The organism is Spirillospora sp. NPDC048911 (genome assembly GCF_043198015.1).
Taxonomy (GTDB): Bacteria; Actinomycetota; Actinomycetes; order Streptosporangiales; family Streptosporangiaceae; genus Spirillospora.
Window position 1 is genome coordinate 228,127 of the sequence record NZ_JBICUD010000013.1, and the last position, 44,584, is coordinate 272,710.

Genomic DNA, 44,584 nt, shown 5'->3' on the forward strand with positions numbered 1-44,584 from the left:
TCCACCCTGGAGGAACTTCTGTTCCGCTATCGGACCTTGACGCGGCACAGCCGAGTTCTGGTCGTCCTGGATGGCGTCCCCGAGGAACTGGATGTATCCCGGTTGCTGCCTGCTGGGTCCAAATGCGGAGCGATCCTTACCGGCAGGCGCCCGGTTGCAGGGGTGGAGTTGCCATCGGAGCAAATGTGTGAACTGAGCCGCCTCGCCCAGGGCGACGCGGTAGACCTGCTCCGACAAGAGACCGGCCGTGATGAGCCGATGCTCTTGGAGCTAGCCGATCGATGTGACGGCCACCCGTTGGCGCTTCGGCTGGCCGGGACCGCGTTGGCCCAGCGGCCACAGTGGGAACCCCATCCCCTCAGCAATGCATTGGAGTCGATCGACCACCCGGACACCCACAGACCTGAGCCGTTTGATGCCTTCTACGCCTTTCTCGCCGATAAAGAGCGGCTGGCGTTCCGGTGCTTGGCGGTCATGCCTGACCATCAATTCGTTCCGTGGATGCTGGCGGCGGCCGCTGATGTCGATGACGACGAGGCCCGGCTGTTGGGGGGCAGACTGGCCCATCTGAGGTTGATCGAGCGTTATAGCCCTGAACTGTTCTCCGAGCCGCGTTACGTGATCGACGAGGCGGTGGGCGAATACGCACGTCGCCGCGCCAACATCGAGGACAGTCCGGTCGACCGAGACAGCAGGCGGCGTCGGCTCCGCAACGCCGCCAACCAGCGACGTTCGCAGCGCGCAGACCATCCGCACGTACGGCGCTTGGTGTTTCCTCGGCTGGCATCGGGCAATCTCGGAGAAGCTTGGATCGGGGCGCGAGCAGCGCTCAGCGCCGCACGAGAGACAGGGGATCTTCACGCCGAAGCCTCTGCGACAGTCGCCATAGCCGAGGTATCAGCCGAGTTCGGCAATCTAGGCGAAGCCGAGCAGCTCCTGCGGCGCAGCATCGAGGCAGCCAGCGCGATACCACCCGCAGGCGCCAGGACGGACGACGCCAGCGCCGGCGCCGCCGCACTTGGGCCAGCATCCGGTGCCGTGATTGACGGCGAGTCCAATGGCAAGGGCCCGGTCACGACCGCCACGCTAGCGCGCGCCCACCGCTGCCTTGGTCAGGTGCTGCGCCGCAACCAGCAATGGGAGTCGGCGGCCCAGTCCCTCGACGCAGCCGTCAAGCTTGCTCGACGCGACGGCGAACCGGGCGAACTGGTCCGGGGGCTGACTGAAAGGGCTGTGCTGGCCAGCCATCGCAGGCAAGGCGGCGCCGCAGTCGCAGATCTGCAAGAGGCCGAAGCGCTCTGCACAGGAGCGGGGAAAGCACAGCTGTCAACGGTATGGTGGGCACGCGGCCTCTGCCTGCTACAGGAAGGCAAGCTCGACCAAGCCGCACAAGCCTTGACGCATGCTAGAACCCATGCAGAGCGGCCAGATCACGCGTTGTCGCTGGCCCAGCTCTTCTACTGGTCAGCTGTGACCGAGTTGGGCCGGGAGAACTTCCAGGACGCTCGGACGCAGGGCACCCAGGGTCTCATCGCCTTCGACGACATGCGCCATCGCTATGGAGCCGGCCGATGCCGTCACATCCTCGGTCTGGCAGCGCTGCACCTGGACGACCCGGACGAGGCGGTCCGCCTGCTGCAGGAGGCGGTAGAAACTCTGCAGACCTGCGGTGACCCGAACTCCTTGCGAGAAGCGCAACTGTCTCTCGACCGTGCCCTCGGCGCGCTGGACTCCAGAGCCCAAAGCGCCTCCAGTGAAGCCAGGGTCCCGCGGGTGGCCCCTCTCACAGGGTGGGGCGAGCGCCTAATGCGGGCGAGGCATTGATCCGGTCTGTCCGACACAGATGCCGCTGAGGGGATGACAAGAGCGAAGAGCGCAGCCGTGCGCACTCGCTATGGGTGGGGATCGGACGCACGCTCCGGACGAGTTAGGCGTGAAGGTGCACAAGACGCTCGTTGCAGCGAGTACGGTGCTTGCCGTCTCGCTCACGCTGTACATTGCGCAGGCCATTGCGTCCGACACGACATCGAGCAACTGGACGCTGCTGGTGTCGCTGGCGGTGTCGTTGGTCGCCCCCGCCCTCCTAGTGTTGGTTGTCCTGCGCATCGTCGTCGTCGTGGTCCGACGTCGAAGCCCGGCGAGCGGCCTGCTGCCGACGCATGAGCAGCCGGTGCCTCGAGCCGCAGCATCAGATCTCACCTTCCGCGGACGCGAACGCGAGTTGCGGCTGCTCCTCGATCGGCACGAGGAGCAGCGGCGGGCACTGGCGCAGCCGGAAGCCGGGGCCCGCCCACGGCGAGTACCTGCCAAGATCCTCATCTACGGGCCACCCGGAGTCGGGAAGAGCGAGCTGGGCAGGGTCCTCGCGCGCCGCTTGGCCCCTCACTACGACACGGTGATCTCGGTGCCCATGGGCGAAGTGGGCCTTCCTGTGGAGCCGGGCAAGCTCCTTGGAACCATGCTGGACAAGCTCGGATATCAAAGCTCGCTGCAGACCGACCCCGGCGAACGTCGAAACATGTTCCGCAGCGTCACCGACGGCAAGAGTGTCCTGTTCGTGTTCGACGGGGCTCGCGATGCCGATCAGATCAGAGCAGTGATGCCATCCGAGCCGAGGTGCGGCGTAATCGTGACCAGCCGCTTCAACCTGGGGTCGGCGCTGGAGGCCAAGCCGCTGTGGCTCGACGTGCCCGACGAGGCCGAGGCAGCGGAGATCATTCGCGCCTATCTGCCCGCTGCGGAGCGCGGCCACTTCGACGAGGTCGCCGAGGTGGCCGCGTTGTGCGAGCGGTTGCCGATGGCCTTGCGATCAGCGGCCGAACTGGCGGCCGAGAAAGAGGGCGGCCTCCGGGAGGTCAAGCGCCATCTGGACAAACCGAGCAAGCGGATTGAACGCCTGGCGCGGCATGGCAACATCGGCGAACGCATCCAGACCGCCTACGACACCTCGCTGACGCCACCCGCACAGCAGGCGCTGCAGATGCTGGCCTTGCTCGAAACACCGACGTTCGTCCCTTGGGCACTGCAATCACTGCTGGACATCACCCCGCAGCAGGCCAACGAGCTGATCATTGAGCTCGCCGACACCAGTCTGGTCGACGCCCTGTCCGCCCGCGAGCCTCTGTCACCTCAGCCGGACCAGTCGGGGTTCCCACGCTTCCGGCTCAGCCCCCTGGTCCGCGTCTTCCTGAGCAGCCATCCCGATTTTCTCGGAGAGGAGGAGCAACGGGCTGCCTTGGGCCGGCTGTACTCGGCGTCAGTGGTGGGGGTGGAACGGGTCCTGCGGGCGCTCGGAGAGATCACCTCCCCACCCGCTGCTTCGACAGTCCAGGAGTACTGGCTGCCCTCACCCACAGGGTGGGAACACAAGGTCGCTGCGAACGCCGAGCACTGGGTTCGGCTGGAGCTGAATCTGCTCGTGGAGGTCGTGCTTACAGCGCACGAGCAAGGACAGGATGAGGTGTGCTGGCGCCTGGCATCCTGGTTCTGTGATCGTGTCACAGCCGAGGTGAACCATAAGCGCATGGCTTTGGCGTTCAGCGCGGCGCTGGTTAGTGCCGAACGCTCTGGCGACACGCTGGCTGTCATCCGAGTGAGGCGCTCCTACGGCGCGTTCCTTCTGGTGGCCGAGCAGTATCTGGCGGCGTTCGACCAGCTGTACACGGCGGCCTCTCTAGCCGAGGCGGCCGCCATGCCGTTGGAGCAGGCCAGGCTCTGCCACGAGGCTGGCCATGCCTGGCAACGACTCGGCTGTCAAGGGAACGCTCGCGACGACGTGCGCTTCGCCGAACTGGCGCTCGCGCGGCAAAACGACGAGCGACTGGCCCATCGCGTCCGGCTTTTGTCCGCCGAGATCCAGGCACGGAGCGAACTGGAGCAGTGGCATGTTACCGGCCCGGGCCCCGGCAACGACCAGCCGAGATTTCAGGAGCTCATCGTCTTGGCCGACGCGTGTGTCCGACGCGGTTCCTGGCCGGAGGCAGATATGTATCTGGCGCAGGCCGAGCAGGAATGCGCTGAGGAGCCAGCGCGATCCGCATACCTGTACAGCCGATACGTGGCGCTGCTGCTGCGCAAGAAAGACGCCGAACCTGGCTCCGGTTCATTGCTCACGCCGGAGGAGCCTGCCCTCGACATCGCCGCCGACGGCGCTGGCCAGATTCCTCACGCAGAGGAAGACGGTACCGCGGGCCAGGATTTGGTGGCCGCCGCAGTCCGCTACGGCGAACGTGCGGTCGCCGCAGCACGCCGGTTCGGGGGGATCGGGGAGATCAGGGCTCGGGTCGTGTTCGCCGAGGCGCTGTTGGCCTCCGGCGACACCGCCACATGCGAGGTCCAACTGAACAAGGCCACGACCGTCGCCGACTGCCAACCTGTCCGGTTCGTTCAAGTGCAGCAGGCGGAACTGAACCGTGTCAGGGGCATGCTCGACTTGCAGTCGGGCCGACCCCAGGTCGCCATCGACCGGCTAGAGCGCGCCCTGCAGGCCTTCATCCAGCAAGGCGATGCCTGGTGCCAGGCCCGGACCCGCCTCTTTCTCGGCGAGGCCTACCTCAGCCAAGCCCAGCGCGACAAGGGGCTGGCCAGACTGTACTGCGCCCTCGAAAGCTTCAATGCCTGCAAGGACGAGCCCAACGCCCGGCGTGCCCGCAAACTGATCGAGGAAAGCTAGCGACGCCAAGACCGAAGGTTATCCCCCAGGAAGACCGGCCGACACGTGAGCCGTCTGCGCGGACGCCGGCTCAGCTGCGTCCATGTGCCTGCACGACCTCAACGAATTCGTTCATCGCTGCCTGGAAATCACGCCGATCCTGACCTTGAAACCTGGAGAAGAACCAATCCGGGACACGCGGCACTCGCTGGCGCGTGAGCAGCAGGACATCCTGAATCTGGCGCGCGAGCGCCTCCAGTTCATGGTCGGGGGCGCTCCGATCAAGACGGCCGCGCAGCATAGTCAGCACACGCTCTCGATCGGCCGCCACAGAACGCTGCCCGCGCGCAGCCTCCAACCCCACCAACAAGACACCCAACGCGGGGATATACCACCGGAGCAACAGCTCACCGAGCGTCATCTGCGTCAGCACGCCGACGGCCACCCCGGCAATCACCCAAAACGCTAGAACAGTGACCAGCACGTTGGCATAACGGCGGCGTACCCGAGCACCCCAACCGAGATTCTGTACCTGGCAGGCGAGCACATCGTAAGGAGGCACCAAAGCGGGAACCTCGTAATAACCCTGCAGCCTCGAGTCCTGCCCTTTGAACCGGCTGCTCAACTGGCTGACTTCTTGAGCGCCAACCTGTTCTCCAGCCAAGGGCCCATTCCATGGAAGCCTAAACAGCCGGACATCAAAGGCCTCCTGCACCACCGCCGCCCGCCGCAGCTCACGATTAGCCCAGCCGGCCAAACCCGCCGTATAGGCCAGTGCCCACAGCACACCGATGACCGTGACGGTGGGGGCAACGGCATCCACGAACGCCGCCACCAGACCACCACCCGCAATGCCCACAGAAACGATCATCCGGAGGCCTTCCAGGCGCTGGACGCGCTGGTGCGAGATCGTCATCGCCCGCAACAAGGTCAACATCGGCTCCGCGTCCTGCCGAGCGATGATCGAGGACTGTGGCTGACTCACGTGCATCTCCATCCACCCGCAGTTCCGCGGCACTCCCGAGGGACGCCCACGCCTGGCCCGGCGCCAAGTAGGACCAATCCTCTCCTCGTAGCATCGATCAGCGCCATAGAGCAAAAGGGTGGATACCTGCTTTTACTACGCGGCGATCATCCGATATGTTCCGTTCGATGCGTCTGATGTCCGCCTGGTAAAGGGTTGCTCGAGCTGCGGCTCGCACGCAACAGCTCCACTTTCGGAGGTCTGGTGAGCGGTCGGCCTGGACCCTCGGGGGAGATCACATGGGATGAGTACCTGGGTGATGCCGCCACGTACCATGCCCTGCTCCTATGGTGCCAGGGGCAAGGCCTCGAGCTGATCATGCCGCCGTTGCCCTGGCAGCGGGACGGCGCCTACACAGGGGCGAAGCTTCGCGAGATAAAGATCCGAAGTGAACTCGGCGAAGGCCGCCGGCTTCTGCTGAAGATCTGTGGCCTTGCCGAAGGGGCGAAGGAGGGCGCGGCCCGCGCCGACCTCGACCGAAACGCGCGACGGGAGGGAAGGGATCGCAAGTTCTACTCCCAATATCTGGTCGCTCATGCCTTCCCTGGTCTGCCCTATGCAAGCAGACCCGGCGGAGACCCTGACCGTTACATCCTCTTCTCGGAGGTGAACCACGCGCTGGCCGAGGTCCGCACTCTCGGAGAGTTGTCTGCACGGGAACGGTTGCAGGGATGCAGCGAACTGGTCCGGATCCTCTTTCGGGAGCTCAACGGCCTAGCCCCCGACAGCCCCTGGGACTTGAGCACCGAAGCGGCGAGCCCCGCGGAGTACGTGCGAGCGGAATTGCGTGAGCATCTGGACCCAGAAGCCGGAAGGAAACACGCCGCCCATATTGGCGCGACTGGCTCGGATGCGCCTGGGTACATGGCGATCGAAGGCGAGGATCGTCCGCTGCCCGACCCGTTCCGGATGGACATCGGGCAGGGCGCTGTATCTTCCGCACAGGTCAATTACCTATTCGGAATGTCTCACGGCGACATGCATCTGGACAACGCTCTAGTGCACTGCCCCTACGGTAAGCCCGATTTCGCAAGCATTCAGCTAATTGATCTCGGCGCGTACATGCGCAGCGCGCCGCTCAGCCGTGACATAGCCGGTTTGCTGCTGTCTGTGGTGGCCAAGGACTTCTGCGAGCGCAACCAGAACGGGTCCTGGCGCGGGCCGGAGGAAACCTCCGCTTTGATCGACTATCTGCTGGCCCCCCGGCAACCCTTGCCCGCCGATCTGCCGCAGGTGTTCACCGCACCCCTTCAAGCCATCCATCAAGTCGCATTGGAGATGCTGGGCGCCCGCGACATGCAGGCATGGCAGGAGCAATACCTATTGTCGCTGCAGGCGCAGGCATTGGTGAATACTACCTATGACGACGTCGGTGATCACGGACATCGCTTCTTTTTGCGCCTCGCCGCTCGAGCTGCAGACACGTTCTTCACCGACCGGTTGGAGCGGCTCCCAGCAAGGACCGCCGCGGCCACCCCTCAGAGCAGGACGCCTACCCAGCCCCCGAAAACTCCCCCCAATATGCTGGCGCCTCATCCACCGAGCCTCAATGTGACGAAAACCTCGCCACCCACGCCATCAGGCCAGACACCGGCGCCACGCATTCCTCAAGAGGAGCTAGGCTCATCATCGACTACGTTGGCCTCCGTGGTGGCCGAGGGCGCCCCGGTAGATGTAGCCGCACAGCCGCAGGTGTCACCGAGCGACATGCAGAAGCTCCTTGGCGCAATGATGGTCAAAGCGTCGCGCTTGCCAGGACGAATCAACGACGTCGAAGCCCAGCCGACACTGAGCCTCGTAGCCGAACAGGCGCAAGAACCTCGAAAGATCGCCGCAGATCTCTACGACTCATTTCTTAAGCTGCCTTCAGTCCGCTGGCCAACGGACAGATCTCCAGATCAGCGGTTGGGGTACGAAGACGGGTACCGGACCGCAAAGCTTGCGCTGCGAAACCTGCTCGATGGGCTGCCTCAGGACAGGCGAAGCGCCCTGCACTTCGATGATCAATCGGCTGCTTTGAGAGAAGCCGCTCGAAGGCTCCGACAGGCGCTCGCCCGGATGAGCGTGCTCTTGCGCTCCTGATCATCGAGGTTCTCAGGTGACCTAGCGACACCGCCGTGGTGTCAGATGTCAACGGCCAGATGACGATTGGCCCGCCGTCGACAATTTCACCGTTCTAGCTCCTCCGCCGTAGTGCCGCTGCCAGGGCGGTGAGGGCGAGTAGCACGAAGCCGGCGGTGATGGCGGCCGAGGTGGCTTGGGAGGCGGCTGTCGTTTTCCGGTTGTCGAGTCGAACGCTAGGGAGCTGAACGTCCGGGAGTAACCGCACGCTCCATCTCACCGACCTGACCACCGAAGCCGAACGCAAGGCTGGCTCAGTAAAAGCAGACAGATTGCGAGTCAGCTTCATTGGTCGCTGCGAGTAACGTTGTACGGCGTGCCTTCGGACTTACCTGGGGTGTCGGCATCAAGCTTCTGAGCCCAGACTGGCTTGGTGGATGGTCCTGCTGTTAGCGCCGGTCACTGCGCTGCTCTTCGGGCTCGGGTTTGACTGGTGGCTTCGTCACCAGATGTGTCGAGCAGCACTTGACGATCAGGAGCGCTGAATAGGTGCTGGTGATAGGCCAGCCGAGCACGAGCCCGGTGGACCATCGAGGTGGCCGGTCCACCGGGCCCGCAGACGGCACGCATGCCGTCAGATGGGCGTGATCTCGACATCGGGATCGGGCTCGTCGGTGCTGTCGGGCCCGAGAGGGGAAGGGGAGGCGGGGGACGAAGGGCCGGACGTACGTGGCGCAAGGCAGGGCGTGCAGCGAGCCAGCGCGCTGGCGATTTCACGGACCAGTTCCACGGCGCCGCCTCGCGCCGCAGCCTCGGCCAGCGGTCGGACACTGGGCTGAGCGGTCGGCGGCGGCCACTCATCGCCGCTGAAGGTCACATCGAGGGTGAGGTTCCGCAGCCGGATGGAGGCCTTGCCCTGGCCGCTGTCGCCGATGACGGAGTAGCCGGAGTAGCCGTCATCGCCTACCTGCAGGAGAGGCTGATACCGGGGACCCCAGGAGGCGCGAGCGTCGGTTTGGTTGGCCTCGAACGCGCGGCGGGTGACGTCGGTCGCCGACTGCGATGTCGCGGTGGCGACCGAGATGTCGATCCGGACGTCGCGGTGCAGGCGCCGACCCTGCTCGTCCTGGCTGCTGCTGAACCGTGAACACGACCACCTGTCCGAGGCCTGCTCGGGTTCGCTGGCCGCTCCCGGTGTCAAGTGTTCCAGGGTCGCTGGAACGGGCAGGGTGCAGGCGTCTCCGATCGAGGTGAAATCCGCTGTCGGTGCCGCAGCAGCGGCGGAGGTCGGGGCCGTGGTCGGCGCGGTGGTGGCCGGCCCGCCGCTGGAGGCAGCGTCTCGGGGCTTGGGCGAGTCCGGGCCCTGGCAGGCGGTGAGCGCACCGGTGGCGGTCGCCGCCGTGGCGGTCAGGACGAGCACCGCCATGAGTCTGGTGCGTCGCGGTTGTGACCGGCCATGCAGGGCGGTTGCGGCGGTCGCGCGCGTCGTCGGTGCCGGGAGGGAGTGCTGTCCTCCCCGCCGGGATCCAGCGGGCAGCGCAAGCAGCCGCTGGCCCAGCGTCCGTCGCCGCGGTGTCCGCAGCACCGCCGCGTACATGACTGCGACACCGAGCAGCAGACCCGCCACTCCCCCGAGAGTGACTGCGGGACTGCGGTCGACTACCGCAGGCCGGACGACGGCGATCACCACGGCCAGGATGACGGCCAGCGCGGCGGGCACCGCGGCAACCAGGGCCAGGTCGACGAGCCGCGCTGCGAGCCAGCGCGGCGGCGTGGTCACCGGCAGCCGGCCGAACGATGGTGGTGGCGGCAACGGCACGTCGGGGCCTGGCCAGGCCCGTCCGGACAACGGTGGTGGCGTGGCCCGCACGAGCGACCGCAGTGGTCGATGCGGTGGCCGGACCGCCCACAACGGCGGAGCGGCCGACGGATCGTTGGCCGAACGCAGTCGCGCCGTCGGTACCGGCGCGGACACTGCCCGTCGTCTGCTGGTCATGGAGCTTCCTTTCAAGGAAGTGGGTGGTCACTCACGGGGCTGGGCCGTCGGCGGCTGGGACGTGTGGCGGCCGGGTCAGCGTGGAGGCGTGGCCGGAAGGGCGCAGGCTGCAAGGTCAACGGTGGCGCCTGCGATAGATCGGGCGGCCACCGATCGGAGGAGTTCAGGGATCACTGCGTCTGGTGTCAGTGTCGAGATGGGTCTCACTCAACGAGTGATCGTTGTAGGAACGGTCGACGGTGGACCGGAAGGATTGGCGTCGCACTGAGGCCTGCTCAGTTCCGCACGCTTCCTGCCCGGATCGCGACCGGCGCCTTTTCCTGGTGACCGCGGCGGCCTGAGGCCGATCGAGTGGCCGGGTCGCAAAGCCGCCAGATCGTTGCGGCAGGAATCCGGGTCTCAATTCGAGGCTGCGGGCGCAATGACAGACCGGGCTAGCGGCGTGGGTCGCGTCCTGGGCGTGGGTCGACGTCGGGGTATCGGTCTGCTTGGCGGGGGCGGGTGCGCCATCCGTACCAGGCGCGAGGGGCGAAGAGCGCGAGGACGATCACGAGCCCGGATGCAGCGAGCCATACGCCGCCGCGCACGTCGTCGGCGGGTTCCAGGCGGGTGATGAGCTGGACTTCCAGTACGGCGGCGATCGCCGCGGACAGCGTCGCGAGTGCGGCGGTGAGAACGGATGGTCGCGAGGCGGCGAGCGCGGACAGCGCGGCGGTGGCGACCAGTGCCTGCGGTAGCGGGCTGTCGAGGGGATAGGGCGAGAGATCCAAGGCCCACACCGAGAGCTTCTCGGTGTAGGTGAAGCGGCTTTCAGACAGCCAGGTCACCGTCATGGAGACCGCCAGCAGCATCGCGGCGAACGATCCCCAGACCGCTGTGAAGATCCGGACATTGAGGTTGCACAGATCGTCCACCGATGCGGCCTCCACCTCGGTGAGTCCGACACGCGCGTTCCTCTTGAGGACAGTCATGGTCTCGAATCCCTCGCATTCGACAGATGATCTTCCCGGTTCTCCGCCACCGCCGGGTCCGTCCACGATCGGCGGAATGCTCCGACGCTCGGCGAGCTTCCTTAGGCGCCTGCCTGGAGAAGGGTGATCGAGTCGTTCACTGGCTGAGCCGTGAACAGTTGGGTGCGGTGCGTCGGGCGGTGGGACGGTTGCGGGTGGCGGTTGGGCCCGTACAGCCAGGGGCCGCGCAGGAGAGCGATCAACTCGAGGCCGGCCCAGTACTCGATCGTCTGATGGACCACGTCCGCGTCATTCCCCGGCGTGGCGAACCACACGATCGTTGGGCCGCCCTGGCCCGAGCGAATGTCATCGGCCCTGGTTTCGAGATGCTCGATCGCGTCCTCCAGAGCTTCGAACACGTGAAGGCGTTCGCCGAAATGGTTGAGGAGAACACGACCGAACTGGCCGCAGAACATCATGTCTAGATCATGGTGCGTGGTGACGATGTCGGGCAGGCGCTCGTCGCTGAGGAGCGCCTCGACGAAGGCGGCTCGAAGCCACTCGTTGGCGTACGCCCCCACGATCCCGCTATGCACCGGGCGCGCGATGTCGTAGAGGAGCCGTGCCCCGGTTGGCATCACGCGGACGGTGTGGTCGCGTTCGGCGGACATTTCTGAGACCTCGGAGCCGCGGCGGCCGTGGGTACTCGGCGCCAGCACGGAGAGCTGTGGGCTGGTGGCGGTAAGTCCTTGGGAGGGGCTGGTCACTGTGGCTCCTGGGTGTCGGCTCGTTCGCTGGTCCAATGGAACCTGAACGGCCAGGTCAGCGCACTGCTCAAACTGACCAAGACAAGAAGTGACCCTGACCATCAGGTCGCGAGCGCCGGGCCGTGCAGAGAGTTGCCTGGTAAGGGGCTCCTTGAAGGGCCCTCGGCCAGCGCAGGTTGAGGATGACGACTTCTTTTCACTGGCGATGAGTCACCACCACGCCGGTAAGGCCATTACAGCTCCCAGCGCCTCAATGCTTGCTGTCAGGAGTGCATGTGGCGAACCCGAAGACACGCTCTCGACCAGCGGGGGTCGGTCCCATCGTTCCGACGCCGCCGGCGCCATGCTGGCGTTCGGCACCGAAATGGGTCATCAGTCAGATATCTCTGCTCGGGCCAGCAAGACTTCACTGACGACACTCGTATGACTACGGTCGCAGTGTGACGGACGTGCGCTACTTCTGGCATCAGGCATCGGTTCCGGCTGACTTGGAAGTCACGCAGGTGTACGGGTATCTGATCTGCCCGGACACCGCCCGGGTCCTAGTGCAGGACGACGCCGGGACGTTCAATCTGCCGGGTGGGTCTCCGGAGCCTTTCGACGACGGCATCGAGGCGACGTTGGTCCGGGAAGCGTTCGAGGAGAATCAGGTGCGGGTCACCGCGTCTGCCTACCTGGGTTATCAGGAGGTCCACCGGTCTGGGTTGACGCCGTACGCGCAAGTGCGCATGGTCGGTTTGATCGGCTCGTTCGCGGAGCGGCAGCCCGACCCTGACGGGGGGCGGGTGTATCGCCGGCTGATGACCTCACTGGCGGAAGCGCCGCAGGTGCTGGGTTGGGGCGAGCCTGCGGTGGCCCAGGCAAAGGCGGCGGCTCAGGTGGCCGAAGAGTTGTGGGGCGTGGCTGTCGGGACGCCGGCCCCGACCGGATATGTCGATTGACCCGGCTGTTCTATGACCTTGGGGCCAGGGTCCACTTCATCGTGATGACGGTGCGGGCATCGCCGTACGGTCGGTGCCGGCGGTCGGCTCTGGGATGGTCCATGGCGCTATATCGGTCAAGAATTTGTGGACTGTCTTGGCGTAGTTGTAGCGCGAAGCGGCCAGGCTGCGGCCCGCAGCACGCAGCCTGACTCGGTCGGCAGGCGTGCTTCGCAGCGCGTCGCGCAACGCGGTGGCGAGCGATTCAGGGTTGCAGGGCTCCGCGATGTAGCCGGTGTCGGTGGTGACGAGTTCGGCGAGCCCTCCGGCAGACGCGGCGACCACAGGGGTGGCTCCAGCGACGAACGCTTCCAGCGGGATACGTCCGAATGGTTCGACGCGCGATGGCACAACCACGGCAGCGAGGGTTGGATGAGTAAGGAGACTTCGCAGCCCGGGTTCGAACCGGGGCAGCAATGTGGCGTTGAGCCCCTCAGTAGCGATCCGGTCCGCCAGATGCCGCTGGTAGGGGCTCAGCCGCGTCGCATCGGTGACAGCCGCCAGCAAGGTGTGGGGCACGGGGACTCGCCGGTCCTTCAGGAGGACGAGAGCATCCAGGAGATCATCAAAGCCCTTGTATTCGACTGCACGGCCCATCGCCAAGAGGAACCCCGACTGAGCTTGCGGCGGGAGAAGCCGCATATCGGGTGGGGCGATGTGACGCCAGTCTTGGCTGGTGAGGCCGTTGGGAAGTTTCAGTAGACGAGTGTGCGGGAGCTGGTAGGCCTCAGTGAGGTGGTCGCGCATGTGCGCGGAGATCGCCGCCACTCGCCCGCCTGCGGTGACGGCCTGTTGCAGGCCGCTTCGTTCCCATTCCATGCGGGCGGTGTCGCCGGGTGCGTGGAGGACGGCGGTCGAGCGTGCCACGATGACGAGCTCGACATACGTACTCGATGGAATGTGCGGTGCGAGCTGGGCCGCCAAGCCGTAGAACGGGCAGTCGAACGCGGTGACCAACAATGGTTTCGAGGTGGGAAGTAGCTCCTCGCGGATGATTTTGGCTGCGGAGGAACACGCGTGCTGGAACGCGGCCAGGTCGCCGAAGCGCACCTGTCCGGCGGTTCCGTTGTCGATCGGAAAGACATGGCCACCGGCCTGGTGAACGAGGTGTTGCATCTCCTTGTGCCATGTGGCGTTGTATTCGCCGCTGGTAGAGCTGAGGTGGATGGGAAGCGCGGCAAGACGCACCGGCTGCGCCTTCAGCTCCGTCAAGACTTGAAGGAAGGCGCGGTTGGAGCGTCCGGCGCCGGTTCCGCAGGAGTAGAAGCCGTCGTGCATCAGCACCGCCACCGTGGGCGTGGTGGCTGCGGAAGGGGAGGGAAAGGCCCACACCGTGCTCACGGATCCCTCCGACCATCTGTGGTCTGCGCCAGTGCGTGGACAAGGGTGAGTGCGTGGTTGAGGCTGGTGGTGCCGCGCAGGAAGGACCAGCGAGTTTGGCCTAGTTGCACGGCCAGTTCCGGGCTCAGACGCTGAAGGATCGTGATGGGCCTTCGGTAGAAGCTCCGCAGGCGGTAGAGGACGCGTGGACGGCTCCAGGGATGTTCGGGCCGGAGCGTTGCGGCTCGACGGCTCAAGCTGAGCGAGACGTCCAGGTCGAAGACCATGTATCCGTCGGCGACCAGGAGCTTCTGGTCTGCCAGATTCTCCTGTGCCCAGGTGACGCGCTGTCGCAGTAGGCGACCTTGGTCGGTGTCCGCGATGGAATAGGCGTAGGCAAGGGAGCTCAGCCAGTCCCGATCAACGAACACCGGTCCACCGGCGCGGAGCGCCTCTGTGGCCTGCACAGCCTTGCGGATCCAGTTGGCCTGGTGAGCTCGGTCGTCGTCGACCGCCGGATGCTCGTTCCGCCGAAGAGTTCTCGGCAACACTGCCTGGTCAGCACAGCCTGCCGACGTAGGAGCTTGTGCGGTGTACTCGCCAATGACGCGATGGCCCTGGCCGGTAAGCATGCTGCTGAGAGTCGTCTTCCCCGCTCCAGGCATGCCCTCCAATGTGAGCAGCCGGGCTCGAGGCGCTGACTGGGAGGAGGGCGGGTGCTCAAAAAAGGGATTTCTGATCGCCGCGGTCATCTCTCGGCATCCTTCTCGAGGTGGAGTACAGGGCACTCGGATGAAGCAGGCCTGACGGTCGGCCGGCGATGAACTTGACGGGCACCAGGGTGAACTGCCATCCCGCGATGCGTCGCATATCGACCAGCAAGGGCCCGGCGGGGCCCTCCAGCAGCAGAAGGCGTCCGATGATCGCCTTGATCTCGCCAGCCAAGATCGCTCCGTCCCGGACGGCGGCGGCCTCGGCGTAGGTTCTGGGCGGCGGCTCGGTGAGACCGAAGTCGATGGCCTGGTCGACGACCTTCAGGCTGGCGAGAGACAGACCGGGCGGCCAAAGGCCAGGACCGTGGTCGGCTCCCCGGCCCGCATGAAGCGCGGCTACAGCGTCGTGGATGGCGGTGTACGCGGCCTCCACCAGCTGCGCACGTTCGTTCTCTGGCGGGAGGATCCACCATGCGTCCGCCTTCTCGCGCGCTCCGATTCGCTCAGCGGCGAGTCCCGTCCCGGTGACGAGCCGTTCAGCACGACGTATGGCGCCATGTGAGCCGGTGGCCAGGAGGGTGAAGGCGATCGCGCCCTGTTCGAGAAGCCGGTCGCGGTCACGTTCCGCCGCGGTGATACCGACCTTGATCAGGTCAGGACCGAACCACGCCAGGTACAGCGCGAACGTTCGATGATCGGTGGCCCTATCGCTGGCCAGGGCACGACCGTGGTCTGCAGCGGCGCAGGCCCGACACTGGGATTGCACGCCGACAGAAGCAACGACCTCCGCAGTAGGGCAGTCGGTCCGGCTGGCTCCGTTCCAGAGGCCGGTGCAGCGCCGTGGTCCCCGCAGCCGCCAACAAATCTGCTGGCCAGGCGCTATCGGGCGGCGTCGTTCTTCAGCGATGGGCCGCTGCTCAGTACGGCCAAGCGGGATGGCGGTCAGCAGCGGGACTGCCGATTCCCAGTGCAGTCCGGTAGAACGCCAGACGGTGGGGAACTCGGTCACATTCGTACCTCTCGTACAGCTCGGGCAGCAGCTCATCACCGGCCAGATGGGCGATGTCGGCCAGCGCCTCGCCAGGGTTGTCGGGCATGTGCAGGTGGTTACGCAGCAGGCTGCCGCCCAGTTCGGCGCGGATCCGTTCCTTGATCCGCGCTGTCGACAGATCAGCCCTACTCCCAGGCGACGGGAGGTCGTGACGGGCCAGCAGTACGAGGGCCACCACAGACGTCTTGGTCAGATAGGCGTCGCGGGCGGCCACGTACTCGGCGCCGTACGCTTCGGGATAGAGGCGCCTGGTGTCGTCGATGGTGAGTGTGGTGTGGATGCTACGTATCACCTGGTGAGTGCGCTCCAGCTCGGCCCGGATCTGGTTGCGAGGGGCGCCGGGCTTCAGCAGCGCGAGCGTGAGCGACAGCGATGGCCATGTCACTGCCTGCCCGGGAGCCCGCATCCGTACAGCCCATTCCAGGAGGCACCCGCAAAGGCGTGCACCATCAAGGTCAGGATGTCCGGGCGGACTGGCGGATGCCAACGTCATCGCGTCCGTGGCGCAGGTGGGGCAGGCCTTCTCGGGCAGGCGAATCCGGATGCCCAGCTGATCGAGTGGAGTTCCGAAGCGGTAGCAGACCCACCACACGTCCCAGGGGCTTGCGACAAGCACCTCCTCGGCGGCGCTGCTGGCGGAGAGCAGCGTCTCCATCGTGTAGCCGAGCAGCGCCCTAGGCAGATACTTCGCCGGGAGTCGGCCAGGTGCCCTCATGTCCGTCACAGCACCGCCTCCACTTGGGGAGGAAGGCAGAGGGATGCGATATCCGCAGCGACACGGGCGCCGGTGTCGGGGGCTTCGGCCAGGAAGAGTTCGAGGCCGGTCAGTCCTGGTTCGTCACGCAGGTAGGGCACCAGCTGATCAAGTACGTGCGTGGCGATGGCCTCGGTGGTGGTGTTGGCGAGTGGCAGGAGGGCGACGTCCTCCGCGGGCAGGCTGTACCGCTTGGTGCCGCACTCGATGAACATCTGTCCGTCTTCGATCAGACATGTGACTCCCGGTGCGTTGCCGGGCATCAACGTGCGTCGTCGCAGTGGCGCAAGTACCTCGGTGAGGGCCCTCTTCACGAGGTGGAAGTCAGTGAGCATCCCGGTCTCGTCGAGCTCACCGGTAAGCCGCAGCGTGGTCGAGAAGGTGTGGCCATGCAGCGGCTCGAACTGACCATTGTGCAGCCCAGCGTGGGCAGCCGAGAAGACGAAGGGACCGCCGCCGATCTCGATTGTTGTCACCATGTCCGGATCCTTTGCTTGTGAGGGGCGCGCCGTCAGTGGTGGATGCCGGCGAGGGTGAAGAACTCCTCGCGGGCGCGGGCGTCGTTCAACAGCAGTCCGTGCAGGGCGGACGTGACGGTGGTGGAGCCGGTCGCGCGTGCGCCGCGCAACGTCATGCAGAGGTGTTCGGCTACCAGGACGACACCGACGCCCTTGGGCTGGAGGTGTTCGTTCAGCCAGTTGGCGACCTGCTGAGTCAGCCGTTCTTGAACCTGCGGGCGGTGCGCGAACAACTCCAGGACCCGCGCAAGTTTGGACAGCCCGAGAATCCGTTCGCCGGGCAGGTAGCAGACGTAGGCGGCTCCGACGAAGGGCAGGAAGTGATGCTCGCAAAGCGATCGGAACGGGATCTCCCGCTCGATGACGAGCTGTTCGTAGCCCTCGTCGTTCGGGAAGGTCCGTAAGTCGAAGTCGCGAGGAGTCAGCAGCTCGTCGTACGCGCGGACCATCCGTGCGGGGGTCTCGGCCATGCTTTCACCACTCAGGTCGACGCCGAGGGCGACGAGCAGGTCGGCCGCCGCTTGCTGGGCGGCTGCCAGTTCGACGGAACGGGCTTGAGTCCGAACGGGAAGCGAAGTCACCTGGCCGTCGGGCTCGAGGGGCTGCACCGGCACGGCAAGTGAGCTCATGAAAGGTCTCCTCCGTTGAGGGGGCCAGAGAAGTCGGCTGTCGTGCGTTCGATCACCGCTCCGACGGCATCGGCGAACCGCAACGCACCCGGTTTGTGGAGTCGGACGCGCACGTAGGGAGCGCGGTGGTCGACGACGAGGATGCGGGCGACCTCTGTGGCCAGCGCCTCCACCGTGCGGTACTGCGACCGCTCGACGTGGCTGATGATCGCTTTGACGCCGGTCCGGTAGTTCCACGCATCGGCCAGATCGTCGCTCTGCGCCGCGGGGCGAACGTCAGTGCCGATCTCCAGGTGGATCACCACGTCGCTGCGGTCGCGGCGTTCTTCCTCGTCGCAGCCGATGATGCAGCGCAGACGAAGCGCCTCGATCTCGATGAGGTCCACGTACGTCTTCCCTTCGGGAGAGTCGATCAGAGGAGATGCCTGAGCGTTTCCGTGAGGTCCGTCCGCTGCCGATCTGCATGGAGAAGTCGGCTGAACGAGATGTGGCCTCTCAGAGCCGGCAAGCGGAACTACTGCGCGGACCACCTTTCCGATGCGTCGCGGGTGGTAGCTCAGCTCGGCCAGGCGCGATGCGACGGTCAGGCCGAAGCCACCGGCCTCGCTTCCCTGGCGGCATACCGGCATCGTCGATGCCCCATCTCGCACATCGACTTGCAGGGCGACCTCGGTGACCCGCGTCGGATCCAGCACGAGTGACAGAGCCAGCTCGACCGGTGGCGCCCCGTGACGGAACGCATTGGTCACCAGTTCCGAGACGACCAGCCCGGCATGCTCACCTACTTCGGGGAGCTGCCACCACGTCAAGGTCTGCTCGGTGAGTCGGCGTGCGCGCCGCACCGGCATCGAGCCTTCGCTCAGCCTCCATTCCCGCCGTCTGGAAATGGTCACCAGAACCACCGCCTTGGCCGTACCGGCGGACGGGCGACCACTTGAGCCAGCTCCTCGAAGCCGGGGAGCCGCAAGGCGTTGGCGGAGGTCGGGGGGACCACCCAGCGGACGACGTGTCCGACGTGGGCACTGCCGGGTGGAAGGACGACCAGCTGTCCTTGTCCCGCGTAGGCGTAGCCGGCGCCGCTCACGGCCACCAACTCGGTCCAACGCTCCGTCTGTCCCGAGCGCACCAGCATGCTGATCGTGTCCTCGTCAGACATGACCGGCCCCAGCCAGGAACCGCGTTCCGTGAGAACCTCCAAGGCCGCCTGACCGATCTGCAGCGGCACGGTGACCACCTCGAAGCCGGGACCAACAGGGACGACGATGCCTGCCTCTGGCCACTGGCTCCACCAGTCCCGCACGCGGTCGGGGTCGATGGTCGGCTCCAGAACGCCGCCCACGACCTCGGTGCGGGTGTTCGACGGAGGCAGCGCGCCCACCATGACCGGCCACTGCCACCGGGTCACATAGTCGACGGCCATCCGATGCGCCAGCGTCGGACGTCTGACGAGCAGTCGTTTCGTCCTCGGAGGCCTGGCATCAGAGGACGCAGACGATGAGTTGAGACGAGGGCATTTGGGACGGCCGGCTGACCGGCCGTGAGTGCTTCCCATGGCTCCACATAACCCCGGCGAACCATGGCTGCGGCAGCGCACATCGGCGGTGCATGTGTGCAAACCGGTGTGCATTCAGTGCCGATCTCAAGCTGGGCCTTATCGAGCCGTGAGGACGGGGTTACGCTGCGGAACTATGGAGCGGCAGCCCAACCAGCGACTGGCCGACCTCATTGACGAGGTCGGCATCTCCCACCTCGCGCTGGCCAAGCGGATATGCCGGGTCGCAGAGGAGTGGCGAGAGTCGGTCCGGCCCGCTCACACTCAGGTCGGCCGATGGATCGCCGGTCAGCAGCCGCGCGGCGCCACCCCGGCCCTGATCGCCGAGGCGCTCAGCCGCAAGCTCGGCCGCCGTGTCACACTCGCCGACATCGGTATGGCCGGAACCACCACCTCTCCTGAGGTCGGCCTGAGCTTCTCCCACACCACCGAGGACCTCATCGAGACGGTGATCGAACTCTGGACTGCCGACCTTCAGCGTCGGAAGTTCCTGTTGGGCTCTGTTGACGTCACCGCCCTCACTCATCCGGCGTTCGAATGGCTGTTGGCCAGCGCCGCGAGCCCTCGTGCGCGGGAAGGTCGGCGGCAGGTCGGGATGAGCGACGTAGAGGCCATCCGGTCGACCTCGGCCATGTTCGCCGGATTGGACAATCGGTTCGGCGGCGCACATTCCCGGACGGCGGCCGTCCAGTACCTGTCCGACCAGGTCACTCCGCTGTTGTCCGGCTCTTACAGCAGTTCGATCGCGGCCGCACTGTTCAGTGCCGTGGCCGAGTTCAACCTGTCGGTTGCGTGGATGGCGTACGACAGCGGTTTGCACGGTCTCAGCCGCCGCTACTTTCTGCAGGCCCTCGCCCTGGCCCACCACGCCGGAGACCGGCTGTTCGGCGCCAGCACTCTGTCGGCGATGTCGCACCAGGCCAACTACCTCGGCGAGCACCGCCACGCGCTCAACTTGGCTCGGGCTGCCAGCCACGGAATCCAGCATCACGACGAGCCCTTGCTCGAAGCGCAGTTCGCCGCGATGCAGGCTCGCGCAGCCGCCGCGATGCCCAATGCCGCCGACGAGTGCCTGGATGCGCTCGGAATCGCCGAAGCCGCATGGGAGCGACACCGGGCAGGCGAGGAACCGGAGTGGATCAGCTACTTCGATGAGTCCGAACTCGCCGACGAGTTCGCGCACTGCTTCCGCGATCTCGGCCAGCCCGCGCGGTCACATGAGTACGCGACCCAGTGTCTGGCTGCCGGGGACGAGGAGTATGCCCGCAGCCGCACTTTCTCGCGCATCGTGCTGGCCACCAGCCTGTTGGATCAAGGCGAAGTCGAGGAAGCCTGCACAGTCGCGACGCGGACCCTCCCCCGAGTCCAGGAGACCGCATCGGTGCGCTGCACGACCTACCTGCGCGACTTCCATGTCCGGGCCCGTCCTTATGCAACGCACCCGGCGGTCACCGCGTTCACTGAGCAGGCCCGCCCGTTGCTTGAGGGACACCACCTGCCAGGCCACCGGCCCACCAGCCCCTCCGATCAATAGGGATGCCAGTTTCTGGCGCGTTCGGGGTCGGCAAGGTCACCGATCCTGCGCCGGACCTCCTGCGCGATCTGCTCGTCATCGCCCGCCTTCTGCGACAGCCAGCACGTCATCCGTAGTTCTTTCACTGCCCGCAGCGCTGGATAGCCCGGCCACTCAGCCACGTCGAACCCATAGACCTGGCAGAACGCCGCGTATTCGGCGTCGGTGTGCCAGCCCAGGTCCCTGTATACCGCAGTGATCGACAGGTCCCATTCCGGCGGCCCCCAGCACATCCCGCCGAGATCGAAGAGAACCACCTCACCACCTGGCGTCTTCAGCACGTTACCGATGTTGGCGTCACCGTGGAGCACCGAGCGGTCAAGCGCGTACCGCACGTTCTGCAGCCTCTCCCGCAGGTCGACTGCCATCGACCGAAGGAAATGACGTTCCTCTACGGTGATGGCCGGCGCCGCATCGATGCGCTCATCGACACGCTCGAACGGATCCAGTTGCGGCAACACCAGATCGGCAGGCGGTGTCAGGGAATGGAGCCGCCGCAAGATCGCGGCCAGGTCGACGGGCACCGTCCAGTCACCGTCCACCGCGTGCCACAACGACACGGGCAGGTTCTCCATCACGAGCGGCTGCTCCCCCTCAAGCGGCCGGGTCACCGCAATGCCCTCGGCGTGCAGCCAGCGAGCCACCTGTACTTCCCGGCGCGCCGACTCCAACAGATCCAGGCTCCGGCCCACTCGGGCGATCACCCGGCCACCGTCCAGCCGCAACACCGCCCGGTCCCCCACCCGCACCAATTCGAGGGCTTGGCTCTCGAGACCGGCCCGGCGTGCAGCCGCCCGAGCGGCCTCTACCGCCACCTCGGCGAACGATGCGGCTCTGCCCATCCAGACGGCCCCTCCCTCGATCAAGCCCCGATCGAGCATATGTGTGCAATGACCATCAAGGCTGTGGGCGTCATGTAGCAGGATCCTGCTTCCCGCCTTTCTGCGCGCGGCGCTCGGCGCGGGCGGCGGCCAGGATCATCTCGTCAACGATCAACCTCGCTTGCGGCGACAGATCGACCAATGCACGAAGAACGTCGCCGCGAAGGTCACCGGCACCGATCTCATCCCGCAGAGCCTTGAGCGTGAGCTCCTCGGCGATGGGGTCTGATTCGTCCACGAAGCCGAAGTAGCCGAGCGGCACGCCGAAGAACGAAGCCAAGGCCGTCAGCGTCTTCAGCTGGGGATTGTCCTGGCGGCCGGTGCGCAACTTCCACACCGTGGTTGACGAGATTTCCTCTCCCGTCGCCGCGCTGATCGCCGCTGCCGTCTCCACGTTGTTTCGCGCGGACGGCACGTGTACCGGCCACGCGTTGCGGATCAGCCAGTCGACCTTGTCCCCCAGTGACGCCGACGGCGAGGGACCTTCTTGGCCATCGGGCGGCTCTGCTGCCCCATCGGGATGGTTATCCGCAGGACCTGGTGTGTCCGCACCCACTCGCGCTCCCACCTCTCTAGACAACCAGTAACCAGGCGAGCACTTTCGGTTGACAACACATCCCCGAGCAATGCATCGTCGTACTGAAAACTTTAGTTGATGGACTCTCGCTCCGTCACCTTCTGGGAGGGAACACGATGCCCGAGATCGGCACCAGGCACTCCGCTCCTCAAGCAAGAACCCACCCCAGGCTGCCCGCGAGAAGCGATCTCGACCGGCGGCGCGCGCACCTGCTCCGGCTGCACCACGAGCTCGGCCAGCTCGGCGCGCGGGCGCGCGTCCAGCGGCCACGCAACGGTCGCTGGCGCCTCAAGCTTCGTCAGGCTCGGTGGACCGAGACCGTGCTGTGCGCAGGCGCCGAGGACACCTTCGCCTACGTGACCGGCAACGGCCGCGTGCTCGGCCCGACCCATGACGTCCGCTACGTCGCCCAAGTCCTCGTCTGGATGATCGAAGGGAAGCACCGGTGAACGCCAGCGCCAGCACTGCGAACGAGAAGACCACCACCTCGAAGTCCCACGGAACGAATGGAGGCACTGCGTTCCCGCGGAACGAGACGGTGACCTTACTCGGCCCTGCCGACGGCGCACTCCCGAGGATCAGCGCCGATGGCCAGAAAGATCCTGGGCAGGATCCGTCCGATACGGAACGGCCCCCACGCGCTCTGCGTTCGTGTCCGCGAATCGCCATCGTGTCCGCAATCGCCATCGCCCCGCTCATCCTGGCCCTCGCCGCGCTCGGCGGTATCGGATCGTTCGCCACCGTCCGCCAGGCTGCCGAGCCCTGGTTCGGGGGCCTTGCCTGGATCGTCCCGATCGGCCTCGACGCCGGGATCCTCGCCCTTCTCGCGTGGGACTTGCTGGCCGAATACCTCAGGTTGCCGTGGCCGATGCTCCGCTGGACGGCCTGGGCGTTCATCGGCGGCACAGTCGCCGTCAATGCGGCTGCCGCTCACGGTGACCTCATCGGGATCATCGTGCACCTGGCGATGCCCGTGCTGTTCATCATCACCGTCGAGGGCGTTCGTCATCTGATCCGCCAATGGGCTGGCCTGGCGGCCGGCGTCCGCATCGAATCCGTTCCGAAGGCTCGCTGGCTGCTTGCTCCGATCTCCACTGCCCTGCTGTGGCGTCGCATGGTCCTCTGGCACATCACCGGCTACCGGCACGGCCTCGCTGTGGAGTACCAGCACCTGCTCGCCGTCTCCCATCTCCAACAGAAGCACGGCCGCTGGACCTGGCGCTGGAACGCACCCCTTGCCGACCGCCTTGCACTGCGCCATCTTCCCGCCCAAGCCAGCGGTCGCGCTGCGAGCCTCGTCCCGGCGCTCCCAGCGGAGACCGACTCTGGCCTCCTGGCCCTTCACACGGAGCCAGTCCAGCCGTTCGCACGCAAGCCGACTCCGTTCGCGGCCTCTCCAACCGACGAGGAGCACCACGACGACCACCCCGAACACAGCGACAAAGAGGGCCCCGTCCTACCGGAGTGGATCACCTCCGAACTGCTCACCGACGCAAGGGACATCCTCGAAGCCGCGCACCGCCAAGGCGCACACATCAACAAGGTCGAGTTCGGCCGCCGGTTGCGCAATGCCGGCCACGCCATCGCCAACGATCGTCTCTCAGCTCTGAGGGCCGCCGCCCTCGGTGAAGGCGGAGCCGTATGAGCACCGACTCCGAACAGCGCCGCCTCATCGCCGTGCTGCACGCGATCGCCGAGCGCGAGGTCACCTTGTTGCATGACGGGGCTCAGCCATGGTCACGCTGGTTGAGCATGGCTGCGCACCATGGCCGATTCGGTTTCACCAACACCATGCTCATCGGCGCACAGCGCCCGGACGCCACAGACGTCCGGTCGTACCAGCAATGGCAGGAACGCAGCCATCAGGTTCGCCGTGGCGAGAGCGGCATAAGGATCTTGTCTCGTCGCGGCCTTCCGCGCACCGTCTTCGACATCACGCAGACCGAAGGAGCGCTGCCGCCTCACACTCCGGCGTCCACGTCAGAGGATGTGTGGGAACGGCTGCGCGACCTCGCCGCCTCCCTCGGTTTCCAGATCGACCATGGCGAACGCTGGCCTTACACCGGCCCGCCCGGTCGCCTCCTGCACGTCCCTCCGAGCCTCGTTGGCACGCCTGCTACCCAACACCTGGCCCACCAGCTCGCCCACATTCTTCGTCCAGGTGATCGCGCGCACTCCGAGGAACCACCAGAAGCGTGCTCAGGAACCCGGCACGTCATCGCGGAATCCACCACCTGGCTCGTTCTGGCAGGCCTCGGGCTGGAGCTACCACCGCCAACCTTCCCAGCGGTCGCCAGCTGGTCTGGTAGCGACCCTCGCGCTCAGCCCATCAAGGCGATCACCGCGGTCGGTGAGACCATCCTTCGAGCCTCCTCGCACGCTTACCGACGTCTCGCAGCGTTCCCGTCCGGTACCACCACCCCCGCCTCCCTGAGCTCACCCATCACCGCAGGTACAGCCACCAGAGAACCGTCCTTCCCGGCCACTATGCGGCCACCGGCCACTAACGAAGCAGACGGCGGCTCCCATCCACCGCAGTCGCCTCCGCACTCAGCCGAGTTGCTCAACGTGCTCAGCAGCGCGCACCAAATCTTCCTGAAGGAATCGCGCGAGAGTTGGGTCCCCGGATATCTCGCGCAACGCGGCCTAGGAGGCGCGACCAAGCCTCCGTGGGAAGCCGGGTATGCGTCCTCCGATACCGATCGGCTCATCGGTCAGCTGAGAGCGCTTGGTCACACCGAGCAGTCGATCGTCGATGCGGGTCTCGCTCGCATCGACCGCAGCGGAACCCTACGTGCGTTGTTCCGCGATCGGCTCGTGCTCGCCATCCGAGACCCGGAAGGCGCCATCCGCGGCTTCATCGGCCGTCGCACCGACACAGCCACCGGTCCTAAGTACCTCAACAGCCCCGGCATCGAAATCTTCAACAAAGGCAAACTGCTGTATGGCTTGCGCGAAATCTCCTCCATACTCGCCGCCGGCGCCTGCCTGGTCGTGGCCGAAGGCCCCTTCGACGCGATAGCCATCAACCTGGCCGCTCCGCGCACCCACGCCGCTGTCGCACTCTGCGGAACCGCGATCACCTCGGACCACCTGAACGTGCTCGCCGACCATGCGGACCTGACGACATCGGGGATGCTCCTCGCCCTCGACGGCGATCGCGCAGGACGAGCCGCCGCGCTCCGTGCCTGGCCTCTCCTCTCCGCCATCAATGGGCCCATTACTGCCGTCACCTTCCCCGCAGGGCATGACCCCGCAGACATCCTCAGAGACCAAGGGATCACGGGCATGCGGGCAACGCTCAAGCGGGAGGTGCCACTCGCCACCCTGGCGATAGACGCAACGATCGAAGCCCGACGGCAGTCACTCAGTCACCCCGAAGGCCAGATCGCAGCCGCACGCGCCGCAGCCGAAATAGTGGTCACCGAACGTCCCAACCAGGCAGCTGAACACGCCGCTCACATCTCGGCCCGCCTCAACCTTCCTCCGGGCTTGGTCAACGAAGTCCTGATCGACGCCATCACCAACCGATCCAGTCGCTCCACGGACGCCCGGCAACTCGCTGGCCAGGACTTCCCCTTACGAGGCTGCGAAACGCTCCCCCAAGCTCCCAACACACCCGCCACTCCTTCAGTAAATGCTCATCCGGCCGCCAGGACGACCAGGAGGCGCACGTGACCGAGCAGCACCCCGACCCCATCGCCGAAGGGCTCGCCCAGGGCGGACAACGCATCATCCAGATCCTCGCGCTCGGGATCGCGTCCAAACAGATGTACTCCGGATTCGTTCAGAAGCGAGAGGCCGCCGAAGCCGCACGCGACCGAGCCGCTGCAGCCCAGGCCGACGCCGACCAGCGCGCCGCGTTCGACCAAGCAAGGGCCATATGGGCGCCGGCCCACGACCGGCAATGGCTCCAGAACGCAGACATCCTCAAAGTCGCCCAAGCGTGGGGCGCCGCAGCCCCGTTCGCCGCAGAAGGCCACCCAGGCGCCGCCTCAGCCGTCGACAAATGCGAACAACGACTTCGCGACCTGCACCCCCACGCGATGAGCCACTACGACCGTCTCCGCGCCAGCGGCCAAGACCCGCTCGCCGCTATGCGACAGGCCACCCCCTTCTTCAACCGCGATCCCAATGTCCGCGAGGGACACCCGGTAAGCACGGCAGCCCTGAAGGAGGGAACCGGAGCGCGCTGGGCCGCCAACCCACACGGCCCCAGCCGCCAAGAATGGGAAGCCGCTCGCCAAGAACGTCGCGCTCACCAGATCATCGACGAGTTCCAGGCCAGGATGCGCGACCGAAGCGGCCCGGAGCTCCTGCCTCTACAGATGCGGACACTCCTGGAGACCGTCACCAACCTGCCTGAACCGATCATCGCAAAGGTCGTCCAAACCCGCACGGCACCGGACTCGAACCGATCGGATCAGACCCGCACGCCATCCGAGGTCTCAGCCGACGACTTCCCTCAACTGATCACCGAAGCGATCTATGGGATCCGCTCCACACTGGCCCAAACCGGACGCCCTACGCCTCACCTTCCCGGCGCTCGCCCGGATCACCCCAAGCCCTAGGGACGACCAGCATGGACTCCTACTGGTTCTGGCTCTTCCTGCTCGCCTTCCTGGCGGCACTCTTCACTGGACCAACCGTCATCGCCCTCATTCGCGGCATCGACGGCGTCGGAGTCGTCCTGCTCCTCAACGGGCTCGCCTTCGTCACTTTCGTGGCGCTCCCCTTCGCCTACATCATGGCGATCACCTTGCCCAGACGAATTCACACACTGGACCAGCACTTCCCGCTTCGTCATGTCCAGCACCGCGGTCGGCAGCGGGTTCTTGGGCGCAGCCTAGATTGGTGAGTTGGCGCTGGCTCTCGAGCATGGCCCGGCGCAGGCGGTCACGGTGCAGTGGCGCGTGCTGCTGGAAGATTTGCTCCACGAGGCCGAGACGCTGGAGATCGCCGCCACGGCGCTGACGCTCGACTGGGCGCCCACGCCGAGCCGAAGCTCCGGCTGTCTCTACCCGGTGGATCAGCCACTTTCCCTACATTTTCGACCTGCACTGAACGAAGAACCGCAGATGCTCGCCGGACCGTCGGACTCGGAAGGTGTCATAGGGGGCTTGGACGTCGCGACCCGATTGTGCTGGATGATCACGTGGTACTTGATGACCCAGCGTGCGAGTCCGACAGGGTGAGTCCGGCGAGAACCTTCTTGTGGAGCTGGTTGAAGAAGCCGAGCATCCCGATTCGCAGCGATTCAGCCAATCGACCCTCTCCTTCGACGCTGCCGATGCCGTCACAAAAGGCCAGGAGCCGAAAACCTCTGATGTGGGTTCTGTCGGCCCTGTCAGGTCCCGTTACTGGGCGGCGGGTTCGGATGCGCCGTAGGCGCTTGTCCACACGTGACTTGGCGCGACTGCGCCGAGCAGGGCCAAGAAGACTGCTCGGTGCGGCGCGCCGTGGGACACCGCGCAAGCGGTAGCCACTAGGACGAAGGTGGTAACGCTTTGTTAGAGCTGTCGCGGTTGCCCTCAGCGGGTGATGACGACCTTGAGGGCGCCGGTGTCGGCCGCGCTGGCGAAGACGTCGTATGCCTTGGGGAACTCGTCGAAGTTGAAGTGGTGCGTCACGAACCTGCCCGCCTCGATCTGATGGCCCGCGAGCAGCCGAAGCAGGGTCGGAGTGGAGAAGGTGTCCACCAGGCCGGTGACGATGGTGATGTCGCGGATCCACTGCTCTTCGAGGTGGAGGGTGGCAGGGCGACCGTGGACGCCGATGTTGGCGATCCGGCCGCCGGGCCGTGCCAGCGCGACCGCGAGCTCGAACGTGTCCGGGACTCCGACGGCTTCGATGCTGGTGTCGGCGCCCAGTCCGCCGGTCAGCTCTCGGACCACGGCGAGCGGGTCTTGACGCCCGTTGTTCACGGTCACCGACGCTCCGAACTGCTTGGCCGCCTCCAGCCGGCTATCGGCCAGATCGATCGCGATGATCTGGCTGGGGCTGTAGAGCCGGGCGGCCATGATCGCTGCCAGCCCGATCGGTCCGGCTCCGACGACGGCCACCACATCGCCCGGGCTAACACCGCCGTTCAGCACTCCGACCTCGTAGCTCGTCGGCAGGATGTCGGCCAACATCAGGACGTCCTGTGCGGAGACACCGTCGGGCACGACGTGCACGGAGGTATCGGCGTACGGCACCCGAACGTACTCGGCCTGAGTTCCGTCGATCTTGTGACCCAGGATCCAGCCGCCACCGCCCAGGCACTGGCCGTACCGGCCCTCCCGGCAGAATCGGCAGGTCCCGCAGGAGGTGATGCATGAGACCAGGACCTGGTCTCCCGGCTTGATCGTCTTGACGCCCGGGCCGACCTCTTCGACGGTTCCGACCGCCTCGTGTCCCAGAATCCGCCCATCGGCGACGGCGGGGACATCGCCCTTGAGGATGTGCAGGTCCGTTCCGCAGATGGTCACCGCGTCGACACGCACGACCGCATCACCGGGGTCGATGATCTGCGGCTTGGGCACTTCTTCCCACGCCTTGTGGCCGGGACCGTGATACACCATCGCGCGCATGACTGGCTCCTTAGGATCGGGTGCTTTCATGTTCCGTCGGACGATGCGGGCGACCTCAGGGCCCGAGGTCCCGCGATCGTCGCCGAAGGTCCTGCCGCCAGTCGGCCCCGGGTGCGGCTTCCTACGCACTGGACTGGGGAGTCGTCGGTACGGAGAGCTCGTTCTCTCGGAGTAGCGGCTCTGACTCGGGCTCGGCCGGCCCCATGTCGAGCCGGAACGGCGGGTACCTGTCGGTCATCAGAAGGACGTATGCGGCGACCCGCAGCACCCAGCGGTTCATGCCCATCACGAAGTCGAAGATCCCGCGGACGTACCTGCCGGTGAACATCAGCGCGACCGCCGCGATGAGCACCAAGAGATCGACCAAGCCGGGAGTGTGCCAGCCGAATCCCCCGCCATCGTCCGTGCTCGAGAGCCCTCCTCCTGAGAGGAGAGCCAGCACCAGGAAGTGCGGGATGGCCAGCAGCCACCACTTGACCAGCACCAGTCCGCGCGACAACCGCTCGGGGTAGCGGATCTCCAGCCGCGCCGGGTAATCCGGAACGTCCTTGAGGGTGAAGGGCGGGTACCGGTCCGTGCCCAGGGTGCCATAGCCATAGAACGCCACCCGCCAGAACCAGCGGACCACTCCCACGTTGAAGTCGAAGATCGACCGTGGATAACGACCGCTGAACAAGATCGCAAAGAATGCCACCACCGTGAGCATCCCCGCGGCGATCCCCAGAAAGACCAGCACGATGTAGTGCGGAATCAGCAGCAACCACTTCACCAGCCAGAGCCACCTGGACAGCGGCTCGTCGAGCCGCCCCTCGACCCGAACCGGGAGTGAATCGGCGCTCGCCGCCGGCACAGACCTCGTGGTCATCGTCCACCTCCAGAGCGGTGCCCCGTCCAGAGGGACTTCGATGAGCGGGGCACGCCGCCTAATACCACCGTCGCTCACAAGGATCCAGCGACGTAGAGGCGTTGGCCGCCCGCGGCCGGGACCAACGTCCCGTCCTGGTCGGCGCGGCAGGGATCAGCCATCCAGAAGGAACGATGACGAAGCCGCTGGACAGGTCCATTGGAAGGGACGCTCCGGCACCTCGCGTAGGGGTTGTAGGCGGGGCCGTGGGCCCGCGTAGACGCTAAGCACGTCTGGGCTGGGAACAGCGTGTCGGCGTTGGCGCCTCCCTCATCTGCGGCACCTGACGGTTCAGCCGGGTGGGAGAGGAACGAACACAACCGGAGTGGCGCTGTGGCGGACACAGAACAGGCCGATGCCACCGGGAATCTCCGGTGAACTGATCCCGCTGGTACCCAGCACGAGCAGATGGGCATCGCGAGCGCGTTCAACAAGGCGTCGGCCGGGGGGACCGTGCACGGGCGCCGTGATGACCCGATCCGGTACGTCACGCTGGCGGATCAATGCGTCCAGCGCTCGCTGCAACCGTTCAGCGGCGATCCGAAGCGGGTCATCGCGGAGAGCATCGGCACGCTCGTCGGACAGGTCTTCCCACACCGAGACCACGTCCAAAACCGCCTCGCGGCTCTTGGCCTCGCGCGCGGCCCACAGCAGCGCCTGGATCGAGCCGAACGAGCCGTCCACGCCCACGACGATGCGGCGCCGCCAGCTCTCCTGGTCGCTGCCCTCGACCTGGACCTCTGTGACCTCTGGCAGCAAGCGGCCGCCATCATTGCCGATTGACATGTCCCCATACCTTTCGTTTCCTGCGTGCTCGCGGAACGCCACGAAGGCGTACCCGGATTTCTCGTTTGATCACTACGTCCCCTGCGCGGTGCCGACTGCTCTACCCGCAAGGCTCGTGGACGTCATGGCCTTCTTTTGAACAGGGAAAGAGGTATGGGAAGCCTCTCCGCCGCTTAGTGGGAGTTTCGTCCTGTATCTGCTGGCTCAGGGGTCACGCCAGGTCGGGGTGGATTCGCGGGTGAGGCGGCGGGTCATCAGGTCGATCATTGCGATGTGGATCATGGCTTCGGAGCGGGTGGGCAGGGTTTCGTAGTCGCGGGCCAGGCGGCGGTGCAGCATGAGCCAGCCGAAGGTGCGTTCCACCACCCAACGTCGTGGTAGCGGGACAAACCCCTTGGTGGCGGGGTCGCGGCGGATGGTCTCCAGGTCGATGCCGAGTGTGGCTGCGTGGTCGACGATCTTGGTGCGGTAGGCGGTGTCGCCCCACGCTTTGGTGATGGTCGGGTGCTCGGCGGCCACGTCGGTGAGCAGCTGGCGGCCGGCGGCGCCGTCGGACACGCTGGCCGCGGTCACGCAGACTGCCAGCAGCAGCCCGAGCGAGTCAGTGACGATGTTGCGCTTGCGGCCCACGATCTTCTTGCCGACATCGGTGCCTTGGCTGGTCAGCGGCACATCGACCGAGGTTTTGATGCTTTGGGAGTCGATGATGCAGGCGTTGGGTTGGGGCCGGTGTCCTTCCTGTTCGCGGACCAGGCCGCGCAGTAGTCCGGTGAGCTGGGTGAACACCCCATCGGTCTCCCACTTGGCGAAGTAGGAGTAGACGGTCTGGAAGGGCGGGAAGTCGTGTGGCAGGTAGCGCCACGGGATCCCGGTGCGATCGACATACAAGATCGCGTTCATGATGGTGCGCAGATCGTGTTCGGGTGGGCGGCCGAAGTCCAGCGCGGCGGCGCGGCGTTGCTCGCGCCAGGCGGTCAGGGTCGGCTCGATCAGTTTCCACCGGGCATCGGACAGATCACTGGGATAGCGACGAGGTGCGCTCATGACCAGGATGTACGCCGCGTCGGTTGAGATGCCCAGCCGTATGCCCGAACCGGCAGGACACAGCACGCACCGGTGGGCATCTCGGGATGAGACGGGACCTTTCCAGCCAAGACGGACCCACACCTGCCTCTGCCGCCACCCTCAGCGGCGCGAGACGCACGCGCCTCGCCAGCACTACCGCAGCCACCCACTGGAAACCACCATCAACCACAACCAAACAGGACGGAACTCCCACTTAGGCAGCGTCTCGAGATGCATGGTGCGCGGATGTCCGCTACTCCCTGCCTTTATGGGGCTTCCCTTACCTACTTACATTCCATCTCGTGGGGCACTGTGAATGAAGGGTCTTTGGTCCTTCAAAGAGTCCGCCAGGCCGGTGCAGTCATTCGGCCGGTACGACGGCGACGGGGCAGCGCGAGCGGTGCAGGACGGTATGGGTGACGCGGCCCACAGCCAAGATCGGCGGTCCGTGCCGGCGACGCGCTCCGACGACGACCAAGCCGGCCTTCTCCGACGCAGCGAGGAGGGCCTGGGCGGGCGAGCGAGCGTCGATGGTGGGTATCACGTCGACGTCGGGGTATCTGGTCGTCCAGCCGACCAGTGCCTCAGAGAGCTCGATGTCCTCGACGATCCGCCGGCGTGGGGAACCGAACTCCACGCCGGTGGCGTGCACGGCGACGAGCCGCGCCGCCCGCGCCGACACTTCCTCAAAGGCCCAAGCCAGCAGGCGGTCCTCCGGACCCCGCCCTTCGACGCCCACCACGATCTCTGGTACGGCGTCCGGCGGGTACGGCGCCGCCCGCGGCACCACCAGAACGGGGCAGCGCGAGTGGGCGGCGACGTGCAGGCTGACAGACCCGAGCAACAACTCCTCGATCCGGCCTCCGCCTCGTGCGCCCACGACGACCAGCGCCGCCCGTTCTGCTTCATCGAGCAGAGCCTGACCGGGCTCGCACGTCACCAGAACGGTAGTGACATCCAGATCGGACGACCGCTTCGAGGCATACCACTGCGCCTCCTCCAGGAGATCCCGCCGTTCAGCGACGAGTCGCCTCAGCGTCGCCTCGGGGAGACTCCCGTCGGCAACCAATCCGCGTGAGGCGTGTACGAGGCGAATCAGTCTCCTGTGGAGCCGGGCATGCTCGAGCGCCCAATCGAGCGCCCGCCATGCGTGGGCGGAACCATCTATACCAACGATGACCAGCTCGGACATGAACGTCACTCCCCCAACGTGGGTCGCCGCCGTCAGACCGCGGTCATCCGGCGACCATCTAGATTCGAAGATTCCTTGCCCACACCCGTTTCCCCCAGGGCTGTAAGTCCGTGTTCGCTGGACGAAGGTCCCTGGTGCCTGGTGAGCAAAGCCACCAGGACTGGGACAGGCATGCGACGCGAAGCACCGAGCGGGACGCCGGCATCAGCTCACGGCTGCAGTCGGCGCGAGCGGGCGTGTACGCGGCGCGCGCGCCCGGATTGATAGAGGTGGCCCGGCGCAGGCGTCGGCATCGACGGTGGGCGAGGACATTCCTCAGCCGGTGACCAGCCGCGCATCCGGCTGGAACGCCGCGTCCGTCACCGGGGTTCGTGCGTCGTCTGCACACGAGCGACTCGAACAGGTCGATCGGTTGAGGAACGACCACGCCGGGGCCACCCTGGATCTACTCATTGCCGGAGGGCGAGGTCGATCAAGGGCTGCCCTTGACGGTGCCCTGAACAACCGCTCCCGGCAGTGCGACGGCCGTGTTTCACCAGCCGGCGCAAGAGTCGGATGAGATCGCCCCTGCGGGCGTGAGCGCAGGCGATCCACCTCGTGATCGCCGTCAGCTACCTCCGTCCGGGAGAACGCACCGGACGCGAGGCGCTCCGCAACGCGCCGGGCGCGTGTCTTCCCGGATCAGTTCCCTTCCGCGTCGAGGGGGGCACGCCATTGCAGGAGGGTGCCGCCGCCCTCGCGTGGCCGTGTCTGGAAGGAGCCGCCGAGACTGTCAGCCCGGTCGGCCATGTTGGCCAGGCCGCTGCGGCGACCGACGTCTTCGGGAATGCCGATGCCGTTGTCCTCGACGCGCAGGACGACTTCGGCGTCGCCGACTTCGATCGACATTGCGACGCTGGTGGCGCGGGCGTGGCGGGCGACGTTGGAGAGGGCTTCGGTGACCACGGCCAGCAGGTGCTCACCGAGGGTGTCGCCGACGGAGGTGTCCAGCAGCCCGTCCAGGCGAACAGATGGCGCGAAGCCCAGGCTCTGGGTGGCGGCGTCGATCACGGTGTGCAGGCGATGGCGCAGGCTCTGGTCGTCGGGCATGGCCTGAAGCGCGAAGATGGTGGATCGGATCTGGCGGATGGTGTCGTCCAGGTCGTCGACCGAGCGCTGCAGCCGGACGGCCACGTCGCGCTTCTCCACGAGCTTGATGGCGCTCATCAGGGTCATGGCGGTGGCGAACAGGCGCTGGATCACGGTGTCGTGCAGATCCTTGGCGATCCTGTCGCGGTCCTCCAGCATGGCCAGCCGCTCGGTGTCACGGCGCCGCTCAGCCAGTTCAAGGGCGATCGCGGCCTGGGCCGTATAGGCCTCCAGCAATTGCTGCACCGACGCGCTGAACGGCGACGCCTCCGGTACGTTCCCGACTGCCAGAACCCCGCGGGTGCCTTCGCCAGCGCCCAGCGGCACGAGCAAGGCCGGCCCGAGCGGCACGTGGTCGGGCATGCCGGCCGCCATCGTCGTCTGGCTGGCATCGGGCACCGACAACGCGTTCCCGCTCCGCAGCACCCGTCCGAGCAGGTCATCATCCAGGGGCAAGCGAAGCCCGCGCAGATCGTCAGCAGATTCGCCGTTAGCGGCCGTCAGCTCGAACTCACCTGCCGCGTCGTCGACGAGCGCGACGGTGGCATGCGATGCCCCGCAGATCTCACGGGCGCGCCGGGCCACCAGCTCCAGAACCTGATCTTGGCCGGCGCCCGACAGCAGCGCGGTGGAGATCTCCGCCGAGGCCTCGGTCCACTGCTCGCGGCGGCGTGTCTCTTCGTACAGGCGGGCGTTCTCGATCGCCACACCGGCGGCGGTGGCCAGGGCGGTGACGACGATCTGGTCTTCTTCGTCGAACTCGGCGCCGCCGCGTTTCTCTGTGAGGTAGAGGTTGCCGAAGACCTCGTCGCGGACCCGAATCGGTACACCGAGGAAGCGGTGCATCGGGGGGTGGTTGGCGGGGAAGCCGTACGATTCGGGGTGGGCTGACAGGTCGGGCAACCGCAGTGGCTGGGGTTCCTTGATCAGCAGGCCGAGGATTCCGTGGCCGTGCGGCCAGTGCCCGATCGCCTCGATCTCTTCGGCCGAGACACCGACGGTGATGAACTCCACCAGATGCTCGCCCTCTTCGCTGATCACACCCAGCGCGCCGTACTGGGCGTCCACCAGCGTCGTGGCCGCCTCGATGATCCGCCGCAACACCGTCGCCAGATTCAGCTCACTACCGATCGACACGACCGCTTCCAGCAGCGCATGCACACGATCACGCGTACCGCGCACCGCCTCCAGCCGCGTCTGCAGCTCGGTCAGCAGATCATCCAGCCGCAACTGCGGAAGCAACAACCGTGCGCGGTCCTCACCCGCCCCAAATCCCGATGCCATGGCGCCAGTATCACCTATACATGGCACGGGCCCACAGCAAAGATTCTTGGTCCGCGATCATTGGGGGCATGCCTCTTTCCCGGACCGGGTGAGGTCACCTACGGTCGAATCAACACATCCCATCGGAGGAATCAGCGCCGTGACCAGCCAGAGCCCGCAACAACCGGCCGTGATCCGGGTGTTCCTCGTCGATGATCATGAGGTGGTGCGCCGTGGCGTGGCCGCCCTGCTGTCCGCCGAGGACGACATCGAGATCGCCGGCGAGGCCGGCTCTGCCGACCACGCGCTCGCCCGCATCCCCGCCGCCCGGCCCGACGTCGCCGTCCTGGACGTCCGCCTCCCCGACGGCGACGGCGTCACCGTCTGCCGCGAGATCCGCTCCACCATGCCCGAGGTCGCCTGCCTGATGCTGACCTCCTTCGACGACGAGGACGCCCTCTTCGACGCCGTCATGGCCGGCGCCGCCGGCTACGTCCTCAAGCAGATCCACGGATCCGACCTGGTCGGCGCCGTCCGCACCGTCGCCTCCGGACAATCCCTCCTGGACCCGCGCAGCACCGCCAAGATGCTCCAGCGGCTCCGTGACCGCCAAGAACGCAAGGACCCGCTGGCCGGGCTGTCGGACCAGGAACGCCAGATCCTCGAACTCATCGGCGAGGGCCTGACCAACCGGCAGATCGGCGAACGCATGTTCCTGGCCGAGAAGACCGTCAAGAACTACGTCTCCAGTCTCTTCGCCAAACTCAACATGAGCCGCCGCACCCAGGCGGCCGCCTACGCCGCCCAACTCAAAGCCTCCACGCCCAAGACCAAGGATGATCCTCGCCGGTGAGCCTGCATCCACAACCCGCCGCAGGACAAAGGACTTTCGTCCCTAATGGGACTTCCGGACCTCCAGCATGATGGGGTCATGCCTTTCGACCACAGCGGCCTGGAAATCCTCGGCGACGCCGAGTGCTGGACGCTTCTCACCGCCGCGCCCCTCGGTCGCATCGTCTTCACCGACCGGGCCCTGCCGGCCATCCAGCCGGTCAACTTCGTCGTCTCCGGGGAAGACGTGATCATTCGCACCTCGCCCGGGTCGAAACTGGCCGCCGTCACCCGCGGCACCATCGTCGCCTTCGAGGTCGACGACTTCGACACCACCACCCGCACCGGCTGGTCGGTCGTGGCCGTCGGCCCGGCCCGGACCGTCACCGACCCTCAGGATCTCGCCGCTCTCAAGCGACTCCCGCTGCACTCATGGGTTCCGAACGTGCGCGACAACTTCATCCGGATCCACCCCGAGATCCTCTCTGGCCGTCGTATTCCTGCGAGCACGACCGCTTCGCTCCCAGTCTGACGGCGGGCCTCCAGGTCATGTCCACGGGCGCACAGTTCCACGAGTTCCGGGGACGCGTATCCCGGCCGGCCTTCAGGCAGAGCGACAAGACTGGTCGCGTGACAGCCCGCCGCATGAATCACTGTCGTGCGATTGAGCGGCTGCTTCATGGGCTTAGCCGCACTTCGCCCAACTCCTCGACCAGGTCGACCCCTACGACGACCTCCCCGCTCCCTGATTCGATTCCAGGTATGGCAACGCCTCGTACGCCCACGACGGGCCTGTCCGCGTGGCCACCATGTGGAGCGTCACCGGGTCGACGAGCGAGCTGGCGAAGCCCGCAGCCCACGATGGCCCAGCACGACTCGAACCCCTGTTCGGTCCATTCTGTCGCGCGGCGTCAATGGTGGTAGCGATCGATTCGGTCATTACCTGGAGGCCAGGCCGCCGGTCGCAAGCGTCCGAGGCCACGAACAAAGGGTCGGCTGTAGGACTCCTGTTCGATGCAATGAACGAACAACGGCGGCTCTGGGCGGGAGTCCGAAGCCGCGAGCAGGGCGACGTCCGTACGCCTCGTGCCGGCTCGGTGAGCATGGCCGGCAGCGGTCGCTGGGATGGCAGCGGTCCGCATTCCGCTGGATCTGGTTTCGGAGAACCGACATCGAGCCCGCAACGACCGACTTCCCCGGCGTCGCCGGGGAAGTCGAGGAAGTTCGGACAGCTTCTAGCCGCACAAAACCGAGCCCCTTTATCTAGTAAGGCCAGGTCCAGTTGCGAACCTCCGCAGCGTCTTCGCCGTGCTGGCGGGTGTGGGCGCGCAGACTGAGGCGTGTGTCGGTCATGCGCTGGCGGAGGTGGGCGACGCGTTCTCCCAGGTGCGGCACGCGGTCGATGACGTCGGTGACCAGGTGGTAGCGGTCGAGGTCGTTGAGCATCACCATGTCGAACGGCGTGGTGGTGGTGCCCTCCTCCTTGTAGCCGCGGACGTGCAGGTTGTGGTGGCCGGTGCGGCGGTAGGTGAGGCGGTGGATGAGGTAGGGGTAGCCGTGGAAGGCGAAGATGACCGGCTTGTCGGTGGTGAATAGCGCGTCGAAGGCGGCATCGCTCAGCCCGTTGGGGTGCTCGGTCTCGGGCTGCAGGCGCATCAGGTCGACCACGTTGACGACGCGTACGCGCAGGTCGGGTAGGTGCTGGCGGAGCAGGTCGACGGCGGCGAGGGTTTCCAGGGTGGGGATGTCACCGGCGCAGGCCAGCACGACGTCGGGATCGGCGCCGCCGTCGGTGCTCGCCCATTCCCAGATCCCGATGCCGCGCGTGCAGTGCAGGACGGCGTCGTCCATGGGGAGCCAGTTGAGGGCGGGCTGCTTGCCGGCGACGACGACGTTGATGTGGTCGCGGGAGCGCAGGCAGTGGTCGCCGACCGACAGCAGGGTGTTGGCGTCCGGCGGCAGGTAGACGCGCACGATCTCGGGTTTCTTGTTCATGACGACGTCCAGGAAGCCGGGGTCTTGGTGGGTGAAGCCGTTGTGGTCCTGGCGCCACACGTGTGAGGACAGCAGGTAGTTGAGGGAGGCCAGGGGGCGCCGCCAGGGCAGGTGCCGGGTGATCTTGAGCCATTTGGCGTGCTGGTTGAACATCGAGTCGACGATGTGGATGAACGCCTCGTAGCTGTTGAACAGCCCGTGCCGCCCGGTCAGCAGGTAACCCTCCAGCCAGCCCTGGCACAGGTGCTCGCTGAGCACCTCCATGACCCGGCCGCTGGGTGCCTGGTGCTCGTCGGTGTCATAGCGTTCGCCGGTGAACACGCGGTCGGTGACCTCGAAGACGTCGCCGAGCCGGTTGGAGGCCGTCTCGTCCGGCCCCATGATCCGGAAGTTGTCGGGATTGGCGGTCACGACGTCGCGCAGGAACGCCCCCAGCCGCCTGGTCGGTTCGGTGAAGGTCGTGCCGGGCTTGTCGACCGGCACCGCATAGTCGCGGAAATCAGGCAGGACGAGGGGACGCAGCAGGAGGCCGCCATTGGCGTGCGGGTTGGCGCTCATCCGCCGCTCCCCCACCGGCGCCTGGGCCCGGATCTCAGTGCGCGGGCGGCCCTGGTCATCGAACAGCTTCTCGGGATTGTAGGACCGCAGCCAGCCCTCCAGCTGCGCCAGATGCTCGGGGTTGTCGCGTACCCCGTGCAGGGGCACCTGGTGGGCACGCCAGGTCCCTTCGACCGGCACGCCGTCAACCTCCTTGGGCCCGGTCCAGCCCTTCGGGGTGCGCAAGATGATCATCGGCCAGCGGCGGCGCTCACGGTTCTTGCCGGTGCGGGCGCCCTTCTGGATCGCGGCGATCTCGTCGAACGCGCGGTCCAGTGCGACGGCCATGCCCTGGTGCATCTTCGCCGGGTCGTCGCCGGTCACCAGGTAGGGGTGGTAGCCGTAGCCGTCGAAGAGCTGGACCAGCTCCTCCTCGGGGATCCGCGCCAGCACCGCCGGATTGGCGATCTTGTATCCGTTCAGATGCAGAATCGGCAGCACCGCACCATCGCGCACCGGGTCCAGGAACTTGTTGGAATGCCACGACGCGGCCAGCGGCCCGGTTTCGGCCTCACCGTCCCCGACGATGCACGCCACCGTCAGATCCGGGTTGTCGAACGCCGCGCCGTAGGCGTGCGCCAGCGAATAACCGAGCTCACCGCCCTCGTGGATCGACCCCGGCGTCTCCGGCGCGACATGGCTGGGCACTCCCCCAGGAAAGGAGAACTGCCGGAACAACCGCGCCATTCCGGCCTCGTCCTGCGGCACCTCCGGATAGACCTCGCTGTAGGTGCCCTCCAGCCACGCGTTCGCCACCGCCGCCGGCCCTCCGTGACCGGGCCCCATGACGTAGATCATGTTGAGATCGCGGGCCCGGATGAGCCTGTTGAGATGGGCGTAGCAGAAGTTCAGGCCGGGCGTCGTCCCCCAGTGCCCGAGCAACCGCGGCTTGATGTGCTCAGGCCGCAGAGGCTCCCGCAGCATCGGATTGGCCAGCAGGTAGATCTGTGCCGCCGACAGGTAGTTGGCGGCCTTCCAGTAATCGTCGATCAGCCGGAGCTCAGTGCCGTTCAGAGCGGCTTTGGCCATGACGTCCGTCCTCGAATGATCGGCTTTGGATGTGAGATCACGTGCCCGACGCAGGGCTGAATAATCGTCGAGTGCGGGCTCCCCCGCAGGCCCGCTTATTGCTTGCGTCTTCGCAGCTCCAGGTCTTCAGAGCAGAGCGTAAAGTGCGGCAGACAGCATGCGATGCCACCACGACGCCCTCCCTCATTCGCTCTGGCAGATCAACCCCGGTTGTTCTCCAGCGCCTGGCGGTTCCAGCCCATCATTGGCTGGTCTCATCCGATAGAGCCGAAGGACCCCCGAGCAAGGGAAGATCCATCTGCCCATGGCATCCTCACCGAGGACGTTCGCCTCTACCTGCCACATCCGGCCTGGCTTCACCGAGCAAGCGCTACCCGCCGTCCAGCCGGTCATCTTCGTCCTTGACGGAGATCTCATCGTCATCCGCACCGCGCCCGGCTCCGAACTCGCCGCCGCCACCGCGGCGCCATCGTCGCCTTCCAAGCCGACGATTACGACGCCCCAACCGGCACCGGCTTGTCACCGCCATCGGCCCAGCCCGCACCATCCACGGCCTGTCCTCCGTGTTCCGGCACGACGAGTCGATGCCACGATCTGCCGTACTGAGCACCTGGCATCCAACGGCGCCCGTGCGCTCCTCCAGCCGTCCGCCCGGGTCATCGGCAGAGCGCTGACCGCCGCTGCGAGGTCGGTCGAAAAGGGTGCGCCGCCGTCCTGGACCGAAGCCTCTTTGCCGATGACGACACCCTCAGCGGATTGCTTGATCACTATCGCTCAACACACCGCTGGCGGTGATCTCCCCTGTCCCGGCGCCGACCGCCGGAGAGAGCTTCGGTACCAGCTCCGTATTCCTCACCGTGGTGTGCGCCTTGGCTCGGAAGGCTACTCGGCAACGCCACACGGCATCAGCGGGTGCTTAGGCCGTGGGCACGGAACTGGGTATGCACCCGGGCGAGGAGTTCCGGCGTGGGGGGCTCGACGGTGGCCAGCGGGAAGGGTATTCCGAGGCGCTTGTACTTGGTCGCGCCTAGCCGGTGGAAGGGCAGGACGTCGATGTACTCGATGTTGGGCAGGGCTGCGGTGAAGGAGGCGATGCCTTCGATCTCGTCTTCGGCGTCGGTGAGTCCGGGGACGAGGACGAAGCGCACCCAGACGGGCCTCCCGAGCTCGGCGAGTCGCTCGGCGAAACGGAGGGTGAGAGTGATGTCGCCACCGGTCAGGGTGCGGTAGGTGTGCGGGTTCCACACCTTGATGTCGAGGAGGACCAGGTCGGTGTCGGCCAGCATCGCATCGCTTGCCTGGTTCCCCAGGAATCCGGAGGTGTCCAGGGCGGTGTGCAGGCCGAGCGCGTGGCAGCGGTGCAGCAACTCGCCGGTGAACCGCGGTTGCAGCAGCGGCTCGCCGCCGCTGATCGTGACGCCGCCGCCGGCCACCGAGATGAAGCGGCGGTACCGTTCGATCTCGGTCATGATGTCGTCGGTGGTGGTCTGGGCACTGTCGCGCATCCGCCATGTCTCGGGGTTCTGGCAGTACAGGCACCGCAGCGGGCAGCCGCCGGTGAACACCACGAACCTGGTGCCGGGGCCGTCCACTCCGGTCGACAGGTCCCAGGAGTGGACGGCGCCCGAGATCGCGGCGGGGCCGTTGGGACCGCGGTCCTCGGCGCCGCCAGTGCTGCGCAGCTCGGCGGTGGCCTCGCGTAGGAGTCGTTCCCGGGTGGTCATAGCGTTCCGTGGAAGGTGCGGTTGACGACGTCGCGTTGCTGCTCGGGCGTGAGACGCACGAAGTTGACCGCGTAGCCGGAGACCCGGATGGTCAACTGGGGGTACCGCTCCGGATGCGCCATGGCGTCCAGCAGGGTGGCGCGGTCGAGCACGTTGACGTTCATGTGGAAGCCGCCCGCGTCGGTGAAGCCGTCCAGGATCCCGGCCAGGTTGGCGGTCCGTTCCGCTTCGGTGCGGCCGAGTCCGGCGGGGGTGACGCTCTCGGTCAGCGAGATTCCGTCCTGGGCCTGGTCGTAGGGGATCTTGGCGGCCGAGAGTGCGGCGGCGACCATGCCGTGCCGGTCGCGGCCGTTCATCGGGTTAGCGCCCGGCGCGAACGGTTCGCCGGAGCGGCGGCCGTCGGGGGTGTTGCCGGTGTGGCGGCCGTACACGACGTTGGAGGTGATGGTGAGGACCGACAGGGTGTGCTCGGCGCCGCGGTAGGCGGGATGGCGGCGGATCTTGGCCATGAACGACTCCACGAGGTCCACGGCGATCTGATCGGCCTGGTCGTCGTTGTTGCCGTAGGCGGGGTAGTCGCCCTCGATCTCGTAGTCCACCGCCAGGCCGGTCTCGTCGCGGATCACCCGCACCCCGGCGTGCTTGATCGCCGAGAGGCTGTCGGCGGCGACCGAGAGCCCGGCGATCCCGCAGGCGAGTGTGCGCGCGACGGGGTGGTCGTGCAGAGCCATCTCGATGCGTTCGTAGGCGTACTTGTCGTGCATGTAGTGGATGATGTTGAGCGCGTCGACGTAGGTGCCCGCCAGCCAGTCCAGCATCCGGTCGTAGGCGGCCCTGACCTCGTCGTAGTCCAGGCGCTCCCCGGTGAGAGGCGGGTAGGCGGGCGCGATCTGCAGACCGGTCATCTCATCGCGGCCGCCGTTGATCGCGTACAGCAGCGCCTTGGCAAGGTTGACGCGAGCGCCGAAGAACTGCATCTTCTTGCCGACCTCCATGGCCGACACGCAGCAGGCGATCGCGGTGTCGTCGCCGAAGCGGGGCCGGATCAGCTCGTCGTTCTCATACTGGACCGAGCTGGTGTCGATCGAGACCTTGGCGCAGAACCGCTTGAACGGCTCGGGCAGCCGCGGCGACCACAGGACGGTCAGGTTCGGCTCGGGCGCGGGCCCGAGGTTGTAGAGCGTCTGCAGGTAGCGGAAAGAGGTCCGGGTCACCAGCGTCCGGCCGTCCTCGCCCATCCCACCGATCGCCTCGGTCACCCAGGTCGGATCGCCGGAGAACAGCTCATCGTACTCGGGAGTGCGCAGGAACCGCACGATGCGCAGCTTGATGACCAGATCGTCGACCAGTTCCTGGGCCCGGCGCTCGTCGATGCGCCCCTCGTCCAGGTCACGGTGCAGATAGATGTCGAGGAAGGTGGAGGTGCGTCCCAGCGACATGGCGGCGCCGTTCTGTTCCTTCACCGCCGCCAGGTAGCCGAAGTACAGCCACTGCACTGCCTCCTGAGCGGTGCGCGCAGCGCCGGAGACGTCGAAACCGTAGGAGGCGGCCATCTGCTTGAGCTCGCCCAGCGCCCGGATCTGCTCGGCCAGCTCCTCGCGGTCCCGGATGATGTCGTCGGCGGGGACGCGGTCGTCGAGCCGGGCACGTTCGGCGCGCTTGGCCTCGGTCAGCCGGTCGACTCCGTACAGCGCGACCCGCCGGTAGTCACCGATGATCCGGCCGCGGCCGTAGGCGTCGGGCAGGCCGGTGATGATGCCCGCCTTCCGCGCCCGCAAGATCTCCGGCGTGTAGGCGTCGAAGACCCCGTCGTTGTGGGTCTTGCGGTATTCGGCGAACGTCTTGCGCACCTGGGGGTCGAGCTCGTACCCGTAGGCCGCGAGCCCCGCCTCCACCATCCGCAGCCCGCCGGCGGGCATGATGGCCCGCTTGAGCGGCGCGTCCGTTTGCAAACCGACGATCAGCTCCCGGTCGCGGTCGATGTAGCCCGGCGCGTGCGAGGTGATGGACGACGGCGTCACCACGTCCACGTCCAGGATCCCGCGCTGCCGCTCCTCGGCGAACAGGCCGCTGACCTGACCCCAGACCGCACCGGTGCGCTCTGTCGGCCCCTGCAGGAACGATCCGTCGCCCTCATACGGGACGTGGTTGGCGCGGATGAAGTCCTGGACATCGATCGCCTCTCGCCATGCCGTTCCCTGAAAGCCCCGCCATACCTGCGGTAGCGCGGCCTTACCGGCCTCCAGCGTGGTCACCATCGCCTCCTGAGCAGCACCTCTTGAGTCGTTTCACTTCCACTATGTGTGCGACGACAGGTGCCCGTGCAGCGCCGAAGGTCCCCGATACAGGGACTAACGACCTTCGCGAATCTCCGTCTGGCCGAGTTCCGAGAAAAGGTGGAACGACGACGATGCGAGGCCCTCTCCGCTTCGTCGCAGAGGGCCCCGCATCGTGTGACTGGTCAGGTAGGCGGCCGTTGGTGGGTCGTTCAGCGGTCGGTGGAGTGGACGATCGCGACGCTGCAGGGTGCGTGCTGTAGCAGAGCTGAGCTGGTCGCACCGAGCAACAGCTGAGAGACCTTTCCGGTGCCCCGGTCACCCGCCACGATGAGGTCGGCGGTCTGGGACGCCTCCAGTAGGGCGGTGCGCGAGCCTTCCATGATGAGCGAAGTTTCTGCGCTGACCTGCGGATACTTGTCACGCCAAGGGGCGACGGCACGTTCCAGCCGTGCTCCGCAGGAGCGCTTCAGCGTCTCCTTGTCGGCGAACAGCGCCAGCTCCGACTCGGCTACCGCACCGGGCTCCCAGCAGCCGTAGACGGCCTGAAGGCTCCAGCCGCGTATCGCCGCCTCCTCGAACGCGAACGCCAGCGCGGCATCACTCGCGGGTGAGCCGTCCGCGCCCACGACGACCCGCTCGTACGAGGAGGGCGTCCGACGGACCACCACGACCGGGCGCCGCGAGCGCGCCGGCAACTGCAGCGCGGTCGAGCCGACCGGCAGCTCATCCTGCTCATGCGAGCCGACCACGACGAGCTCGGCCTCGGACGACTCGTGCATGAGCGCCGCATAGGCGGGGCCGTTCATCAGCCGCTTGTGCACCTTCACCGTGGGCGCGAGCTGCTGGGTGCGGCTGACGCCCTGGTCCAGCAGGTGCTCGCCCATCCGCTTGACGGTCGGCTCGATGTCGTAGTCCACGCGGCTGATCGGGTAGGGCCAGCGCCAGCAGTGGCAGACCGTCAGGTCGAGACGCCGCACCCGCGCCTCCTCGACCGCCCAGCGCAGAGCCCGATCACTTTCTACCGTTCCGTCATAGCCGACCAGGACCTTGGAGTACACGGCCATCTTCTCTCCTTGTCGTCCTTGAACGGGAGCGCGGGGGCGGGGCGGGCGCCCGCCCCCCCCCCCCCCCCCCCCCCCCGGCCCGGGGGGGGGGGGGCGGTGGCCGGGCGTGGGGTTGCCCCACCCCCCCCCCAGGCCCCTGGGGTCGCCCGCGCAGACCA

38 protein-coding genes and 1 pseudogene (1 of these 39 cut by a window edge) are annotated in these 44,584 nt (G+C 66.6%); 15 read left to right on the forward strand and 24 right to left on the reverse strand.

Annotated features, from left to right (window positions below; all coding sequences use genetic code 11):
- Both ACGFNU_RS44230 and ACGFNU_RS44235 read left to right on the forward strand, forming a co-directional pair.
- Positions 1-1,824, forward strand: partial view of an NB-ARC domain-containing protein gene (locus ACGFNU_RS44230; RefSeq protein ID WP_392602749.1) — the 3' portion only. 450 nt of this gene lie to the left of the window's left edge; 1,824 of the gene's 2,274 nt are visible here — the last part of the coding sequence; the start codon falls outside the window, past its left edge; its stop codon occupies positions 1,822-1,824.
- 109 nt (positions 1,825-1,933) lie between these two features.
- Positions 1,934-4,672, forward strand: coding sequence for an NB-ARC domain-containing protein (locus ACGFNU_RS44235; RefSeq protein ID WP_392602660.1), 2,739 nt, complete (start codon positions 1,934-1,936; stop codon positions 4,670-4,672).
- A gap of 70 nt (positions 4,673-4,742) precedes the next feature.
- On the opposite strand, the gene ACGFNU_RS44240 is transcribed toward ACGFNU_RS44235, so the two are convergent.
- Positions 4,743-5,636, reverse strand: a complete 894-nt coding sequence (locus tag ACGFNU_RS44240) for an S-4TM family putative pore-forming effector (protein WP_392602661.1) — start codon at positions 5,634-5,636, stop codon at positions 4,743-4,745.
- Positions 5,637-6,002: 366 nt separating this feature from the next.
- Between ACGFNU_RS44240 and ACGFNU_RS44245 the strand changes: the two genes are divergently transcribed.
- On the forward strand, positions 6,003-7,757 hold the full coding sequence (locus ACGFNU_RS44245) for a hypothetical protein (RefSeq protein ID WP_392602662.1): 1,755 nt from the start codon (positions 6,003-6,005) through the stop codon (positions 7,755-7,757).
- A 613-nt stretch (positions 7,758-8,370) separates the two neighbouring features.
- Here ACGFNU_RS44245 and ACGFNU_RS44250 read toward each other — a convergent pair.
- From ACGFNU_RS44250 to ACGFNU_RS44260, 3 genes are all read right to left on the reverse strand, one after another.
- Positions 8,371-9,732, reverse strand: a complete 1,362-nt coding sequence (locus tag ACGFNU_RS44250) for a hypothetical protein (protein ID WP_392602663.1) — start codon at positions 9,730-9,732, stop codon at positions 8,371-8,373.
- A gap of 434 nt (positions 9,733-10,166) precedes the next feature.
- Positions 10,167-10,703, reverse strand: coding sequence for a hypothetical protein (locus tag ACGFNU_RS44255; protein WP_392602664.1), 537 nt, complete (start codon positions 10,701-10,703; stop codon positions 10,167-10,169).
- Between the two features lie 101 nt (positions 10,704-10,804).
- Positions 10,805-11,449, reverse strand: coding sequence for a hypothetical protein (locus ACGFNU_RS44260; RefSeq protein ID WP_392602665.1), 645 nt, complete (start codon positions 11,447-11,449; stop codon positions 10,805-10,807).
- 440 nt (positions 11,450-11,889) lie between these two features.
- Here ACGFNU_RS44260 and ACGFNU_RS44265 point away from each other — a divergent pair, with 440 nt between their 5' ends.
- Positions 11,890-12,390, forward strand: coding sequence for an NUDIX domain-containing protein (locus ACGFNU_RS44265; protein WP_392602666.1), 501 nt, complete (start codon positions 11,890-11,892; stop codon positions 12,388-12,390).
- 36 nt (positions 12,391-12,426) lie between these two features.
- Here ACGFNU_RS44265 and ACGFNU_RS44270 read toward each other — a convergent pair whose 3' ends face one another.
- The 8 genes from ACGFNU_RS44270 to ACGFNU_RS44305 all read right to left on the reverse strand — a co-directional run bounded on the left by ACGFNU_RS44270 (position 12,427) and on the right by ACGFNU_RS44305 (position 18,834).
- Positions 12,427-13,770 (reverse strand): glycosyltransferase family 4 protein, encoded by a 1,344-nt coding sequence (locus tag ACGFNU_RS44270; RefSeq protein ID WP_392602667.1) that lies wholly within the window; start codon positions 13,768-13,770, stop codon positions 12,427-12,429.
- Complete coding sequence (locus ACGFNU_RS44275; protein ID WP_392602668.1) at positions 13,767-14,501, reverse strand: AAA family ATPase; 735 nt, start codon at positions 14,499-14,501, stop codon at positions 13,767-13,769. The genes ACGFNU_RS44270 and ACGFNU_RS44275 overlap by 4 nt, the downstream gene beginning before the upstream one ends.
- Entirely contained in the window at positions 14,470-15,471 is a 1,002-nt protein-coding gene (locus ACGFNU_RS44280; protein ID WP_392602669.1) for a DUF2797 domain-containing protein, read from the reverse strand. Before ACGFNU_RS44280 ends, ACGFNU_RS44275 begins: the two co-directional genes overlap by 32 nt.
- Positions 15,380-16,168 carry a hypothetical protein gene (locus tag ACGFNU_RS44285; RefSeq protein WP_392602670.1) on the reverse strand — a complete coding sequence of 263 codons (789 nt, stop codon included), beginning with the start codon at positions 16,166-16,168 and terminating at the stop codon, positions 15,380-15,382. Before ACGFNU_RS44285 ends, ACGFNU_RS44280 begins: the two co-directional genes overlap by 92 nt.
- A 65-nt stretch (positions 16,169-16,233) precedes the next feature.
- Positions 16,234-16,746: a 6-pyruvoyl tetrahydropterin synthase family protein gene (locus ACGFNU_RS44290; RefSeq protein ID WP_392602671.1), complete on the reverse strand. Its 513-nt coding sequence runs from the start codon at positions 16,744-16,746 to the stop codon at positions 16,234-16,236.
- A gap of 32 nt (positions 16,747-16,778) precedes the next feature.
- Complete coding sequence (gene folE / locus ACGFNU_RS44295; protein WP_392602672.1) at positions 16,779-17,414, reverse strand: GTP cyclohydrolase I; 636 nt, start codon at positions 17,412-17,414, stop codon at positions 16,779-16,781.
- Positions 17,411-18,316 carry a dihydroneopterin aldolase gene (locus ACGFNU_RS44300; protein WP_392602673.1) on the reverse strand — a complete coding sequence of 302 codons (906 nt, stop codon included), beginning with the start codon at positions 18,314-18,316 and terminating at the stop codon, positions 17,411-17,413. Before ACGFNU_RS44300 ends, folE begins: the two co-directional genes overlap by 4 nt.
- Complete coding sequence (locus tag ACGFNU_RS44305) at positions 18,304-18,834, reverse strand: bifunctional DNA primase/polymerase (protein ID WP_392602674.1); 531 nt, start codon at positions 18,832-18,834, stop codon at positions 18,304-18,306. The genes ACGFNU_RS44300 and ACGFNU_RS44305 overlap by 13 nt, the downstream gene beginning before the upstream one ends.
- 268 nt (positions 18,835-19,102) lie before the next feature.
- Between ACGFNU_RS44305 and ACGFNU_RS44310 the strand changes: the two genes are divergently transcribed.
- Positions 19,103-20,500 (forward strand): hypothetical protein, encoded by a 1,398-nt coding sequence (locus ACGFNU_RS44310; RefSeq protein ID WP_392602675.1) that lies wholly within the window; start codon positions 19,103-19,105, stop codon positions 20,498-20,500.
- On the opposite strand, the gene ACGFNU_RS44315 is transcribed toward ACGFNU_RS44310, so the two are convergent.
- Positions 20,494-21,381, reverse strand: coding sequence for a phosphotransferase enzyme family protein (locus tag ACGFNU_RS44315; protein ID WP_392602676.1), 888 nt, complete (start codon positions 21,379-21,381; stop codon positions 20,494-20,496). The two genes, ACGFNU_RS44310 and ACGFNU_RS44315, sit on opposite strands and share 7 nt — an antisense overlap.
- 70 nt (positions 21,382-21,451) lie before the next feature.
- Positions 21,452-21,976: a hypothetical protein gene (locus ACGFNU_RS44320; protein WP_392602677.1), complete on the reverse strand. Its 525-nt coding sequence runs from the start codon at positions 21,974-21,976 to the stop codon at positions 21,452-21,454.
- A gap of 137 nt (positions 21,977-22,113) precedes the next feature.
- Between ACGFNU_RS44320 and ACGFNU_RS44325 the strand changes: the two genes are divergently transcribed.
- From ACGFNU_RS44325 to ACGFNU_RS44355, 7 genes are read left to right on the forward strand one after another with little or no spacing between them, the layout of a single operon-like run.
- Positions 22,114-22,446 carry a hypothetical protein gene (locus tag ACGFNU_RS44325; RefSeq protein ID WP_392602679.1) on the forward strand — a complete coding sequence of 111 codons (333 nt, stop codon included), beginning with the start codon at positions 22,114-22,116 and terminating at the stop codon, positions 22,444-22,446.
- On the forward strand, positions 22,443-23,642 hold the full coding sequence (locus ACGFNU_RS44330) for a DUF2637 domain-containing protein (RefSeq protein ID WP_392602680.1): 1,200 nt from the start codon (positions 22,443-22,445) through the stop codon (positions 23,640-23,642). The genes ACGFNU_RS44325 and ACGFNU_RS44330 overlap by 4 nt, the downstream gene beginning before the upstream one ends.
- Positions 23,639-25,675: a toprim domain-containing protein gene (locus ACGFNU_RS44335; protein WP_392602681.1), complete on the forward strand. Its 2,037-nt coding sequence runs from the start codon at positions 23,639-23,641 to the stop codon at positions 25,673-25,675. The genes ACGFNU_RS44330 and ACGFNU_RS44335 overlap by 4 nt, the downstream gene beginning before the upstream one ends.
- A complete protein-coding gene (locus tag ACGFNU_RS44340) occupies positions 25,672-26,568 on the forward strand; it encodes a hypothetical protein (protein WP_392602682.1) in 897 nt (298 codons plus the stop codon). The genes ACGFNU_RS44335 and ACGFNU_RS44340 overlap by 4 nt, the downstream gene beginning before the upstream one ends.
- Positions 26,569-26,579: 11 nt before the next feature.
- Positions 26,580-26,855 carry a hypothetical protein gene (locus tag ACGFNU_RS44345; protein WP_392602683.1) on the forward strand — a complete coding sequence of 92 codons (276 nt, stop codon included), beginning with the start codon at positions 26,580-26,582 and terminating at the stop codon, positions 26,853-26,855.
- Position 26,856: 1 nt separating this feature from the next.
- Positions 26,857-27,192, forward strand: coding sequence for a hypothetical protein (locus ACGFNU_RS44350; RefSeq protein ID WP_392602685.1), 336 nt, complete (start codon positions 26,857-26,859; stop codon positions 27,190-27,192).
- Positions 27,193-27,211: 19 nt separating this feature from the next.
- On the forward strand, positions 27,212-27,385 hold the full coding sequence (locus ACGFNU_RS44355; RefSeq protein ID WP_392602686.1) for a hypothetical protein: 174 nt from the start codon (positions 27,212-27,214) through the stop codon (positions 27,383-27,385).
- A gap of 143 nt (positions 27,386-27,528) precedes the next feature.
- Here the strand turns inward: ACGFNU_RS44355 and ACGFNU_RS44360 are convergent, their stop codons facing one another.
- The 6 genes from ACGFNU_RS44360 to ACGFNU_RS44385 all read right to left on the reverse strand — a co-directional run bounded on the left by ACGFNU_RS44360 (position 27,529) and on the right by ACGFNU_RS44385 (position 34,928).
- The gene (locus tag ACGFNU_RS44360) at positions 27,529-28,569 is read right to left on the reverse strand and encodes a zinc-dependent alcohol dehydrogenase family protein (protein WP_392602687.1); all 1,041 of its coding nucleotides are present in this window, start codon (positions 28,567-28,569) and stop codon (positions 27,529-27,531) included.
- Positions 28,570-28,690: 121 nt separating this feature from the next.
- A complete protein-coding gene (locus ACGFNU_RS44365; RefSeq protein WP_392602688.1) occupies positions 28,691-29,434 on the reverse strand; it encodes a DUF4389 domain-containing protein in 744 nt (247 codons plus the stop codon).
- Between the two features lie 330 nt (positions 29,435-29,764).
- Positions 29,765-30,259 (reverse strand): universal stress protein, encoded by a 495-nt coding sequence (locus tag ACGFNU_RS44370; RefSeq protein ID WP_392602689.1) that lies wholly within the window; start codon positions 30,257-30,259, stop codon positions 29,765-29,767.
- Positions 30,260-30,463: 204 nt separating this feature from the next.
- Entirely contained in the window at positions 30,464-31,303 is an 840-nt protein-coding gene (locus tag ACGFNU_RS44375) for an IS5 family transposase (protein ID WP_392602690.1), read from the reverse strand.
- A 382-nt stretch (positions 31,304-31,685) separates the two neighbouring features.
- Positions 31,686-32,516 carry a universal stress protein gene (locus ACGFNU_RS44380; RefSeq protein WP_392602691.1) on the reverse strand — a complete coding sequence of 277 codons (831 nt, stop codon included), beginning with the start codon at positions 32,514-32,516 and terminating at the stop codon, positions 31,686-31,688.
- 681 nt (positions 32,517-33,197) lie between these two features.
- Complete coding sequence (locus ACGFNU_RS44385; RefSeq protein WP_392602692.1) at positions 33,198-34,928, reverse strand: GAF domain-containing protein; 1,731 nt, start codon at positions 34,926-34,928, stop codon at positions 33,198-33,200.
- 139 nt (positions 34,929-35,067) lie between these two features.
- Here ACGFNU_RS44385 and ACGFNU_RS44390 point away from each other — a divergent pair, with 139 nt between their 5' ends.
- Both ACGFNU_RS44390 and ACGFNU_RS44395 read left to right on the forward strand, forming a co-directional pair.
- A complete protein-coding gene (locus ACGFNU_RS44390) occupies positions 35,068-35,760 on the forward strand; it encodes a response regulator (RefSeq protein WP_392602693.1) in 693 nt (230 codons plus the stop codon).
- A 78-nt stretch (positions 35,761-35,838) separates the two neighbouring features.
- Positions 35,839-36,270 carry a pyridoxamine 5'-phosphate oxidase family protein gene (locus ACGFNU_RS44395; protein WP_392602694.1) on the forward strand — a complete coding sequence of 144 codons (432 nt, stop codon included), beginning with the start codon at positions 35,839-35,841 and terminating at the stop codon, positions 36,268-36,270.
- Between the two features lie 731 nt (positions 36,271-37,001).
- On the opposite strand, the gene ACGFNU_RS44400 is transcribed toward ACGFNU_RS44395, so the two are convergent.
- Positions 37,002-39,359: a phosphoketolase gene (locus tag ACGFNU_RS44400; protein WP_392602695.1), complete on the reverse strand. Its 2,358-nt coding sequence runs from the start codon at positions 39,357-39,359 to the stop codon at positions 37,002-37,004.
- A 304-nt stretch (positions 39,360-39,663) separates the two neighbouring features.
- Between ACGFNU_RS44400 and ACGFNU_RS44405 the strand changes: the two are divergent.
- Positions 39,664-39,789, forward strand: a pseudogene (locus tag ACGFNU_RS44405) (hypothetical protein); the annotation flags it as partial.
- Between the two features lie 475 nt (positions 39,790-40,264).
- Here the strand turns inward: ACGFNU_RS44405 and pflA are convergent.
- From pflA to ACGFNU_RS44420, 3 genes are all read right to left on the reverse strand, one after another.
- Positions 40,265-41,083, reverse strand: a complete 819-nt coding sequence (gene pflA / locus ACGFNU_RS44410; RefSeq protein ID WP_392602696.1) for a pyruvate formate-lyase-activating protein — start codon at positions 41,081-41,083, stop codon at positions 40,265-40,267.
- Positions 41,080-43,338: a formate C-acetyltransferase gene (gene pflB / locus ACGFNU_RS44415; RefSeq protein ID WP_392602697.1), complete on the reverse strand. Its 2,259-nt coding sequence runs from the start codon at positions 43,336-43,338 to the stop codon at positions 41,080-41,082. Before pflB ends, pflA begins: the two co-directional genes overlap by 4 nt.
- Positions 43,339-43,571: 233 nt before the next feature.
- Positions 43,572-44,426, reverse strand: a complete 855-nt coding sequence (locus ACGFNU_RS44420) for a universal stress protein (RefSeq protein ID WP_392602698.1) — start codon at positions 44,424-44,426, stop codon at positions 43,572-43,574.
- Positions 44,427-44,584: the final 158 nt, after the last annotated feature.

Coding starts and splice junctions, on each gene's coding strand:
- ACGFNU_RS44250 (WP_392602663.1), bottom strand. CDS start 9,732: ATGACCAGCAGACGACGGGCAGTGTCCGCGCCGGTACCGACGGCGCGA.
- ACGFNU_RS44255 (WP_392602664.1), bottom strand. CDS start 10,703: ATGACTGTCCTCAAGAGGAACGCGCGTGTCGGACTCACCGAGGTGGAG.
- ACGFNU_RS44275 (WP_392602668.1), bottom strand. CDS start 14,501: ATGACCGCGGCGATCAGAAATCCCTTTTTTGAGCACCCGCCCTCCTCC.
- ACGFNU_RS44285 (WP_392602670.1), bottom strand. CDS start 16,168: ATGGAGACGCTGCTCTCCGCCAGCAGCGCCGCCGAGGAGGTGCTTGTC.
- ACGFNU_RS44290 (WP_392602671.1), bottom strand. CDS start 16,746: ATGGTGACAACAATCGAGATCGGCGGCGGTCCCTTCGTCTTCTCGGCT.
- folE (WP_392602672.1), bottom strand. CDS start 17,414: ATGAGCTCACTTGCCGTGCCGGTGCAGCCCCTCGAGCCCGACGGCCAG.
- ACGFNU_RS44305 (WP_392602674.1), bottom strand. CDS start 18,834: ATGGCCGTCGACTATGTGACCCGGTGGCAGTGGCCGGTCATGGTGGGC.
- ACGFNU_RS44310 (WP_392602675.1), top strand. CDS start 19,103: ATGGAGCGGCAGCCCAACCAGCGACTGGCCGACCTCATTGACGAGGTC.
- ACGFNU_RS44315 (WP_392602676.1), bottom strand. CDS start 21,381: ATGGGCAGAGCCGCATCGTTCGCCGAGGTGGCGGTAGAGGCCGCTCGG.
- ACGFNU_RS44325 (WP_392602679.1), top strand. CDS start 22,114: ATGCCCGAGATCGGCACCAGGCACTCCGCTCCTCAAGCAAGAACCCAC.
- ACGFNU_RS44335 (WP_392602681.1), top strand. CDS start 23,639: ATGAGCACCGACTCCGAACAGCGCCGCCTCATCGCCGTGCTGCACGCG.
- ACGFNU_RS44345 (WP_392602683.1), top strand. CDS start 26,580: ATGGACTCCTACTGGTTCTGGCTCTTCCTGCTCGCCTTCCTGGCGGCA.
- ACGFNU_RS44360 (WP_392602687.1), bottom strand. CDS start 28,569: ATGCGCGCGATGGTGTATCACGGTCCCGGCCACAAGGCGTGGGAAGAA.
- ACGFNU_RS44365 (WP_392602688.1), bottom strand. CDS start 29,434: ATGACCACGAGGTCTGTGCCGGCGGCGAGCGCCGATTCACTCCCGGTT.
- ACGFNU_RS44370 (WP_392602689.1), bottom strand. CDS start 30,259: ATGTCAATCGGCAATGATGGCGGCCGCTTGCTGCCAGAGGTCACAGAG.
- ACGFNU_RS44375 (WP_392602690.1), bottom strand. CDS start 31,303: ATGAGCGCACCTCGTCGCTATCCCAGTGATCTGTCCGATGCCCGGTGG.
- ACGFNU_RS44380 (WP_392602691.1), bottom strand. CDS start 32,516: ATGTCCGAGCTGGTCATCGTTGGTATAGATGGTTCCGCCCACGCATGG.
- ACGFNU_RS44385 (WP_392602692.1), bottom strand. CDS start 34,928: ATGGCATCGGGATTTGGGGCGGGTGAGGACCGCGCACGGTTGTTGCTT.
- ACGFNU_RS44395 (WP_392602694.1), top strand. CDS start 35,839: ATGCCTTTCGACCACAGCGGCCTGGAAATCCTCGGCGACGCCGAGTGC.
- ACGFNU_RS44400 (WP_392602695.1), bottom strand. CDS start 39,359: ATGGCCAAAGCCGCTCTGAACGGCACTGAGCTCCGGCTGATCGACGAT.
- pflA (WP_392602696.1), bottom strand. CDS start 41,083: ATGACCACCCGGGAACGACTCCTACGCGAGGCCACCGCCGAGCTGCGC.
- ACGFNU_RS44420 (WP_392602698.1), bottom strand. CDS start 44,426: ATGGCCGTGTACTCCAAGGTCCTGGTCGGCTATGACGGAACGGTAGAA.